The following is a 57671-nucleotide window of genomic DNA, read 5'->3' as shown; positions in this document are numbered from 1 at the left end:
CTACCATAAAATTAGTACCATTATAGCACATTTCAGCCCTATTGAATACTGAAAGGAAAGCATGAAAAAAATCTGAGACACAAACCTCAGATTTTTTAAGCATTAAAAGTTTTCTGTGATATATTTATAAACTTCTTGGCCAGCAATCGCACCGTCTCCGACTGCTGTCGTCACTTGACGCAAATCTTTTTGACGAACATCGCCAACCGCAAAAATACCTGGGACTGTGGTTCTCATATGATCATCCGTGACCACCCAGCCATTTTCATCTAAAATACCAAGTTCTGTCGCAAAATCACTGACAGGATCTAAACCGACATAGATAAAGACACCACCGAAGGCTTGCTCTCTAACCTCTCCTGTCTTCACATCTTTTAAAAGGACAGACGTTACTTTTTGTTCACCCTTAATTTCTTCAACAACCGTATTCCAAGCAAAGTGAATTTTATCATTGGCAAAGGCACGATCTTGAAGAACTTTTTGAGCACGCAATTGATCACGACGATGGGCAATGGTCACTGTTTTTGCAAACTGAGTCAAAAAGACAGCTTCTTCTACCGCAGAATCACCACCACCAACGACCAAGAGATCCTCATCTCTAAAGAAAGCTCCATCACAAACAGCACAGTAGGAAACCCCTCTACTATTTAGCTCCTCTTCACCAGGGACATTCAATGAACGGTGGTTAGACCCTGTTGCAATCACCACGGTTTTAGCTTCAAATTCCCCATCATCTGTGACAATCTTTTTGGTTGCTCCGTGGTCTTCGATGCGCTCTACCTGTCCAAACAAATGTTCCACACCAAGATTCTCTAAAGGCTCGAACATTTTTTCAGCCAAGTCTGGGCCACTAATATTCGCATAGCCAGGATAGTTTTCAATGTCAGACGTATTGTTCATTTGACCGCCTGGAATCCCTCTCTCAATTAATGCGACCTTTAAATTGCTTCGTGCTGCATAAAGGGCAGCAGTCATCCCTGCAGGACCTGCTCCAATAATCACTGTATCAAACATACTCAACCTCTTTCTGTTTTGTTGTAACCATTATAATTCTAACACGGTCTTTTTGCAATTATCGTGCTTGAAAGATAAACAAAATCCCTATGACCGCAAAGGTTAAAATAGGAATCGTCATGATATCAATTAAGAGGATATCATACAAATGGGCTTGTCGTTGCTTGGCTGTTTTATCTTTCTTCTTAAGGGCACGGTAGCCAATCCAAATACAAGAAGCGATCCCAACTAAAATCGTTGTCGTCACTAAACTTTGTAAATATAAGGACAATAATTTATTTAACATCACGACTCCAAATATTTTTACATTTTCAGAAAACAAACCCAGCTAGCATCGCCAGCTGAGTCTTACCTCTCCTCTATTATATCAAACATAGGTCCGTTTGTAACTAGCAAAGAATTCTTTTGTCCGTTCTTCTTTTGGATGTTGCATGATTTCCTCTGGTGTTCCAGATTCAATAATCCGTCCTTTATCCAAAAATAGGACCTTATCTGCTACTTGCGCTACAAAAGACATATCATGGCTGACCAGTACCATGGTTTGTCCTGATTTTGCTGCATTGGCAATGGATTTTTCAACTTCTCCAACCAATTCTGGATCCAAGGCCGAAGTCGGTTCATCCAGCAAAAGAACCTCTGGTTTCATGGCCAAGGCACGGGCCAAAGCCACCCGTTGTTTTTGTCCACCTGAGAGGTGACGAGGATAGTGATTTTCACGATCCGATAAGCCGACTTTTGCCAGTTCTTCTCGAGCAATTTTCGTTGCTTCTTGGTCGGATAAGCCCTTCACAACAATGAGCCCTTCTTTCACATTTTCAAGAGCTGTTTTTCTACCAAACAAATTAAACTGTTGGAACACCATGGCCAATTTTCTTCTTAAGGTCAAGATTTGATCTTGGGTAATGTGCTCAAAATCAACCTCGAAATCATCAATCTTAATTCTACCACTGTCTGGAGCTTCCAAATAGTTTAAACTGCGTAAGAAGGTTGATTTACCAGCTCCCGAAGACCCGATTAAGGCCACGACTTCCCCTTTTTGAATTTCCAAACTGAGATTATTTAAAACCTTTTGACCTGAAAATGTCTTTGATAATTCTGAAATATAAATCATTAGATCCGGACCTCCTGATCTGGTAAATCAATTGCTACGGGAGTCTCAATATCCAGTCGACGTTCAATGTGACGGCCTAGTATTTCAATGAGAATGTTCACAATCCAGTAAACAATCGATACCGTGATAAAGCGTTCAAAGTACTTCAAATCGCTCCCCCCAATAATCCGTGCTTGGGCAAAAATTTCAACTACACTGGCACTAAAGGCTAGCGAGGTCCCCTTGGTCAAGCCAATGAGAGAGTTGATTAAAGTAGGAGTTGCAACGACTGCTGCATTGGGAATAATAATCCGGCGATAAACTTGACGGTTGGTCATTCCAAGACTACGCGCTGCCTCAATTTCACCAGGATCCACTGATAAAATGGCTGCCCGGATGGTCTCACTCGCATAAGCCGCCTCATTAAAGGCAAGAGCCACAATTGCAAATAACTCAGCTGGAATGGCATTAATATTAAAAGCTGTTCCATAAGACTGATTGATCGCTTTTAAAATAAGAGGAATCCCATAATAGGTCAACATCAACTGAACCAACAAAGGAGTCCCCCGTAAAAAACTGACAAAAACAGCTTGAATCGGGTAAAGAATTCGTACACGATTAATTTTGACCAAAGCAAAAATCATGGCAAAAATAATTCCAAAAAATGCGCCTCCTAGGGCTAATAAAATCGTCACAGGCAATTTTCCTATGACAGCCGGAAATGCATCCAATACGGCTCTCAAACTAAACAGCTTGCTATCTGGAACGTGTTTTAAAAAGTCAGCATACCAGTTGGCAGCTAAAAGATTAGTTGTAAACATTTTTGTTACTTCCTTTCTCGAACATAAACATTCTATCACATTCACTATCGGAATTCCAAAAATTGCTACAGAAATAGAAAAATGATAGACTACTCAAATTTAGTCTATCATAATTTTAGACAAGTTCCTAATAGTTTTTCTTTATGGAGTTCATAAAGAAAATCTATGTTTTCTTCTGAACATGTGAAAGAAGGGGTTAGAAAGTTTGACGTTTGGCCTTTCGTTCCGCCCGACCACGCGCACGGTTTTCAGCTCGCTTAGCTTTTCTCCTCTTTTCATCAACTGCCCATTTGATTTTTTTCTTGTAGCCTGGTTTGATTTTTTTCTTTTTCTTCTTCACCAGACCAATCATTTCGATATCGAGTTTCTCTTGCTTTTTCTCACGATTGGCCCGTCTATCCCGATCATAAGTATCTTCAATAACCCCATTTTTCAACACTTTCGGTACGAAACGAATTCCCATTTTTTCTAGTTCACGGATATCTGAATCATCACTCGGTTGATAAAGAGTAATAGCGACACCTGGTAGACCATTGCGCCCTGTCCGACCGACACGGTGGACAAAGAAAGAAAGATCTTGTGGAATAGCATCGTTGATGACATGACTCACCCCTTCGATATCAATTCCACGAGCCGCTAAATCTGTGGCCACAATATACTCAAAATCAAGATTTTTAACCTGATTCATGATCCGTTTCCGTTCACGTGGTGGGATATCTCCGTGAATCTTTGCCACTTTCAATCCCTGAGCCACCAAATAGGCATGGAGATCATCTGCTCTCGTTTTGGTATTAACGAAAATCATGGCCAAATAAGGTTGCAAGGTCTTGGTCAATTGGTAAATTTGCTCATTTTTATCCCGACCCTTGGTGGAAACCAGCCAATTATCGATGGTATCTGAAATCACCGTCTTAGTCTTAATTTGCTCCATGACTGGGTTTGAGAGATATTTTTTCAAGAAAGGCTGCAATTTTTGCGGAATGGTGGCTGAAAAAACTAAAAATTGCAGTTGTTGCGGAAGACTTGAAGCAATCTTATCCACAGTAGACAAGAATCCCATGTCCAGTGTCATATCTGCCTCATCCACCACAAAAGTATGGGCCTTATGAATAGCCAGATCACCCGATGCAACCAGATCATAAATCCGGCCTGGAGTTCCAATCACGATATGTGGTTGTTTGACCTGCAGTTTTTCAATCTGACGGCTTTTATCCGTTCCTCCAACATAATTTACAATCCGAATCTCTTTTTCAGAATGACTAGCGATTTGACGAGCAGCTTGGTAAATTTGCGTCGCCAACTCCCGACTAGGAGCCGTGATGACCGCTTCTACTTGCTCACTGTCTTCATTTAAGGTTTGAAAAATCGGCAAGAGGAAAGTATGGGTTTTCCCAGAACCTGTCTTTGACTCTCCTACCAAATCATTTCCAGCTAGGACAATCGGAATTAGTTTTTCCTGTACTTCGGTTGCTTCTCTAAAATTGATTTCTTTCAGTGCCTCTTGAATATAGGGCTTAAAATTAAACTCTGTAAATTTCATTTTCTCAGTTCCTTTCATGATCTCTATTATTATATCAGAAAAGCTGTCTTCTTGCCTCTCTTATGGGTCATTTTTCCTAACCAGCGAAGTCTCTCTGAGTCAGCAAAAAAACGATGGGCAAGCCCACCGTCGTTTTATAGGTAGAGAAGGACTAGAGTCACGACACTTGTCACCAAGGCAATGCTCCACATAAAGGCATCCACTTTCCATTCTGACCAGTTTTGCCCATTGCCAGAAAGGCCACCCAGTTCTAAATGATGGTGGAAAGGAGTCATTCGGAAAATCCGACGTCCTTCCCCGTAACGTTTCTTGGTCCATTTGAAATAGGTCACTTGTAGCATCACTGAACCTGTTTCAATGACATAGACCAGACCAATCAAGAGCAGCGTCCACTCGACATGCAAAGCCATTGACAAGGCTGCAAGCATCCCTCCAAGAGCTAGACTACCGACATCTCCCATAAAGATTTTAGCCGGCTTGTGGTTGAAGACAAAGAATCCTAGCAAGGCCCCAATCATACTCAAGGTGACAAAGAGAATGTCCCATTTCCCTTGCATATAGGCAATAAAGGAATAGGCACTCAGGCTAATGGCAACGGAGATGCTGGCTAATCCATCGATCCCATCTGTCAAATTGACAGCATTTGAGAAACCAACCAACCAAAATAAAGCAAAGAGAATGTAGAAATGGCCCAAGTAAAGTTCATATCCGAAAACATTCAAAAGGCTTCCTGCACCGTGGCGTTCAGAAAAAATATAGAAGATGATTCCACCAACAAGTTGAAGGGCCAATTTTTGTTTTGGGTTAAGACCTTCATTAATCTTACGAAAAACTTTTAAAAAGTCATCCAAAAATCCAACAATTCCATAAAGAATCAAGATAAATAGAATCAGTTGAACAGGGCGCGTGAAATTTCCAGTCAATACGGTAACGACAAAACTAACTAGAACGGCTGTAATGAGAAATACAACTCCACCCATTGTCGGAGTGCCAGCTTTCGCTTTGTGTTGTTTCACATCTTCGTGCATTTGTTGCCCAGAAATATGAGCACGATGGTAAAATCGAATAAAGGCTGGAATAGCAGCCACTGTTAATAGAAACGATACAAGGATCGTAGCAATATACATCTTAGTCTCCTAATGTTAACGTAATCTTTTTAGTTTTATTGAGTGAGGTGTTCATTTTGACACTTTGTTTAGTTACTTTCTTTCCACTACCTTTATAGGTAATCTCAATTCCAGTCCATTCTCCAAAGATGTCTGCATTTTTCTTGGTCCAACCATACATATCTGGAACCGCATCAAAGTCTTCTGTCAATAACAATACTTGTTGATTGGCTTTGACTTTAGAGCCAACATCCACAGACATCTTGCGGATATTTTTCCCAGTTCCTAGGACAATTGGTTGCACCAAATTGCGACGCAATTCCTCTGAATAAGCACCTGGGCTCAGATTTTGTTTCAGATTCAACTCCTTAGAGAGAGTTTCTACTGAAGGAATTTTGTAGGTCGTTTCTTTGGTCACATCATCCAACGTTGGTGCCTCTGATGTCAAATGCAATTCGTCTTTTAAAGCAACTGCATCTTCCAAAATAGGATTGACCAGTTCTTCCCAGCTGGTGGCTGAGAATTTCACTTCTGGTTGTTGGACCGTCACATACATGATGAATTCAGGATCTTCTGCAGGTGTCATGGCTACAACCGAGTTGATATAATCATTTTCTCCTTGCAAGTATCCTTGATCTGTCGCCATTTGGGCAGTCCCTGATTTCACCGCAACGATTTGACCGGGTACCTGAATGATGGGTCCATCACTGTACAAGGTTCCATACTCTGGATCTGTTCCGACGGTGATCATATAGTTCCGTGTCTGTTGCGCAGCTGATCCTGAAACTGGTTTTCCAACAACTTCTTTTTTTGATTTGCGGGCTGTGTCTGATTTTTTATCGTAAATGGCACTAATAAACTTCGGCTCTAACATTTGCCCATCATTAGCGATGGCACTAAAGGCCCGTAACATTTGAGTTTGACTGACGGAAATCCCTTGACCAAAGGCAGACATAGCTTGAGTAACATAGTTATCACCCGGAAGGCTTCCAAAACTCTCATCGCCCATGCCAAAACGGGTAGGGAGACCAAATTTGAAGCGGTGGAGGTAATTCATCCAGACGTTATTTCCCATCTTCTGCTCTAGCTTGGTCATCCCAATATTACTAGAATAGGCAAAGCCCTGTGCGATATTCATATAGCGACCTTCAGCCAGCCCCATATTGACATCCCAGTCACGGATCGTCGCATCTTTTACTTGTAGTTCGTTACTGTAGTATACTTCATTATAGGCTGGGAAAGTTCCATGATCAATCGCCGAAGCTAATAACATGACCTTCATCGTTGAACCCGGTTCATATTGATCTTGATAAAGGATGGTATTCCAGGTTTTCAAGTTTTTCAGATCCAGCCCTTGTTTGGTATCCGCATTATAGGAAGGACGTTGCGTTGTCGCAAGGATTTCTCCAGTTTTTGCACTCACAAGAGTCGCACTAACATACTTTCCTTTTACTTTTTCTTGGAAAACATCCATACGTGTCTCAAGGTAGGTCTGCAATTCTGCTGAAATAGTCGTATAAACATCTTTTCCATCTTCTGTTTTGACAGAAACCTTATCTGAACCAGGAACGATATTGCCGTTTCGGTCTTTGTCATAGGTGATGACTCCATTTTGACCAGCGAGAATTCGATCGAGGGATTTCTCCATTCCTGATTGCCCCTTCAAGGTTTTATTCCCCTCTTTATCTTCTTGAAGAGAGGCCTGCCCTATAAATTGAGAGGCAAAAACTCCATTTTTATAGCTTCGATTTGGACTAGTTGTAAAGGCAACCCCTTCAATCTTCGCTGCTTCCATGGCCTCACGGATAGCTGTCATATTACTATAAGTAATGCCGTTTCCGTTCGATCCAAAAGAAACTTGTTTCAATTTCTTTTGCGACAACTGTTGAATGACGTAATCCTCATCCATCCCTAAGTACTGCTTAAAGATTTCTGCTACTTTTTTAAATTGGCTCTCTTCTACATAGAGGATTTTTCCGGTTGCTGATTTGTACTTTTTATCAATAACAGCATAAACGTTATAGGTCGTCGCATCTTCAGCAATTACTGCTCCATTTCGGTCATAGATCGTTCCACGTTTTGCAGGAACAATAACCGTCTCCTCATGGACTTTTTTTGCTTGATCCGATAAGGTCACACCGAATTTTTTGTCAGTCCCAATAATCATTGCAAAATTAATCAGAAAGAGAAAAAAGAGGAAAATCGCCAGTACACTGAGATTTTTCCCAACTTGTTTTCGATTCTGATCCGGCAAGCGACGTTTCTTTATCGAATACCTGATTAAAAATTTTTTAAATTTATTCATCACTACTTGCACTCACTGTTTTTCGATTTTCTTTTTGCAGCTTCATTCCTTGGGAGCTAGCCAACTGTGATAAGCGGTCATAACGTGTTAATTCATTGACCTCTTGACGAACATCTGCCAATTCCGTCTTTTTGGCTTCTAGTTCCGTATTCAAATCAGTCAACTCACTCTGTACTTGTAAAATTCGTGTCTGCATAAAGACGATACTAATGGCTAAAATCACAGCTGTTAAGACAATCGACCCATAAAAAGCCTTTTCTACTCTAGAGAAACGGCGAAAGCGATCTTGCAATACCTGTGTTCTTGTTCTCTCATCTCTTGCTGCCATATCAATTCCTCTTACTTGTGTATTTTTCGAGCAACCCGTAGTTTTGCTGAATGGGATCGATTATTATCCTCAAGCTCTTCATCACTTGGCAAAATAGGTTTCCGGTTGACCAACTCCATCTTTGGTTTCAAATCATCTGGAATAAAGGGAAGTCCCTTTGGAACCTCAACCGTCGAAGCTTCTTTAAACAATTGTTTGGTCAATCGATCCTCTAACGAATGAAAGGTAATCACAGAAATACGACCATCGAGGGCCAACAAATCCATGGCTTGCTGAATTGATTCATCTGCAGCTCCCAGTTCATCATTGACTTCGATACGAATGGCTTGGAAAATCTGTTTAGCAGGATGGCCCTTTTTCTTGAGCTCCTTAGCTGGTTTAGCAGATTTAATAATCTCTGCTAATTCAGTCGTCGTTTCAATCGGTTTAATTGCTCGTGCTTGCTCAATTTTCCGCGCAATTTGCTTGGAAAATTTGTCCTCTCCATATTTGAAAAAAATACGGACTAGATCATGGTAATCGTAGCTATTTACGACCTCATAGGCTGTCAAGGAAGCTTCTTGATTCATCCGCATGTCCAGTGGCGCATCTTTCTTGTAAGAAAATCCGCGTTCCCGTTCATCTAACTGAGGACTAGACACACCTAGGTCATAACAGATTCCATCAATTTCAGTCACACCCAATTCGTTTAGACGTTCCTTCAAATGACGAAAGTTATCCTTAATGAAGGTCACCATGCCTTTCTCGATGAAAGGTGCCAATCGAATCTTAGCATTCTCAATCGCATGCTGATCTTGGTCGAAGGCATAAAGATGGCCCGATTCATTTAATTTTGTTAACAAATATTCGCTGTGGCCTGCCCCACCCAATGTGGCGTCTACATAGATCCCATCTGGCTTAACATCCAGCATATCGATCGTTTCATGAAGCAAAACCGTTACATGATGAAATTCTTTACTCATATCTTTACTATTTTACCACAAATGGGACCAAGATGCACTCCTGAAAGAAAATTCACTAACTAATCCTATCGGACCTTTTCGGATCCTACAAAATACCTAGAAAGGCTTGATTTCACTTGTTTCCTCTAGGATTTATGATACAATATTCTTATGAAAATAAGAAAACAGATTCTCATCCCACTTTTATTGGTCGATGCTATCGCTCTCTACTTTTTTCTAACCACTATTGAGGCTTGGATTTTTTGGCTTGCTGCCCTGATCCTAGTCGGCTCACTTTGGTGGTTCAAAAAAGCCATTCAAGGACAAAAAACAGAGATGGAAGAAAAATAATTTCTTCCATCTCTGTTTTTCTTTTAATCACTCCAAGAAATTTCTTAAAAAAAGCAAACTAGCTCAGAAATAAAAACTCACCTACGGGTGAGTTTTGCGGTTTATTTACTATGTTTCCAATTGCTGTAAATCCCAAAAAGAATGATCCAGATGGTTGCTCCAATCGCTCCAATGTATGTTGATTCTTGCAAGAAGAGGCAAACGAATACGAAGAGGAAGAAAACAATGGTCAATGGATTCAACACTTTATAGGCTGGCATGACAAAACCATCTGGCATAAATTCTTTCGATTTACGGTACTTAAGATGGGCAAGCATAGTCAAAATGTAAATAGCAATGTAGACACCAGAAGAAGAGGCCGTAATCAAGGCAAAGGCATCTGAGACACCTGGCAACACATTGATAAAGGCAGAAACAGCAACCACAATCGCAGAAAAAATAATCGCGCGACTTGGAATCCCCATACGAGATAAGCTATTCAGTTTCAAACGATTCATCACTTTACTGTTTGGTGTTTCCTTTGCAATCTGGTACAAGTGACGCCCTGTTGAATAGAGGGTGGAATTCAAGGAAGATGCAGCAGCTGTCAGTACAACAAAATTAATCAATCCTGCTGCCCACTTGATTCCAACCATCTGAAAGACCGTTACAAACGGTGACATATTGACAGGAAGCTGTTGCCAAGGGAAAATAGCCATAATCGCCAACAAAGCTCCTACATAAAAGATTACAATCCGGATTGGAATTTCTTTAATAGCTTTTGGCAATACTTGTCGGGGATTAGCTGTTTCAGAAGTAGTAATTCCAACAAATTCGATTGCTTGGTAAGCAAAGAAGACCATTTGGAAGGCCATGACGAACTTGACCCAACCATTTGGAAACATTTGAAAACCATTGGTAATGTTACTTAAGCTAGCGTGTCCAGCTGGTGTTTCAAAATTCGTCGTCACCATAAAGATTCCTGTTGCGATCAAGGCTAAAATAGTGACAATCTTGATCATTCCAAACCAGAATTCAACCTCTCCAAAAACCTTCACAGCGATCAAGTTTACACAACTTAAAAGCGCTAAAAAGATAATTTGAATCTGCCAGGCTGGCCAATTTGGAAACCAAAGCTGGACATAGTTGGAAACAGCGGTAATCTCTGCCATTCCCAAAAATACCAAGGAGACCCAATAGGACCATCCTGAAAAATAACCCCAACCTTTTCCTATATACTTGGTGATAAAGTTGATAAAGGTGTGTTGATCAGGGTCCATATAGAGCATTTCTCCGATTGCCCGCATCATCAAGTACATGAAGGCGCCAGTCAGCATATAGACTAAAATAATAGAAGGACCTGTCAAAGAAAGGGAACGACCGGCTCCAAGAAAGAGTCCTGTCCCGATGGTTCCTGCAATAGCGATCAGCTGAACATGCCGATTTTGCAGACCACGAACCATCCCATTTTCGGTTTCTTCACCAGGATGATGTTTTTTTGACATATAATTACTCCAATTCTTTTTCTGTACATTTTCAGAAAAGTATACTTCAAATTTTCATACAATCTACTATACCATGTTTTTAAAAATTGGTCAATCCAGTCCAGAATATTCTGAATTTTATAGATCGAAAAAAGTGCTGGAGTCTCTTCCAGCACTCTTTTGCTTATGAATTAGGGTCATCGAGGCTACGGCCATGCAAACCTTTTTCCCGTTGCACTTGGCGTAGTTTCTCAGGGGTTACATCATTTCCTTCTTCATCCACAATTTTGATACCTTCAATGTGGTGACGAACCGAACGACGATAACCTTCAATGTATTCTTCACGAAGTTTTGCTTGTTCCACTGTTTCTTCTGGAGTCAAACCTTCTGTTTTTTTCTTTTTAGCAAGCTCATTGATCCGAGCGATTTTTTCAGGTGTCATAATAAAACCTACTTTCTACCTGTCATCAGGTACTTATTTTGTGTTCAATTGGTTGAAGGCTGCAACAGCATTAGCTTTCGCTACAAGGCCTGCAAGAAGGGCCAAACGGTTGTTTTTAACAGCCTCATCTTCTGCCATAACCATGGTATTGTCAAAGAAAGCATCAATGACTGGGCTAAGAGCAAAGAGTTGAGCCAATTTGTCGCTAGCTGAACCAGTCAATTCAAGATCTTCAATTGCTTTAGCAAGGGCTTTTTCTTGATCGTTTTCAAAGAGACTGGCATCGACTGCTACTGAAGCATCTGCTTTTTCTGCCAAGTTAAAGGCACGAGAGAGGGACTCAACAGCCGCCTTATAACCATCGGTCTTAGCAGCTTCTGAAAGAGCTTCAGCTGCTTCCAGCATATCAGCCACGACAAAGTTTGAACCAGCAAGAACAGCATCTTTGATGTCTTTTGGTGTGCGTCCCATCATCTTGTCCACACGCGCCTTGATGAAGTTGAGCACCTCTACTTGATTGTCATAGGAAAGGCTATCAAATGAAAGGGCGTAAAGGCTGTCGATCAACTCATCCATAGGGATATGCCAACCAAAGGCATCCAAGATACGAACAATCCCTTGTGTTGCACGACGAAGCGCATAAGGGTCATTGGAACCTGATGGAATCAAGCCAACTGAGAAGAAGGAAAGGAGGGTATCCAATTTATCTGCAAGCGCAAGAATGGCACCAACCTTAGTCTCTGGAAGGACTCCGTCTGCTGAATCAGGAAGGTAGTGCTCACGGATAGCTGTCGCTACCGCAGCATCTTCACCAGCGAGAAGGGCGTATTTTTCACCCATGATTCCTTGCAATTCATCGAACTCTCCGACCATACCCGTCAAGAGGTCAAATTTGTAGATTTCAGCTGCACGAGCGACAGCTGCCGTTTCTTCAGCAGTCAAACCAGCTTGCTCAGCTAGTGACGCTGCAATGACACCAGCGCGCGCCATGTGTTCTGAAAGAGAACCAATTTTTTCATGGAAGGTCACGTTCGCCAATTTAGCAACGAGGTCTTCAATCTTAAGTTTTTGGTCTTCACGCCAGAAGAATTCACCATCTTCAAGACGTGCCACCAAGACTTTTTCATTTCCTCGGATGACATTTTCCAAGTGCTCAGCGTTCCCATTACGGACGGAGATGAAGTTTGGTTTGAGCTTACCATCAAGGTCACGTACAACAAAGTAACGTTGGTGCGTTTCCATTGAGGTCACCAAAACTTCTTCTGGAACGTCCAAATATTTGGTGTCAAAACTTCCCATAAAGGCAGTTGGGTATTCGACCAAGTTCAAAACTTCATTCAAAAGTCCTTCTTCGATTTGGACCTGAACTCCTTGATCTGCCTCGATGGCTTTGATTTGCTCACGAATCATGTTTTCACGTTCTTTGCTATCCGCAATCACGTAAACGGTACGAAGGTCTTCTTCATAAGAATCCGCATTAGTAATTTCTACTTCATGTCCAAGGAAACGGTGCCCACGGCTCACACGACCTGAGTGGATATCCAAGAAATCAAGGTCAAGCGCTTCGTCGCCCAAAAGAACGATCAAGGTGTGAACTGGGCGAATGTATTCAAATGTGTTGTTAGCCCAGTGCATGCTGACAGGGAAGGTCAATGAAGCAAGCACTTCTGGAACGCCAGCCAAGACTTCTTTAGCTGGTTTTCCAGCTTCGTGCTTCGTAACATAAACGTACTCTTCACCTTTGACTTCACGGAATTCGATATCGTCAACCGTCAAGCCTTTTCCACGGACGAATCCTTGAGCCGCTTTTGAGAAGTTTCCATCTGCATCCAAGGCGATTTTCTTAGAAGGTCCTTTAAAATCTTCAGTCAAATCCGATTGTTGGTCAGCTAAACCAATCACACGGACTGCCAAACGACGTGGTGTTGAGAAGGTTTGAATGCTTTCGTATGAAAGACGGTTGTCATCCAAGAAGGCTGCCATTTTCTCACCGAGTTGTTTTTCACTTGGTGTGACAACGTAGGCTGGCAACTCTTCAAGTCCAAGTTCTACTAATAAGTTTTTTGTCATGTTTTTTCTCCGAAAAATATCTTTTTTTTCCAGTTTGCCTTATGTGATTGGCACGCAGCAACCGACTTCGTCGTTTCATTGCTAAAATTGGAGCCTAAGGTCTCCAATTTTGCCTGGTATCGTTAGTTTCTCTAACGATACCTTTATCACTGCGGCAACTGGTTCTGTAGGATTGCTCTATCAGTCAATCCCATCTAATACGCTCTCTTTATTCTTCCTCTTCTGCTAGGAGTTTGGCGCGTGTGGCTTCGTCAAGAAGTGGGTAACCGAGTTTCTTACGTTCTGCTACGAAAGTTTTGGCTACGACACGGGCCAAGTTACGGATACGGGCAATGTAGCCAGCACGTTCTGTAACGGATACAGCTCCACGTGCATCAAGCAAGTTGAAGGTGTGTGAACATTTCAAAACGTAGTCATAGGCAGGGTGAACAAGGCCTAATTCCAAAGCACGCCCTGCTTCTTTTTCAAATTTTTCGAAGTTTTCAAGAAGCATATCTTGATCAGAAACTTCAAAACTGTATTTTGAGTGTTCATATTCTGGTTGAAGGAAGATTTCTCCGTATTTAACGCCTGGAGCCCACTCGATGTCATAAACTGAGTCTACTTCTTGGATGTAAGAAGCCAAACGTTCCAAACCGTAAGTGACCTCAGAAGTTACCGGACCTGTTGCCAATCCACCAACTTGTTGGAAGTAGGTGAACTGAGTGATTTCCATACCGTCCAACCAAACTTCCCACCCAAGACCAGCTGAACCAGTTGATGGGTTTTCCCAGTTATCTTCAACGAATCGAATATCGTGTTCCAAAGGATTAATCCCCAATTTTTCCAATGACTCAAGATAGAGTTCTTGGATGTTTGATGGCGATGGTTTCATGACCACTTGGAATTGGTGGTGTTGGTAAAGACGGTTTGGGTTTTCTCCGTAACGACCGTCCGCTGGACGACGTGATGGCTCTACATAAGCCGCATTCCATGGCTCAGGACCAATGGCACGAAGGAAGGTGTAAGGACTCATGGTTCCCGCACCTTTTTCATTATCATAAGCCTGCATGAGCATACAACCCTGGTCATTCCAGTATTGTTGCAAAGTCAAAATAATTTCTTGGAAGGTTAGTTTTTTTGACATCTTCTTCTCCTTTTTATAAATTCTTGCGACACGAGTCTGTCTCGTTGATCATACGAGGCAAGACGAGTTAGTACTGCGTCTAGCTCAGGCACCCTAGTGCTGAGCGTGTGGCAGTCCGACTGTAAGGAGATCTCTGCCACTAACGCAGTGAAAGGTTAGTTTTTTTGACATTGAATACTCCTTATTCATAAAGTTTCTTGTGACTTAGGATACAAAAAGAACCGTGTCTCTGCTCCTAAGTCCTTTGACCTAGGGGCGTCAGAAACGCGGTTCCACCCTAATTTATTACTTCATTTTATTTTACTTTACTCAGATTTTTACTGAGAGAAAGCGCCACTTGCTTACTTTGCTCTACTTGGCTCTCACTATCCCAAGCTCGCTAGAAAAACGCCGTAAGCCCTTCTTTCTTGACTAGTATTATAGCAGATTTTTAGTGACTTGTAAATTAAAATCCGCATGAAACAATCGTTTCATACGGATTTTAGGCTAACAAACAAGGTTGTTTTTCTTATGGACGTCTTGCAGCTTTTGGTTTTTTACCATGAAGTTTTTTCTTGGCATTCTTCAAGGCTGTCAAAGCATCTTTCACATCTTGTTGGCTTGCTCCTGGATTTGAAAGGATAGTTTGTGCATCCTTGAAGGCTACTAGGTAAGCTTCTTTTTCTTCATTTCCAGCATAGATGAATTTCGCATTCTTTTCTTGGAACTTCAATTCTTCCTTGATGTATTTTTCAAGACTTGAAAAATCAGTTGCTTTCCCGTTTAATTTTCCTTCCGCACGGCTAAGCTCAGCAAGTGCTTGATTGATTTGTTCTTGTTTCACAGTTGGATCAACTGCAAGCAAGGCAACTGTTTGGAAAGCACGATCGTAGTCGCGACGTACTTTTTCTTTGGCATTAGCATAACGACCAGTTTTAGTCGTAGCATCGTAAGCCTGCATCGCTTCTTTTAAGGCCGCAACGTTTGAATCTTTCCCATCCAAAGCTTGGCTGGCAGCTTCAAGACTAGCTAGAGCTTGGTTGACTTGCTCTTGACTAACCTTGTTGGTCAAGGCTGCTTGGGCAGCTTGCAAGGCTTGATCATAGGCTTCCTTCTTATCCGCACTGGCATTGAAGTATTGCGCTGTCTTTGTAACATCTGCTTGCTTGTTCAAAGCAGCCAAGAGATCCACTTTTGAGATCACTCCAATACGATAATTGTTGTTGCGTCCTGCGACAACTGAGATCACTGGTGCCTCCTCAGCTAGTTCATAGCCTGTAGGAAGAGTTGCAACCAAGGTATATTGACCAGTCGCTACAGATTTACCAAAGCCATTTTTACCATATTTTTCAGCAGGCAAGACAAAGTTTTCACCATCTGCCCCTTTTAATACGATCGTAGCTGCTTTTGAAACCGGTTGATCAAAGCTGATGCTAACTGGTGCATATTCTAAAGTATTGGCAAGAAAAGCGATCGTTTGGAAACTATTATCTTCTGTCAAATCAAATTCTTGCGTCAAGCTGCTGACAAATTTCACTTCTGTACGATCATAAGTAAAGATTTCTGCAGTGTAATGACCAAAGTTCAAGAAGTTAATATCTTTTGTCTTGTCAACTGATACATATTGACCATTGCTATCTTTGATTCGGTAAACATACATAGTATCCAAAGCTTTGTTCGTTTTAGCGTCACGAACTGCGATTTGAACCCGACCACTATTTTGATCCCGAACTAAATCAGCTAGTGAAACATAATCTACGTTCCCCGCAAAGTCTTCTACATAGTAGTAGATATTCTTCTTATCGATGTTTTCAGGAAGATCGAAGCTACCATCTGTATTGGCCTTGATCACATGGTAATTTTCAAGCGCACGAGTACCATTCTTATCTTCACTGGTTTGGACCATTGTCCCCTGATCATCAAATGGAGTCACATAGACGAGTTTTTCAGTTAAGATACCACCATCGCCAACATCTTTGGCTTTACGTGCTACAAACTGTTGTGCTCCGTCTTTAAAGCGAATATAGCCAGATGTGATCACTGGTTTTTGAGTATCAACCCGAACCTTGAAGGTCGTTGATTGCTCCTCAGCTCCAGGAACCATTGGGGTGTAACGGATGACATAATCATATAGACCATCTGCTACTGCATTCCCATTCGCATCAATACCATTCCAAGCAGTATTATCTAATGTGTAGCTGCGTGGGTTCTTTTGGTCACCGTTGAAGAAGTTCTTACGATGGTCAGATGGAGTTCCTTCCCACAATGGATTTTTATGTTCCGTATCACTTGCTGCATAAACAGTTGCACGAAGGTTTTCAATGTTTCTAAGGGCAACTGTCTTGTATTCGACGAAATCTTTATTTCCATCTTCATTTGGTGAAATGGCAATGCGAACATTTCCGTTTTCATCTAGTTGAAGGGTGTGAGTTCCTTCTGCATTTTCGTCAATACCAAGGACTGTCATCCGACGACCATCTCGTTTTCCTTGAGTGAGAAGGAAGTCATTTTGCTGAGTGACGAGCGCAGAAACATTCGCACTAGAAGAGATATTCAAATCTTTTGGAATATGGTAGTAGAATCCATCTTTTCCTTCGCGAACCAAATCATAGACTGGCTTTTCAACAGCGGGAAGGTTTTGGAATTCTCCCTTGAAGCCCATAAATGGCAAGCTGACCACATCTCCATCATCAGCCGGATCAACAAAGCGAACAAATCCTTCAAGGAAATAGCCGTTCGGCATTTCTTTGCTCAATTCTTCTGTGAATTTACTTGTATCGACTTTCACCGTAACCGTTTCAGAGCTATGAGCTTTCACAGTTACTTCAGGCCAAGCTGTTTCAGTCAATTTACGTGGACGGAGGGTAAATTTACCATCCTTCACTTCATCTGTGTCAGTATTCACCAACATTTTCAAGGTACGATCGGTATCTGAAATATTGTGAACCGTAACATCAAAGGTAAAGCTATCTCCAACATTACCAAGAGTGACGCTTGGATAGTTGTTTTCACCGGTCACATACAAGTCTGTTGAAACGGCAGCTGCTGTGTCAACAACCCCTGCTCCCTGTTGACGAGGAGAAGTATAAGCACCCGTTTCTTTATTAACGTGTGGTTTAGCCGTAGACATGATCAAGGCTTTCACTGTTTCAGAAACTTGTTCTGGAGTTAATTCTGGATGGTTCTTCACAAGGTATTCTTTAACCAAAGCTGCCACACCTGCTACGTGAGGTGAGGCCATACTAGTACCACTCATATCCCCATAGGTATTGTCATTTAAAGAAGAGAAGATGTTCCCACCAGGTGCAGTGACATCTGGTTTCAACTGACCATCTGTTGTTACACCCCAGCTTGAGAAATCAGACAATTGGTCTGCTTCTGGAGATGGACGGTTGGCCATGGTATTGTTAAAGACAACTTTGTAAGATCCAGCTTTAAGAGCTTCCCCATAGCGTTTTGAAATAAAGACAGATGGAATTTTCTTAGCATCCCCATCAATTGCCATTCCAAGGTTCGATCCTTCCACATTATTGTAGACCAAAGCTCCTGCTGCACCATGATGGAAGGCATTCGCAATCTTTTCTGAGAATGGAATTTCCCCGCGTTGGATTAAGGCTAATTTACCGGTAAGATCCAGATCTTTGAAATCATCTTCTTTTCCAAGACCAACTGACACATATTCGTACTCTTTGCCTTTTTCAAAATCAGCGTCTGCAGCAGATTTACTGTAATCAAACTTACCGTTATCCGCTTCCGCATTGCCTTCAAGGCCTTTGACTTCAAACACTTCTGTCGTAATAACATTATTATTGATAGAAGCAACAGAGATGGAGTCCTCTACTGTTGAAGGATTTCCGACCAAACCATAATCTGGATTTTCAGCAGAAGGTCTTGAGTAACCATTTCCAAAGCTATTGCTATTTCCTGCAGAAATTAAGACAGATACGCCTTTAGCGCGCGCCCGTTTAATGGCATCCACAATATCTGAATCCGCATTGACCGTAGAACCAGTCGTAGAACCAAGACTCATGTTGATAGTATCTGCACCAAGAGCTACAGCATCATCAATTGCTTTTACATAAAGAGCAGATCCCGTTGTTTTTTGGCGATCTGAGAAGACACGCATAAACATAACTTGCGCTTCTGGTGCTACACCATAGATCTTTTCTCCGTTTCCTGCTGCTTTATCAGGATTCCCTGTTGCAATCCCTGTAACGTGCATCCCATGAGAATCTCTTTCGGCCTCTTTGATATTGTCGGTACCATCAAAGTAGTCATAGGCATAGACAACCTTGTCGTTGTACCATTTACCATAATCAATTCCTGCTGCTTTCTTAGCAGCTTCTATTTCTCCTTGGTTTTTAAACTTAGCTTTTGAAGGATCGGTAATCCGAAGAACCTCGTGGTTCACATCCAAACCAGAGTCGATGACGGCGACAACCATCCCTTCCCCTTTATAACCTTGCTTCCAGGTTTGGGGAACAGTAATAATTTCGTCACTTTCGATGCTTTGAGGTTTTTCAGCTGCCTCATGGCGATTCGTTGTTTCTGAACTTGTCGCAGTAGCCACTTCTGCTGCTTTTTCTACAGGTTTTTCTGCTACTTCCGGTTTTGTTTCTGGAACAGTAGCTGCTTCTTTCGGAGCTTCTGTTTTTTCAACATGAGTTGCTTCTGTTGCATTCGTTGTCTTTTCAGCAACTGTTGCTTCTTTTGCAACTTCTACTTTCTCACTAGCAACTGCTGTATTTGCTTCTGTTGCTTGTGAATGCTCTTCTTCAGCAGATGCCTGTTGAGCAGTGGCTACAAGCTGTGTTCCAGCACTCGTTTGGTTAGCCGCTTGTTCTTCAGCACTCGCTTGTGCAGATCCAAATACCAAAACAGCCCCTAATAAAACTGAGGCTACACCAAATTTGTATTTTCTTAATGAAAAACGTTCTTGTCTATTCATAGAAACTCCCCTTTTATTTTAATAGTAACTATTATAACGCAAAATTATCTGAAAATTCATTCAAAAAACAAATTGTAACACAAATGTAATATTCACGAATGTTACTAACTATTAATTTATTTTCGTTCGGAAAAATATAAATTAGTATAGGAAAGTATTATAGAACATCTGTTTTCGTTGGAAATTTAAAATTATTTAATCGTTGAAAGGATTTTAAAAACCGAGAACGAAACTGTCCTCGGTTTTCATTAATGAATAGAAATTCTCTTTTAAAAATCTTTGGTGTCTGGATCTGGTGCACCTGCTTCAACCGGAAGATGACGAAGGAGTTCCACATCATCTGCCGTCAATTCAAAATCAAAGCAATTTAAATTACTCGCAATCCGCTCAGGCGTAACCGATTTGGGCAATGGAAGGAAACCTTCTTGCAAACTCCAAGCCAGGGCTAGTTGAGCAACGGTCTTTCCATATTTAGTAGCCATTTCTTTTACTTGTTCATTTTGGAACAATTCTCCTTGGCCAAAAGGTCCCCAAGCCTCTAATAAAATGCCATGCTTGCGACTCGCTGCAATGGCTTCGCTTTGGTAAACCCCAGGTGCTAGACGAATTTGGTTCACAGACGGAATGACCCGAGCTGTTTCAAGGAGGGCTTCCAAATGATGAGGCAGAAAATTGCTAATACCAATAGCTCGAACCTTGCCAGCAGCTAGCATATCTTCCATTGCCCGCCAAACCTCAGCATTTCGTTGTTTCCAAGCATCATTTTCTCGAAGAGGTTTTGGATTTGGCCAATGAATCAAATAAAGATCTACATAGTCCAAGCCTAGTTTCTCAAGAGACTCTTCCAAAGCAGCTTGAGCGTCTTCATAGGTGTGATGAGTATTCCAAAGTTTGGTGGTAATAAACAGGTCTTCGCGCGCAAGACCACTGTCTTTAATGGCCCGACCCACACTCTCTTCATTCTGATAAATCGCAGCTGTATCGATATGGCGGTAACCTGCTTTTAAAGCAGCTAAGACAGCTTGATAGGCTTCTTCTCCATCTGCTGCTTTCCAGGTTCCAAATCCTAATACAGGAATCTCCACCCCATTATTTAAACGATAATTGTTCATTTTTTCTTTCCTTTCTTCGATTTCGGTTTCTTAGGCCCTCGAAGCTTGAGCTCTGGCTTAAAAATATTCTTCTTGGTTGGCTCCATCTTCTTGCTATAAAAACTATAGAGTAAAAATGCCCCACCAACAATCACAATAAAGATATTTTTTCTTACAATCCCATAGAGCAAGAAAAAAATTCCCATCAATAAAAAACGTATATCAATTGCCTTCATAAGCTACCTCACATTTCAATTCCCATTATAGCATGAAAAGACAGCATTCACAAAATTGCACTACCATCGGTAAACAAAAACCTCTCTAAGTATGACTTAGAGAGGAAGTATTCTATCTTCGATTCTTGAATCTAATTGGTAGCTTGGTAACGTTTGACCCCATCGAGATAGGTCGCAACCAGATCCAAATTTTGATCAAGCACGATGAAGTCCGCGTCATATCCTTCTCGAATTTGACCACAAACATCATCAATATGGACTGATTTTGCCGGATTGAGGCTGGCCATCATCACTGCTTCGTGAGGGTTAGCAATCCCCCACTCTACAACATTTTTTAATCCATCTTTCAATTTCAAGATTGAGCCAGCTAGATTACCAGTTGATTTCAAGCGAGCAGTCCCTTCAGCGACCACAACTGGGAATTCCCCAAGCATGTAGTCCCCATCTTCTAAGCCCCCGGCTGTCATACAGTCCGTAATCAAGGCAACATTTTCTTTCCCTTTTTGTTTCATCAGGATATCACACGCTAGAGGATCAACGTGATGGCCATCACAAATCAACTCTGCTGTAGTATGAGGCAACTCATACATGGCACCAACCATACCGAGTTCACGGTGCGTCAAACCACGCATACCATTGTAGGCATGCACCCAGACACTCGCACCTGCATCAACCGCTTTTTTAGCTTCTTCAAAAGTAGCATTGGAGTGTCCCAAAGCGACAGTCACCCCTTCTCCTGTAATGGTCCGAACAAAGTCTTCTACCCCTTCACGCTCGGGAGCAAGGGCAATCTTATTCAACAGACCATTGGCAGCTTTTTGCCAAGCCCGGAATTCTTCCATACTTGGATCCTTCATATAAGATGGGTTTTGAGCTCCCTTGTATTTTTCTGTAAAATAAGGTCCTTCAAAATAAATCCCGCGAATCTTGGCTCCTGTTGCTTCTTTGTATCGTGCACCGATATTTTCCGTTACTGCCAAAAGTTGTTCGTAAGAGGAAGTCAAGGTCGTAGGCAAAAAACTCGTAACCCCTGTACTCAAGAGACCTTCACTCATGGTATGGAGAGTGCCTTCGATATTGTTATCCATCACATCTACCCCACCAAATCCGTGAATATGGGTATCTACGAGGCCAGGCGCAATGCTGTAACCAGAATAATCCAGCACATCCGCACCTTCTGGCAAGCTTTCCACATGTTTTCCAAACTTGCCATCAACGAGTTCCAAATAGCCTCCGCGGCGAACCCCATGTGGGTAATAAAATTGATCTGCTTTAATATATGTAGACATAAAATCGTCCTTTCCATTGTAGGAACTGTGTTCCATTTATATTCATACATATTATAACGCTTTCACTTCCATTTGTAAATGGTCTAGACCTATTTTTGAATAGAATCCAACAAAAAACAGAGTAAGCTTCCTACTTACTCTGTTTGACGTTCCTTAAATTTGCTCGATTTGTACTTTTTCAGCTAGATTCATGGCATGGTCTGCAACACGTGTATAGTGAGAAATGATATCAATAAAGTTCACTCCGGCTTGTGGCGTACATTCACCTTGGTTCAAACGACGAATATGAGTTTTCCGAAGTCTTTTCTCCAATTTTTCAATTGCCTCGTGACGTGCTACCAATTGGTTTGCAAGACTCACATCATTGTGCTCGATAGCTTTCAAAGCATCCTCTACAAATTGATGGGTTTGGTTGTAAATATCTTCCAATTCAGCCAAGGCCGCTTCTGAAAAGACCACTTTCTTACGAATTAAATAATCGGTCAGATTGATCAAGGCTTCCGCGTGATCTCCAATCCGCTCCAAATCCCGTGAAGAATCCAAGATATTGGTGAGAACTTCACTTTCTCTCGGACTCAAGGCTTCACTTGACAAACGAATCAGGTAGCGAGTCAAATCATCATCGATGGTATTGATGGCTTCTTCTGTCTTATGACCTTTTTCAGCTGTTTTCTCATTTTGATGAACAATATAATCATAAGAGAGGCTAAAGGCTTTATCTGCATATCCACCTAAATGAAGCAACTCTTTTTTCGCATTTCCAAGAGCAATCGAAGGCGCTTGGGTGATCAAGTTTTCATCCAAGTAGAGCGGTTCATATTTGACAACCTCATCCTCACCAGGAATCAGCTTGGTCACAAAGTATGCCAAAGCTCCAATGAATGGGAACTGGATGATGGTATTGGTTATATTAAAGGTTCCGTGAGCAAAGGCTATGGTCATTTCTGGGGATAAATGAAGAGTCGTTTCAAACCATTGAATCAAAGAGGTAAACGGAACAAGGAAGACAAGACAGATAATGGTTCCGATAACATTAAAGGCTACATGGGCACCTGCCACACGTTTGGCCGCAATATTAGCTCCCAAGGAAGCAATGATAGCTGTAATGGTCGTTCCGATATTATCACCAAAGAGAACTGGGAGGGCTCCTTTCAGGTCAATCAAATGACTAGCATAGAGATTTTGCAAGATACCAATGGTTGCAGAAGAGGCCTGAATCAAAAGTGTTAAGCCTGATCCAACAAAGACACCCAAGATAGAACTTTTACTTAACTGCACCATATAGTCACGAAAGACTTGCAAATCTTTAAGAGGTTCCATAGCCCCACTCATCAAGTTGAGGGCAAAGAAGATACCACCGACACCAAAAACGATTCGTCCAACATTATTAACCAAACGATTTTTGGTAAAGAAGAGACAAACCGCTCCGATAAAGAGCATGGGAAGAGCGTAGTCTCCTAATTTAAAACCAATGATAAAGGAGGTAATAGTCGTTCCAATATTGGCCCCCATAACAATACCAATAGCTTGACGGAGGGTTAGAAGTCCTGCACTCACCAGACCGACCGTAATCACTGTAACCCCTGAACTCGACTGAATCAAGGCAGTCATCCCAATCCCTACTAGAACCCCTAGAAAGGGATTACTCGTATATTTATCAATATAGTATCGAAGTCGATCTCCTGCAGCCTGTTGCAAGCCTTCTCCCATGGTTTTAATACTATAGAGAAAGAGCCCCAGGCCTCCCAAAAAGTTAAATACAATTTCCTGCCAGTTAATCGACATGTTCATTCCTCCAAATTTGAGATCAGAAATAAAACTCCTCTCCTATTGTAAAGGATAATTTCCAATCACACAAGAGATTTCTGTAAATTTCTATTATTTTTTGAAACCGTTTTTTTCTTTCTGTTTTATTTTCCTCATTTTAGGAGCCAAAAAAAGAGGTTGGAAATTTCCAACCCGAGACTGTAGACAAACTATTCTTTTTTATAAATCTAATAAATTCTATAAAAAGAAATGTTACTCGTTAGAGTGATTCAATCATCTACTGAAACTTTTCGTCGTGAGAAAAGTACCTGAAACTTAATAGTTTCAGGTACTCGGAATTATTGAGACCTTAGGCTCAATAATTAGTCATGGAACTTCGAAGAAGTTCGCTGACGTCCGTACTCACCTAAGGAAAGTTTCTAAGAAGACTTTGTCTTTCAATCTGGGCGTGGAAAATTTCCAACCTCTCTAGTCTTTGTTCAAATTGCGCAACATCTCATCGATCTTATTCCCGTATTCGATGGATTCGTCTTTCACAAAAGTAAGATCTGGAATCTTGTACAATTTCAGATTCCGACCTAATTCACGCTTGATGGTTCCTGTTGCTTTTTCAAGGCCTGTCTGAGCCTTTTGATTGTCTGAAGCCAAATCACTCATAATTGAATAATACACTTTGGCCATAGACAAATCACCTAGCATTTGAACATCCGTAATGGTGACACCTTGAACACGCGGGTCACGGACTTTCTTTTGTAAAATCTCGTTGACTTCACGCTTGATTTCCATCCCTACTCGGTCTGTCCGAAAATGACTTGCCATAGGAACTCCTTTCTGCTCTGTGTTTAAAAACTAGGAAATCAGAGGCCCCCCCTCTTTTTTCCTAGTCAGCCTCTTATTTTTTAATTTCTTCCATGATATAGGCTTCGATAGTATCATCTGTCTTGATATCATTGTAGCCTTCAATCATCAATCCACCTTCACGACCATTTGTGATCTCTTTGACATCATCTTTGAAGTGTTTCAAGCTTGCAAGAGCTCCGTCGTAGATCACGACACCGTCACGAATGACACGTACTTTGGAATCACGTGTAACCTTACCACTGAGGACCATAAATCCACCGATGGTACCCACTTTAGAGACCTTAAAGGTTTCACGAATAACTGCTTCCCCGATGACTTTCTCTTCGAACTCAGGATCCAACATACCCTTCATGGCATCTTCCATTTCTTCAATCACTTTGTAGATAATTGAGTGAAGACGGATTTCCACCTCGTCAGCTTCAGCTTGTTGACGTGCTTGTGGAGTAGGACGGACGTTAAATCCGATGATGAAGGCATTTGAAGCTTCTGCAAGGGTCACGTCTGATTCGTTGATCGCACCAACTGCTGAGTGAACGATGGTCACTTTCACACCTTCTACTTCAATCTTTTGAAGGGAAGCAGAAAGAGCTTCAACCGAACCTTGTACATCGGCTTTAATGATGACATTAACAGATTTCACTTCCCCAGCCTTCAAGGTATCAAAGAGATTTTCAAGGCTGACGCGGTTGGTTGCTTGACGTTGTTTCATCAGAGCACGTTTGGCACGTTCTTCACCCGCTGCACGCGCTGATTTTTCATCTTCATAAACCGCGAAGTGGTCACCCGCCATTGGCGCTTCGTTCAAACCAGTGATAGAAACCGGAGTAGATGGTCCTGCCACCTTCACACGACGTCCAAGGTCATTGGTCATGGCACGGACACGTCCAAAGGTATTTCCGACAACGATTGGGTCTTGAACATTCAAGGTACCTTGTTGAACAAGGAGAGTTGCCACCGCACCTTTTCCTTTATCCAAGCGCGCTTCGATAACAGTACCGATGGCACGAACAGTTGGATCTGCCTTGAGTTCTTGGATTTCAGCCACAAGAAGGACCGTTTCCAAGAGTTCGTCGATATTTTGGTTGAACTTGGCTGAGATTTCTACAAACTCAGAATCGCCACCCCAAGCAGTTGACATAACCCCATGCTCTGCCAATTCACCGATGACACGCTCTGGATTAGCTCCTGGTTTATCGATCTTGTTGATGGCCACAATGATTGGAACATTGGCAGCTTTTGAGTGGTTGATGGCTTCGATGGTCTGTGGCATCACCCCGTCATCTGCTGCTACAACCAAGATGGTAATATCGGTAACAGATGCACCACGCGCCCGCATAGAAGTAAAGGCCGCGTGTCCAGGTGTATCCAAGAAGGTAATCTTCTTACCATTTTCCACGATTTGGTAGGCACCGATGTGCTGGGTGATTCCTCCCGCTTCACCTGTTGCTACACGTGAATTACGAAGGGTATCCAAAAGGGTCGTTTTACCGTGGTCAACGTGTCCCATGATGGTGACAACTGGTGGACGCTCTACCAACTCATCTGGATTCAAATAACCATCTTCAACGAAGAAGCGTTCGATATCGGCATTGTCCACTTCAACCTTTTTCTTGGCTTCAATTCCATAATCCACCATCAAGAGTTCAATCGTATCTCCATCCAGCGATTGGTTTTGAGTCGCCATGACTCCCATCATAAAGAGTTTCTTGACGATTTCAGCCGGTTCACGCTTGATGCGTTTTGCGATTTCTGCAACCGTCATTCCATCCGTATACTCAAATTCACTTGGTAATTCATGGAATTTACGCTCTGTTACTGGTTTTGGAGCATCATTACGGTTGTTCTTTCCTTTTTTATTTTTCTTATTGTTATTCCAGTTACTATTTCTCTGATTTCTCACTTGATTTTGACTATTTCGATTCCTTTGTTGTTTTCTTGGACCATCTTCTTCACGATCAAAATCATCGCGTTTCTTATCTGGTCGCGCTTGTTTCTTCCGACGTGTATCGACTTGAGCTGGAGCAGCAGCAACAGCTGGTTTTGTATGGTTCTCAACAGCTGGCTCCTGTACAGGTGCTTTCACTTCTGGTGCTTCTACCCGTTTCCGGCGCTGTTGACGTTCTTGTTCTGCTTTTGCAGCTTGTTGTTTGTAGCGATCTTCACTTCCACGTGCGTATTCAGCATTTTGTTCAGCTTTCAGTGCTGCTGCACGCGCTTTGAAATCAACTTTTGGTGCCACTTGGGGTTGTGCACTACGTCTTTGATCTGGTCGGTTATTGCGACGCTCAGAACCTTGATTTCGCTGTTCATTTCGCTCTTGTGGTCGTTGATTTCGGTTGTCACCATGACGCTGATTGTCTTTGCGATCACGTTTTGGACGATTGTCTTGTTGTTTCCTACGTTCAGCCTGTTCTTTTGCACGCGCTTCTCGTTCCGCTTTAAAGTTACGACTCTTTGGTTTAGCAGCTGGCGTTACTGATTTTGTCTCAGTTGCTCCTTCTTTTTTGACAGGCGCTGCTTCTTTTTTCTCTGCGACAGCCGTTGTCTTGGCAGCCACTTCTGCTACTTTCTTTTCGACTGTTTCTTTTTTCGCTGCAAAGCTCTTGATCAACTTTTCAGCAACATCAGTATCGACACTAGATGCATGACTCTTGACGTCAAAACCTAATTCTTTCGCACGAGTGACGACTTCCTTACTTTCCTTGCCCAATTCTTTGGCAATTTCGTATAATCTTTTCTTAGACAATTGCTGTCCTCCTCTTCTATTCCATAAGAGACCTCATTTTCTTTGAAAATCCAGCATCTACAACAGCGACGACCTTACGGGCACGTCCAATTGCAGTGCTTAATTCTAGTGTTGAAAACACGGTAGATACTTGAACCTCATAATAGCGACCCTTATCTGTCACCTTTTTTGTCAGGTTACTAGCTGCATCATTTGCCAGAAAAACTAATTTTGCTTTTTCTTCCTGGATGGCTTTGATCACGAGTTCTTCTCCAGAAATGAGTTTTCCTGCTCTTTGCGCCAAGCCCAACAAATTACTTATCTTTTGCTTATTCAAGGCCTAACTCTCTTCTCTTCACCTTATGATCTACATAAGCGATCAATTCATCATAGAAAGCTTCTTCCACTTCCATATTAAAGCTACGATTAAAAACTTTCTTTTTCTTAGCAAGTGCCGCTTCTTCATTGTCTAATTTGATGTAAGCACCTCGACCATTGGCTTTGCCAGTTGGATCGATAAAGACTTGTCCTTCTTTATTTTTGACAATGCGGAGCAAATCGCGCTTATCAATAATTTCATTTGAAACGACAGATTTTCTTAAAGGGATTTTTCTTGTTTTTACCATTTTCCCTCCCTCACTTAGTCGACTTGCTCTTCGCCACTTTCTACTTGGTCTTCAAAAGTTTCTTGAGCTGCTTCCATTTCTTCGAACTCACTTGCAGATTTGATATCGATGCGGTAACCAGTCAAATGAGCCGCCAAACGAACGTTTTGACCACGACGACCAATAGCAAGAGATAATTTGTTGTCTGGAACCACAACGAGAGCATGTTTGCTATCTTCATCATCAAAAATAACTTGGTCCACTTCTGCAGGAGCGATCGCATTGTAGATAAATTCAGCTGGATCTGGAACCCACTCGATGACATCGATATTTTCTTCTGTCGGAACCATACGGTCTAATTTTTGATCGTATCGAGCTGGGTGGAACTTGCTGGTAATCTTTTTAATATTCGATCCACCACGACCAACGATAGTCCCAATCGCATCTACGTTTGGATTATGGCTACGAACCGCAACTTTTGTACGATCTCCAGCTTCACGCGCTACACTCATAATCTCAACAGTTCCATCGTAGACTTCAGGAATTTCTTGTTCCATCAAACGTTTGATCATTTCAGGGTGGCTTCGGCTAACAAAGACATTGACACCACGTGGATTATCTTCTACCTTGTAGACAAATACTTCAATTCGATCATGAGATTGGAATACTTCTCCTGGAATTTGGTCTTGCTTAGACAATTGTGCTTCGATTGAACCAAGATTGACATAGATAAATCGATTGTCAAAGCGCTCCACCGTTCCACTCATGATTTCATTTTCATGTTCTTTATAAGTGTTATAGGTGATGGTGCGCGTTTGCTTACGCATTTTTTCCATGATCGTTTGTTTAGCAGATTGAGCTGCTACACGACCAAATTCAGCTGGTGCTTCTTCAAACTTGATCTTGTCCCCCAACTCATAAGCAGAGCTAATGGCTAAGGCATCCTTCAAGCTGATTTCTAAACGGCTATCAAAGACTTCATCCACCACTTCACGAACCGTATAAACACGGAAATCTCCAGTTTTTTCATTGAATTCAATCGCTGCACTTTCTGATTGTCCATAACGACGGCGATAAGCTGAACGCAATGATTCTGTGACGGCTTCGATGATATCTTCTTTTTTGATCCCTTTGTCTTCTTCCAAAATGCGGAAGGCTTCTAGCATTTCTTTACTCATGTTTTTCTTGCCTCTACTATAAAGGCATCCTTTCTTTCATTCTGTTACAATTTTACAGCCAACCTTGCTTTGGACACAAGGTTATAAGGAATTTCTACAGTTTTCTTTCGTGTTTTATCCATATACTCAATGGTCAAAACATCCTCTTCAAAACCTACCAAGTTCCCCTCAAAGACCTTTTGCTTTTCAACAGCCTTATACAAGCTGATATTGACATACTTGCCAACAGCTCCCTCGAGTGCTTCCTTGGTTTTCAAAGGTCTCTCCAAGCCAGGACTGGTAACTTCTAAAAAGTACTGTTCTGGAAATGGATCTGGTTTGATTTGATCCAATAGCGGGCTAATGATTTCTGTCAAATCCGCTGTATCATTCAGTGTGATCCCTTCTGGTTTGTCTACGAAAATGCTTAAGACGTAGTCACCACCCATTTTGCCATATTCAACATCGACCAATTCAAATGGTTCTTTGATGGCAGGCTGAATCACTTCTGTTACTAAGTCAACAATCGTTGCGATGGTTGCCACCTCCTCATAGATAAGAGGCGAAGATATTTCCCCGCCTCTCCTTTTCTATTCATTTAAGGTATTATAACACGATTCCCCAATGATTGCAAGGAATATGCTAAAACTGTGCTTCTACACGGTAAATGACCTGTCCTTTACTTGAGAACTTTTTCTCATATTCCGTCATGACATTCCCCTCAAAATCACTAGCATGAAGGTCTAGCCAGACTCCCTTCAAAGTCATACCATACTGTGAAAAGCTCACCAAACTGTATTCAAACAGACCTCGATTATCTGTTTTAAAGTGAATCTCCCCATGTTCTGGAAGAATTTGCTTGAAGGTATCCAAGAAGGTCTTGTAAGTCAAGCGACGCTTCTCATGACGTTTCTTAGGCCAAGGATCTGAAAAATTCAGATAGAGTTGATCAATTTCCCCATCTTCAAAATAGTTGGTCAAGCTATCTCCGTCTACCCAAAGCAATTTAATGTTAGGAACATCAGCTTCTAAGACCTTATCTAAAGCATAACTCAAGACCGATTTTTGAATATCAATTCCGATGTAGTTGATCTCTGGATTGGCCTTGGCCATCCCAGTAATAAAGGCCCCTTTTCCGCTACCCACTTCGATATGAATAGGATGGTCATTCCCAAAAATTTCATGCCACTTTCCCTTGGCATCTTCTGGATTTAGGACCACATATTGCGGATTCGCTTCTAATAATTCAGTCGCTCCCTTGCGATTTCTAACTCTCATATTTCCTTTCCATATTTCAACCGGAAATTGCGCAGAGCATAGATCTCGCGATTGACATTTTCTAAATCATTATTTTCATAGTATTTAGCAATTTGGCACAAGAAAGAGTATTGACCAAACCAATAGAGTTTATCAAATACTTTTTGATTGTACTTGTAGCCATAATAGCCTAACCAATCGCGCCAATTAGAATCTGGGATATAGTGACTCAAGATATGCGCCACATCCAACATCCGGTCTGTCAAACGAACAGAGTCCCAATCGACTAGATAAATCAAGCCGCTCTCTGTCTCAATCCAGTTACTATGACGAACATCCCCGTGAACGATCGTCGCATAATCCTCCCGAAAGGCAGGCACTGTCTTACGTAAATTCTTTACGACTGATTGGATATAGTGGTTCTGACGTAGGGCAATTGGCAACCGGTTGCTCCAAGAATTGAGCAATTCTAATGGAGATTCCACAGGATAGCCAAGTTTTTTCAATTGGGTCATCAAAGGTCTAGAACGGTGCAATCTCGTTAAAATATTGACCACTTGTTTTTTTGACATCCCATTTGGCGTGAGAATTTCCCCATTCAACCATTCTTGGGCACTCATCACATTTCCATCTGGCAATCGTCGACTCCATAACAATTGAGGAGCAATCTGTTCTTTTGCTAGACCCGCAAGGATTGGGGTCGTATTCATTTTTACAAAAACGCGCCCACCATCTGGGTAGGTCCCCATGTAGGCCTTCCCACTCTTCCCAGGAATTGGGGTGAGGCTTAGCTCTTTTTCATTCGAGTCCATCTTTTCCTCCGTAAAAAGTTTCCAATCTATTTTACTAATTTTAACGACTTTCGTCAACCAAGCGCGCCATCTTAAATGGAAGATAGAGTAGGATTAAAGCAACTGTATAAGCCAGTAGGCCTAACAACAGGACTTTATCTGAAATAAAGACCAGGCCAATTCCTCCTTCTATCACCGTTATCATCCCCATGATCAGCTGAATCGTTTTGTTCAACCCTGCCTTTTTACTGCCCTTTTTCATCGGGAAAAGGAGGGTCAAGGGTTGGTAATCAAAAGCACTGTAAAGCCCCAGTAATTGAAAAATAATTAAGTAATTTAGCAAGGCTACAAGCGCAATCACTACGAGAGGCTGGGGAATAAAGATGATAGCGAGAATGGAAAGAGCCAAGAGTCGTAGAGTCATAGAGAAAAGATCTCCATTCCGTAGGAAGGAGCGCATATATAAGTGCAGCCACGTATTGCCATGTGTCTTGGGAAGAAGCCCTAAGAAACCATCCAAGTAAGCTCTTCTTTTGACACTGTTGGAAATACCTTTTACCGTTGTAAACAAGGCAAAGAAACGAAGAATCAATTGTTTCCTTGCATTCTCACGAGCAATGGCCAAGTTCCAATTCAAATTTCCATCCTGGTAGAAGCGCGCTTCCTTCCAGCTAAAAACAGCCCCTTTAGCCACTCCTAAGACAAGGATATAAGCTACAATAGCAAGTTTATCCAGCCCCGTTGCCAGAAGAAGAGGCACAAATAATAGAAGGACAAAACTTTGAATCAAAAACCAAAACACAAAAGACTTCTTGGCCTGCCCTTTGATATAACGTTTCACTTCCTCTTCCTTTACCAAAAGGAATAAAGCATCGGGCTTCTCTAAGTAGGTCGCAATAGAGCCTATCGGAACCAAGAGGAGCAAACCAATCATGAGACTCCAGCGGATCAGGCTTGTATCTTTGGGGAGATCTTGTAAGAATTGGCTGTATTGAACCGCCAAAAATCCTATGAAAATCAGCATAAAGAGGACGAAATGATCATTGAGAACATAGCGGCTATATTTTACACATTGAGTTCGAAACGTTTCTTGCCGTTTTTTCATCAACTCTTTCATGCTGTTTCCTCTTCTGTCAAGGTCATGTAGATATCATTTAGACTTGCTTTCTCATCCCCAAAAGTTGAACGCAGCTCGTCCAAGGTCCCTTTTGCTCGGATCTGCCCTTTATGGAGGATCACAAAACCATCACACATCTTTTCAGCCGAATCCAGTACGTGGGTACTCATCAAAATCGATTTTCCTTTTGCTTTCTCATCGGCCAATAACTGAATCAAATCTGCAATTGCAACAGGATCCAATCCCAAAAAGGGTTCATCGACAATATAAAGACTTGGATCCACTGCATAGGCGCAAATAATCATGACCTTTTGCTTCATCCCTTTTGAAAACTGGGTCGGGAACCAATCTAATTTTTCAGCCAAACGAAATCGTTCCAACAAAGGCTGGACGCGCACCATGACCTGCTCCATGTCTAAATCATAGGCCATAGCTACGGTCTCGATATGCTCTCTCAAGGTTAATTCTTCATATAGACTAGGGGTTTCTGGAATATAACCAATTTTCTTGCGGTATTCCGTTGGAGCTTCTGGCAGACTCAAGCCGTCAATCCGTACTTCACCAGCATAAGGATGCAGGAGACCAATAATTTCATTAATCGTGGTTGACTTCCCAGCTCCATTAAGTCCAATCAAACCAATCAGTTGGCCATCCGGAACTGAAAAACTCACCTCTTTCAGGACAGGGATGTTGACATAGCCCCCTGTCAACTTGTTGATTTCTAACATATTTTCTCCGATTTCTGGTATAATGTTCTTATATTATAACAAAATTTAGTCTAAATGAGGTGTATTTATGGTTGACGATTGTATTTTTTGTAAGATTATAGCTGGCGACATTCCTTCCTCCAAAGTCTATGAGGACGAGGAAGTCCTCGCATTTTTGGACATCTCTCAGGTTACACCCGGTCATACGTTAGTGGTTCCAAAAAAACACGCTCGCAACCTCTTAGAGATGGACGAAACCGCCACAGCTCAACTATTTGCACGTGTTTCTAAAGTTGCTAAAAAAGTAGAAGCTGCTACCCAAGCTAAGGGAATGAATATCATCAGCAACATGGAAGAAGTTTCTGGACAAACCGTATTTCACACACATGTCCACATTATCCCTCGCTATTCCGATCAAGATGAGCTTGCCATTTCATTTACTGAACACGAGCCTAATTTTGAACAACTAGCAGTTCTCGCAGAAACCATCAAAAACAGTTAAAAAGGAGGCCATATGAAACTCAAAAATCTCTTTTGGTTTGCAACAGGAGCTAGCATTAGCTACCACCTAGTAAAAAACCGCAAAGAAATTAAAACAGAGGTGACTGAATCCAGCCAATTGGTCAAGGGAATTCAAGATAACCTAGCAAAAATCCAACGCAATCTGGATATTATCGAAGACCAAAAGACCAATCTTCAAGAATTGGTAATGGATTTCCAATACAAGACCAAACTATTTAGTCAACAAGCAACAGCTTCTCTAAAAGAAATTCAAGACATCTGGCAACCAAGTAAAAACGATTGAGAAAACTCAATCGTTTTTTTCTTATTCTGAAGGTACCGTAGGTGTCACACTGCTCGACTCTGTAGCTGCAGGAGCAACTGGTGTCACTGGTGCAACAGAACTTTGAGGCGTCACCACTCCCGTATCCTGGGTTGATGGTACAACTGGTAATTGATTAAACTCTTGGTAAACAGGCGCTTCCCCAGATGCTGGAGCTGGATTTTCAGTTTGAGAAGAAGAAGACTTCAAATCTTCATCCCCATCCAGTAGATAAGCATTGGTTTTCAATGTTTTAATTTCTTTCAGACCCAAAGCTTTGCGGATGATATTTTGAATTTTCAAGAGATGTTTTGAAGTGACAATCTGATAACTTCCGCCATCTGCTAAGGTGGCATCTTCTCCTTTCAGCTGGTACTGATGAATCGTTGAAAGGGCATCTTTATATCCTAACAATTGAAGAAGACTATTACTGTCAAGCGCTATGTTGGTTTGCATATTGTCACTAACAGACTCAATGATTCCTTTGTAGTGACTCAAACTATTGAGACTTAAAACTTTCTCAACAATCTTTTTGATCACTTCACGTTGTCGTTTTTGACGTCCGTAGTCTCCTTCTGGGTCTTGGTAGCGCATGCGTGAATAAACGAGAGCTTGGTCCCCATTAATCTCCTGACGTCCTGGTGCGATCTTAGCCGTATATTCTGGCTCATTTTCCTCGATCGAGATATCGAAGTCAAATGGATTGTTAACCGTGATACCACCAACCTTATCCACTAATTGAACCAATCCCTTCATATTGATCATGACATAGCGGTCAATATGGATATTCAAAAGATCTTGAATGGTCTTAATGGCTAACTTGGCACCGCCTTGAGCATAAGCCGAATTCAATTTTGCTTGGACCGTTTCGCCATCTGAAGTAATATTGGTTAGGATATCTCTTTCCAAGCTCGTCATGGTTGTTTCTTTTGTTTGAGGATTGACAGTCACCAAAATCATGGTATCACTATTTCCGGCCCAAGGATCTTCCCGAGAACCACTACCTGTATCAACCCCCATCAAAAGGATGGTCATCGGCTTGTTTTCTGCAATGACATTGGTCTCATTTCCAAAGCCCTTATAAGTCTTACTGAGAGTCCCAGTCGTTTGGTTTAGGATGGTAAGGCCATAGGCCCCGATCCCAATCACTGTTACCGTCAATAAGCTCAAAAACATCAAAATAATTTTTTTAACCATATAGAATCTCTCTCTAATCTATCAGTTTCCCCATAAGGTAAACATCTAAGAATTCTCCTTCAGCTGAACAAGCTCCACGAGCTTGGCAACCTTCGATCTCAAAACCTAACTTTTTATACAGGTGAACCGCTCGTTCATTGCGCACTTGGACATTCAAGACTAGTTTCCTGAGAACACCGGTCGAGTGCGCCCACTCAATTCCTTCTTCCAACAAGATCTGTCCAAGCCCTTGATTCCAATAAGCTTTTTGAACCACAATAAAGACATCACCAATATGCTGAATGGACCGTTGAGAAGCTGCAGTGATATTTAACAAAGCTGCCAGTTCCTGATCTAGAAATAGCAAGAGGCAAATCCGATTTTCCGCCATTTCTTGCACCATCAGAAATTGCTCCATGTCTGCTGGAGACATGCCAATTCCAGCTTCATCTAGCGTCATGTAATCTGACTCTTTCCCAACTTGATTTAAGAAATCAACGACAAGAGCCGCGTCTGCACTGTCAGCTTGCCGAATTTCTACTGTCACTTCCTTTTCCTTAGTCATCCGTTTTTTCCACCTGCTCAAAGGATGTCAGTAAAGCTTCTGCACGCGCTCCATGAGCTTCAAAAGCTAACTCTCGCCCATCTTCTAATTTTCGGATAAAAATTTTAAGATAAGCATCCGAGAGACTCGGCTCAATCAACTCTCCCCATTCAATAATGGTCGCACCATCTCCAAATAGAAAATCATCTAAATCAATAGAATCTGGATCATTCCCAATCCGGTAAACATCCAAATGGTATAAAGGCAAGCGACCTTCGTATTCACGAACAATGGTATAGGTCGGGCTTTTAATCATCTGATCAATCCCTAACCCCTTTGCAATTCCCTTGGTAAAGGTCGTTTTTCCTGCTCCTAGATCACCTGATAAGATAATCACGTCTTGCTTTTCTATGAGTTTTCCTAGCTGTTTTCCTAGAGCGATCAGCTCCGTTTCATTGTGACTAATCATTTCTCTATTATACCAAACTTTTTAAAAATCTGCTCTTTCTTTTAGAAATTGTTCGACTCCGGTTTGCTTTTTAGATAGATAGACAAACTATTTCAAAGTAAAATAAGTTAAGTGATTCTGCAAAAAAAAAAATAAATTTGAGTTCCAATTTTTAAATCGATTTAAGAAAATACTGAAACTTTCCGCTGTGAGAAAAGTGCCTGAAACAATAACGTTTCAGGCACTCGGAATTATTGAGACCTTAGGCTCAATAATTAGTCATGGAACTTCAAAGAAGTTCGCTGACGTCCGTACTCACCTAAGGAATGTTTTTGGTATAACTTTGTCTTCAATCTGAAAGGAATGTGAGACAACTCCCATTCCTTTTTGGCACTTTCCTGATGCTTAATTCAAGGCCATGCTAACGTAGTTTAAAATAAAGAGAACATCTAAAATCCAAATCATGCTGTGCACTTCTTTGGCTTGTCCTTTAACCACTTTCACTAAGCTATAGGTGATAAATCCAGCAGCGATCCCTTGTGTAATCGAGTAGCTGAAGCCCATAAAGATAGAGGTGAAGAAGGCAGGAACTGCTTCTGACATATCTTCCCAATGGATATTTTTCAAGCCACTCAACATCATGATCCCAACAACAATCAAAATTGGAGCTGTAGCAGCGGTCGGTACAATCGCCAACAAAGGACTAAAGAGACTTGAAATAGCAAAACAGATTGCCACAACCAAGGCTGTCAAACCAGTGCGTCCACCAGCTCCAATACCAGCTGCAGATTCAACATAAGTCGTTACGTTTGAAGTTCCTGCAATAGCTCCGACTGAAGTCGCTACAAGGTCTGAATAGAGGGCCTTATCTAATTTCGCTGATTGATGGTTTTCCCCATTTGTCGCAACAATCCCAACTTTTTCACCCGTACCGATTAAAGTTCCAATTGTATCAAAAATATCAGTCAAGGAGAAGGCTAAAATTGCCATTAAGGTCTCAGGCAAACGAGACGTATTGGAAATCAAAGAACCCAATCCTTTTGATCCCAAAGCTTGACCAAAGATCGTGCCTAAATCATTAAAGGCAGCTCCTAGATGGTTACTTGCAAAGTCAATTTTAGTGATATCAACCACATGGATGAGAATTCCAAGCACAGTCGTTGCTAAGATAGAAAGGATAATCCCTCCCTTAATCCCTTTGACAACAAAGAAAATAGTAATCGCAAGACCAACAAGAGCCAAGAGGACAGCCGGATTGTTAAAATCAACCAATCCAGGAACAGCAGATGCATTGGCTGAGATCGTTGCATTCGCCTTATCTGCTCCTTCCCCGACCACTGTATAGGAATGAGGGTCAATCGTGAATTTCAAAAATCCTGCATTCTTAATCCCAACATAGGCCAAGAAAATCCCGATCCCCGCTGAAATAGCAGACCGAAGAGCAGTCGGAATCGATTCGATGATCATCTTCCGAACATTTGTCAATGTGATAATTAATGAAATCACACCACAAATGAAGACCATTCCTAAAGCCTCTTGCCATGAGTAGCCCATACCAAATACAACGGTAAAGGTAAAGAAAGCGTTCAAGCCCATCCCTGGTGCTTGTGCATAAGGCAAATTGGCATAAAAAGCCATCATCAAGGTCCCGACAACGGATCCAATAATCGTTGCAAGGAAGACTCCTTGAGCTGGCATACCTGTTTGTGACAACATTTGAGGGTTTACGAAGAGGATATAACTCATCGCAAAAAAGGTTGTCAAACCAGCAAGGACCTCTGTTCGAACAGTGGTTCCATGTTCTGAAAGTTTAAAAAACTTATCCATTTCAGAATAAACTCCTTTTTCATCATTCTCGCTCCCAATCAATTTGCGAACGTTATTTCTATTTTACCAAAAGATCTTTCGCCTTTCAAGAAATCCTACTTCTCTTCTCGATTTTTGAGCGCTTTTCCGATTTTTCTGATATAATGGTCTCATTCTTCTCGAAAGGAACTGAAATATGCATAAAAAGATGATCGCTCTAGATCTAGACGGCACTCTCTTAAATTCCGAAAGCAAATTGAGCGACTTTACCATTGATACGATTAAAAAAATTAGTGCTCTTGGCCATAAAGTCATTATTACAACAGGCCGCCCCTACCGTATGGCACATACCTACTACAAACAACTAGAGCTAGATACTCCGATGATCAATTTTAACGGCTCCCTTACGCACTTACCTGAGAAAAAATGGGCGGATGAACAATGTTTGACTTTAGATAAAAAATACCTGCTAGATATGGTCGCCAACCGAGACACCATCCAAGCGGACTTTATAGCAGGCGAATACCGCAATAAATTCTTTATTACCGATCCAAATGAGCACGTCGCAGATCCTAAATTATTCGGTATTGAATCTTTCCAACCAGAAAATCAATTCAATCCAGAGCGGGTAACGAGCGACCCAAACTGTATCCTCTTTCAAACGAAAGCGGAAGACAAATATGCTCTGGCAGATGAAATGAATCGCCATTATGATTACAATCTGTCTATCAATACTTGGGGTGGTCCCTTAAATATTCTGGAATGCAATCCAAAAAATGTGACCAAAGCTTCTGCTCTGACCTACCTTCTAGATAAACTCAATATGGATCAGAAGGATTTGATTGCCTTTGGAGACGAGCACAACGATACCGACATGCTAGCTCTCGCTGGTCATGGATACGCCATGAAAAACGCGAGCTCTGTCCTACTTCCTTACGCGGATTCCGTCACAGATTTTACCAATAATGAGGACGGTGTCGCGCGCCAACTCATTCAATTATTCTTATAATAGGAACAGACATGAGCTATCCCTCATGTCTTTTTCTATCCTAAATACTTAATCGGTTAATCAATACCCTCCTATTTTTCCATTTTTTTCATTGCCTTGCCATCTAGTTTGTGATATTATTAACATAGTTATTAAAGAAGCGCTTTCAAAAATTCTAAACCGCTTCTCGTTCACTTAAGGAGGAACAAAATGAAAGCTGTTGTTGTAAATCCAGAAGGTACTGGTGTTGAAATCGTTGCAAACAAAGACATGCGTCCACTTGAAACAGGGGAAGCTCTTGTTCAAATCGAATACTGTGGTGTCTGCCACACTGACTTGCACGTTGCTCACGGAGACTTTGGTAAAGTTCCAGGCCGTGTTCTTGGACACGAAGGAATCGGTATTGTTAAAGAAGTTGCTCCAGATGTTAAGAGCCTAAAGGTTGGGGATCGTGTCAGTGTCGCATGGTTCTTCGAAGGATGTGGAACTTGTGAATACTGTACAACTGGTCGCGAAACTCTTTGCCGTACTGTAAAAAATGCTGGTTACTCTGTTGATGGAGGAATGGCTGAAAAATGTATCGTTACTGCAGATTACGCAGTGAAAGTACCTGAAGGATTAGATCCAGCCCAAGCTTCTTCTATTACCTGTGCAGGTGTTACAACTTACAAAGCCATCAAAGAAGCCAAAGCTGAACCAGGACAATGGATCGTTATCTATGGAGCTGGTGGACTAGGAAACTTGGCTGTTCAATATGCTAAGAAAGTCTTCAACGCACATGTCATCGCTGTCGATATCAACAATGATAAACTAGAATTGGCGAAAGAAGTTGGTGCAGACTTTGTCATCAACGGTCGCGAAGTTGATGATGTCCCAGGATTGATCAAAGAAAAAACAAATGGTGGAGCTCACTCTGCTGTCGTAACAGCTGTTTCTAAAGTAGCTTTCAACCAAGCAGTAGATTCTGTTCGTGCAGGTGGCCGCGTGGTCGCAGTTGGTCTTCCTTCTGAAATGATGGACCTCAGCATTGTGAAAACTGTATTAGATGGTATCCAAGTCATTGGTTCTCTTGTAGGAACTCGTAAAGACTTGGAAGAAGCTTTCCAATTTGGAGCAGAAGGCTTGGTAGTCCCTATCGTTCAAAAACGTCCAGTAGAAGATGCTGTCAAAGTCTTTGACGAAATGGAAGCTGGAACCATTCAAGGACGTATGGTACTTGACTTTACAAACTAAACAACTGAACCTACAGGACTAGCCCAACTGGGCTAGTCTTTTTGAGTGCTCTCAATCACTCTATTTTACAATTTATTATATATTTATTTTTTATTTTTGCGGATATAGATCGATTGTTGGAATATTTTTATTGAAATTCAAATCCTATGAAACCTACATATCATTGCTTTCTTCTGCCATCATCAACTAATAAACAAGAGCCATTCAAGAGCATTCTTTTTCTATCTAACGATAATTTAATATAATAAATCAATGTTTTTACATCGAGATTTTGATAGAAAAATTGACTTAAGTGTGGAAACGATTTATAATAAAGTAGCTTAAAGTTTTCTTAAACTGAAAGTCAAACAAATTTTATAAGGAGGAATGTCAATAATGAGTATTGGTATCATTATTGCTAGCCACGGTGAATTTGCAGCTGGAATCCACCAATCCGGCTCGATGATCTTTGGGGATCAAGAGAAAGTTCAAGTGGTTACGTTCATGCCAAGTGAAGGCCCGGATGATCTCTATGCTAAATTTAATGCAGCTGTTGCCGCATTTGATGCAGAAGATGAAGTCTTGGTTTTGGCTGACCTTTGGAGTGGTTCTCCATTTAACCAAGCAAGTCGCGTCATGGGAGAAAATCCAGATCGTAAATTTGCGATCATCACAGGATTGAACCTTCCGATGTTGATTCAAGCTTATACAGAACGTTTGATGGATGCAAATGCCGGCGTTGATCAAGTCGCTGCAAACATCATCAAGGAAGCAAAAGACGGTGTCAAAGCCCTTCCAGAAGAATTGAATCCTGTTGAAGAAGCTAGTACAGCCACTGCTGCTCCTGTAGCCCAAGCTGCTATTCCAGAAGGAACGGTTATCGGAGATGGAAAACTCAAGATTAACCTTGCCCGCTTAGATACACGTCTTCTTCATGGACAAGTCGCAACTGCTTGGACACCTGATTCAAAAGCCGATCGGATCATTGTTGCTTCAGATTCTGTTGCTAAAGATGAACTCCGTAAGGAATTGATCAAACAAGCGGCACCGAATGGTGTGAAAGCAAACGTTGTCCCAATTCAAAAATTGATCGACGTTGCAAAAGATCCACGTTTTGGAAATACCCATGCTTTGATCTTATTTGAAACACCTCAAGATGCTCTTCGCGCCATCGAAGGTGGTGTTCCGATTAAAACCTTGAACGTTGGTTCAATGGCCCACTCAACTGGTAAAACCATGGTTAACAATGTGTTGTCAATGGATAAAGATGACGTGGCTACATTTGAAAAAATGCGTGATCTTGGAGTTGAATTTGACGTCCGTAAAGTGCCAAATGACTCTAAGAAAGATTTGTTTGACTTAATTAACAAAGCTAACGTTCAATAATCGATTACTTACGAAAGGATTTTAAACATGTCTATTATTTCTATGGTATTAGTGGTCGTTGTTGCCTTCTTAGCAGGTCTTGAAGGTATCCTTGACCAATTCCAATTCCACCAACCCCTTGTTGCTTGTACCTTAATCGGTTTGGTAACAGGTAACTTGACTGCTGGCATTATGCTTGGTGGTTCACTTCAATTTATTGCACTTGGCTGGGCAAACATTGGTGCCGCAGTTGCACCCGATGCTGCCCTTGCATCTGTCGCTGCTGCCATCATCATGGTACTTGGGGGAGACTTCAGTACAAAAGGAATCGCTGTCGCTCAAAGTGTCGCTATTCCACTTGCAGTTGCTGGTCTTTTCTTGACCATGATCGTCCGTACCCTTTCCGTTGGTTTGGTTCACACTGCCGACGCTGCTGCTAAAAAAGGGGATATCAAAGGTGTAGAACGCGCTCACTTTGTGGCCCTTCTTCTTCAAGGTCTTCGTATCGCCATTCCTGCAGCCCTCTTGTTGATGATTCCTGCTGAAACTGTCAAAACTGCTCTTGAACAAATGCCAAAATGGCTCTCTGATGGAATGCAAATCGGTGGTGGTATGGTTGTAGCCGTTGGTTATGCCATGGTTATCAACATGATGGCGAGCCGTGAAGTATGGCCATTCTTTGCCATCGGTTTTGCTCTTGCAGCTGTTAGCCAATTGACCTTGATCGCCCTTGGAGCAATTGGTGTTGCCCTTGCCTTGATCTACCTTACTCTTTCTAAGAAAGGTGGCAATGGAGGTGGCGGTGCCGCTACTTCTAACGATCCAATTGGCGACATTCTCGAAGACTATTAAGAAAGGTGTGACACTATCATGACTGAAAAATTACAATTATCTAAATCAGATCGTCAAAAGGTTTGGTGGCGTTCAACCTTCTTGCAAGGTTCTTGGAACTATGAACGGATGCAAAACTTGGGTTGGGCATACTCATTGATCCCAGCTATCAAAAAACTTTATACGAAGAAAGAAGACCAAGCGGCTGCTCTTGAGCGTCACATGGAATTCTTTAACACTCACCCATACGTTGCCGCTCCTATCATCGGGGTAACGCTTGCTCTTGAAGAAGAAAGAGCAAACGGTGCCGCTATTGACGATGCTGCCATCCAAGGGGTTAAAATTGGTATGATGGGTCCTTTGGCGGGTATCGGAGATCCAGTCTTCTGGTTTACAGTACGTCCTATCCTTGGTGCCCTTGGTGCATCACTTGCTGCGTCTGGTAACATCCTTGGCCCACTCATCTTCTTTATCGCATGGAATGCGATTCGTATGGCCTTCTTGTGGTACACGCAAGAACTTGGTTACAAAGCAGGTTCTGAAATTACCAAAGATATGTCTGGTGGGATCTTGCAAGACATCACTAAAGGGGCTTCTATCCTTGGGATGTTCATGCTCGCTGTCTTGGTAGAACGTTGGGTATCTATTAAATTCGTCTTCAATGTTTCTTCTGTCAAATTAGACGACAAAGCTTATATCCACTGGGATAAACTTCCTGAAGGATACAAGGGTATCCAAGAAGCCTTCGCTCAAGTTGGTTCAGGCCTATCTCAAACACCTGAAAAAGTTACAACTTTCCAACAAAACTTGGATTCATTGATTCCTGGTTTGATGGGATTACTTCTTACTTTTGCTTGTATGTGGTTGTTGAAGAAAAAAGTATCTCCAATCACCATCATCATCGCTCTCTTTGTAATCGGTGTACTAGCACACGTTGCTGGCTTGATGTAAGCAAAGATCAACTAAAAAGAAGGTTTCGGCCTTCTTTTTATTATGATATAATGGAGTGAACAGCAATACAGGAGGATCTCATGGCTCAATCATTGAATAAAACCGTTGAATTCCATACTACAGGGGTTTCTTACCTTGGAGTGGGGGGAAAGGTTGGAAAAATCCTAGTCGGGAATGCCGCTTTTGAATTTTATGCGGATGCAAATGTAGAAGACTACATCCAAATTCCCTGGCAAGAAATCGAGCGAATCGGAGCCAATGTATCCGGACGTAAAATTAGCCGCCATTTTGAAATCTATACCAGAGAATCAAAATTTCTCTTTGCTTCAAAAGACTCTGGAAAAATTTTAAAGATTGCTCGGGAACATCTAGGAAATGATAAAATTGTCAAACTTCCTACGTTGATCCAAATCATCACGGCTAAAATTAAAAATCTATTTGCAAAATAGAATCTTTTCTTGTATAATAGACGCAAACGGATAAGTAAGTTAAGAGGCTCTTTCAGAAAGTCTGCGGTTGCTGCGAGCAGATAGAAATCTTAATTGAAATTCTACCGTTTCTTTAAAATACAATATTGAATCAAGTGCACACCTGTGAAGTTGGATGGAACCGTGGCTCTGCCACTCCAACACTCTAACAGGTGTGTTTTTTGTTAAAGGAGAAGCTATGTTAGATATTAAACGGATTCGTACAGACTTTGATGCGGTTGCTAAAAAATTGGCAACACGTGGCGTAGATGCAGCTATTTTGAATGAAATGAAAGAAATCGATGCCAAACGTCGAGATATCTTAGTCAAAGTAGAAAATCTCAAAGCAGAGCGTAACACTGTATCTGCTGAAATAGCACAAGCTAAACGCAACAAGGAAAATGCAGATGATAAGATTGCTGCCATGCAAACCCTCTCTGCAGAGGTCAAAGCATTGGATACAGAATTGGCTGAAATCGATGCAAAATTAACTGAATTCACTACTACACTTCCAAATATCCCTGCTGACAGTGTCCCTGTTGGAGCGGATGAGGATGACAACGTTGAGGTTCGCCGTTGGGGAACACCTCGCGAATTTGGCTTTGAACCAAAAGCTCACTGGGATTTAGGTGAAGACCTTGATATCCTTGACTGGGAACGCGGGGCTAAAGTCACTGGTGCTCGTTTCCTCTTCTACAAAGGACTTGGAGCTCGCTTAGAACGCGCTATCTACAACTTCATGTTGGACGAACATGGCAAGGAAGGCTACACTGAAGTCATCCCTCCTTACATGGTCAACCATGATTCTATGTTTGGTACTGGTCAGTATCCAAAATTCAAGGAAGATACTTTTGAACTTAGCGATACCAATTATGTCCTCATTCCAACAGCTGAAGTTCCTTTGACAAACTACTATCGCGATGAAATTCTTGATGGGAAAGACCTTCCAATCTACTTCACCGCTATGAGTCCATCTTTCCGTTCAGAAGCTGGTTCAGCTGGTCGTGATACTCGTGGCTTGATCCGTTTGCACCAATTCCATAAGGTTGAAATGGTGAAGTTTGCTAAACCAGAAGAATCATATGATGAATTGGAAAAAATGGTTGTCAATGCTGAAAATATCCTTCAAAAACTGAATCTTCCATACCGAGTGGTAGCTCTCTCAACTGGAGACATGGGCTTCTCAGCTGCCAAGACTTATGACTTGGAAGTATGGATCCCAGCGCAAAACACCTACCGTGAAATCTCAAGCTGTTCCAATACAGAAGATTTCCAAGCTCGCCGTGCGCAAATCCGTTACCGTGATGAAGCAGATGGCAAGGTAAAACTCCTTCACACTTTGAACGGTTCTGGATTGGCTGTTGGACGTACCGTCGCTGCTATTCTTGAAAACTACCAAAACGAAGACGGTTCTGTGACTATTCCAGAAGTCCTCCGTCCATACATGGGTGGAGCTGAAGTTATCGCACCAAAATAAAGTTTAAAAAAACTGAGTCTTGCAAATTGCAAGCTCAGTTTTTTAATATTTACGAAAACGTTGGTAGCGTTGCTCTAAAAGATCCTCCAGAGATAAGGCTTGTAAAACCTTTAATTCTTCCTGTAATTCCTTCTTCACTTGAGCCAGTAGTTCACCATTTGAAAATCCATGCTCTGGAATCACCTTATCGACAATGCTCATATTTAACAACTCGTGAGAAGTAATCTTCATCAACTCTGCTGCTTCCATGGCACGGCTTCCATCTTTCCAAAGAATAGAGGCGAAACCTTCTGGACTCAAGACTGCATAGATGGAGTTCTCAAGCATCCAAACCTTATCTGCTACAGCAAGAGCCAAGGCACCACCAGAACCACCTTCTCCGATGATAATCGCGATAATCGGAACTTTTAAATCACTCATTTCCATGAGGTTGCGGGCAATGGCTTCACCTTGTCCTCGTTCCTCGGCACCAACACCAGGATAAGCACCCGCTGTATTGATAAAGGTCACAACTGGACGGCCAAACTTCTCCGCTTGCTTCATGAGGCGTAAAGCTTTTCGATAACCTTCTGGATGGGGTTGCCCAAAATTACGTTTTAGGTTATCCTGAAGATTTTTCCCTTTTTGGATCCCTACGACTGTAATGGTTTGATCACCTAAGCGTCCAATCCCACCAATCACTGCACCATCATCACGGAAGTTTCGATCTCCATGTAATTCGATAAAATCATCAAAGATTCCTTGAGCAAAATCAAGCGCAGTCAATCTTCCTTGATCACGTGCCTCTTTTATAATCTGTGTTATTTTACTCATGTTTACCTCCATGAAGGGCCAATAATTGTCCAACTGTTGCTCGGATTTGGCTTCTCTCCACGATCAAGTCAACAAATCCATGTTCTTGTAGAAATTCTGCTTTTTGGAAATCATCTGGCAATTTTTCACGCACAGTTGATTCAATCACGCGCCGACCGGCAAACCCAACCAAGGCTTGACTCTCTGCCATGATAATATCACCTTCCATAGCAAATGAAGCCGTCACCCCACCGGTTGTTGGATCTGTCAATACCGTCAAATAGAATAATTTTTCTTTAGAATGACGTTGAACAGCCGCAGAAATTTTTGCCATTTGCATCAAACTCACGATTCCTTCTTGCATCCGAGCACCACCGGAAGCGGTAAAAAGAACAACTGGCAATTTTTCTTTTGTCGCAAATTCAAATAAACGAGTAATTTTTTCGCCTACTACAGAACCCATTGAAGCCATGATAAAGTTGGAATCCATGATCCCAAGCGCAACTTTTTGCCCTTTAATCAAGGCAGCTCCAGTCAGGACAGCTTCATCCAGTCCTGTCATTTCCCGCACTGCTGCTAATTTCTTCTTATAATTTGGGAAATTCAAAGGATCTGTCGTTTCGATTCCTGTAAACATTTCTTCAAAGCTAGCTGGATCCACTGTCAACGCCAAGCGTTCTTTAGCAGAAATACGGAAGGTATAGCCACAATTCGGGCAGACACGCTCACTACCTAAATCCTTTTGGTAAATGGTATGTTTACAACCTGGGCATTGTGAAAATAGTTCATCAGGAACTTCAGGTTTTGGCTGAGGCTCCTTCCAGGCTGACCTATTCGGATTGATCCGAATATATTTATCTTTTTTAGAAAATAATGCCATTACTTACTCCTTATAATATGCTACAGTATCTGAAGCATTACTATAAAAGCCTGAAACTGTGAAGATGATGTTCATACTTCCCTCACAAGTCCAGGCTTTTTCATCATTCCTTATTATAATTTGGAAGGAATTGTTCCATCAAAAATGCAGTGTCATAATCACCAGCGATCACATGTGAATCTGAAATCAAATCCAACTGGAAACTGCTATTGGTGGTGACACCATCGATTTCCAACTCATAAAGAGCACGCTGCATTTTCATCAGTGCATCAAAGCGATTTTCCCCATGGACAATGATCTTGGCAATCATACTATCATAGTATGGTGGAATCGTATACCCAGGATACACAGCAGAATCCACACGCAAGCCAACCCCACCACTTGGAAGATAGAGATTAGTGATCTTACCAGGGCTAGGTGCAAAGTTGAAGGAAGGATTTTCCGCATTGATCCGGCATTCAATCGCATGGCCTTTAATGACAATATCCTCTTGAGTAACGGATAATTCTTGGCCAGCTGCGATTTTAATCTGTTCCTTAACGATATCAACTCCTGTTACAAATTCCGTGACAGGATGCTCTACTTGGACACGGGTATTCATTTCCATAAAGTAGAACTCACCCTTGCCTTCATCATACAAGAATTCAATCGTTCCAGCATTCTCGTACCCAACTGATTCAGCTGCACGAACAGCTGCAGAACCAATCCGATCACGAAGCGTTTTTCCAATAGCAATCGAAGGGGATTCTTCTAGAACTTTTTGGTTATTTCGTTGAAGAGAACAATCGCGTTCACCTAAGTGAATAACATGTCCATGCTGATCCGCTAAAATCTGTACTTCAATGTGGCGTGCCGGATAAATCACCCGTTCCATATACATGGCACCATTTCCAAAAGCAGCTTGAGCTTCTGAGGAAGCAGATTCAAAAGCAGCAACCAAATCTTCTGGTTTTTCAACCTTCCGAATTCCTTTACCACCGCCTCCTGCAGATGCTTTCAACATCACAGGGTAACCAATACGCTCTGCAATCTCGAGGGCTTCTTCAGCAGTATACACTTCACCATCTGATCCAGGAATAACAGGTACTCCTGCTTTGATCATCTGTTTACGAGCATTAATCTTATCCCCCATCAAATCCATGACTTTAGCAGAAGGACCAATAAATTTAATGCCCACTTCCTCACACATGGTCGCAAATTTTGAGTTTTCACTTAAAAATCCAAAACCAGGATGGATAGCTTCTGCTCCTGTTAGAACAGCTGCAGACAAGACAGCACTCATATTCAAATAAGACTCTGTTGATTTAGCAGGTCCAATACAGACTGCTTCATCCGCTAGTAAGGTATGCAAGGCTTCTTTATCAGCAGTAGAATACACTGCAACCGTCTCGATGCCAAGTTCACGAGCCGCACGAATAATACGAACTGCAATCTCACCACGATTGGCGATTAAGATCTTACGAAACATAGATAGGCCTTTCTTAATTTCCAATTGCAAACGTAAGCGTTCCTGAAGCTGCAAGCTTACCGTCTACTTCTGCTTTCGCTTCAACAACAGCAATTGTTCCACGACGTTTGACAAAAGTAGCTGTCATCACCAGTTGATCTCCTGGAACGACTTGTTTTTTAAACTTCACCTTGTCCATCCCTGCATAAAAGACTAATTTTCCTTTATTTTCAGGTTTTGACAACTCTAGTACACCTGCTGTTTGTGCCAAAGCTTCCATGATGAGAACACCTGGCATAACAGGATATTGTGGAAAATGTCCATTAAAAAATGGTTCATTAATTGTCACGTTCTTAATGGCAACAATCGTATCTTCGCTTGTTTCCAATACGCGATCCACCAAAAGCATTGGGTAACGATGCGGCAAAGCCTCACGAATAGCATTAATATCAATTGTCATTTGATTCGAACCAATCCTTTTCCAAATTCAACCATTTCTTCATTCGTTACCAAAATTTCAGTGACTACCCCATCTTTAGGTGCTGGGACTTCATTCATCACTTTCATGGCTTCGATAATCAAGAGTGTTTGACCCTTAGTAACTTTGTCTCCTACAGATACAAAGGCTGATTTATCCGGTGCTGGCGACAAGTAAGCCACCCCAACCAATGGACTTTCAACCACATCACCTTCTGCAGCCTGAGCTGGAGCAGCAACTGGTTCAGCCGCTACAGCTGGAGTTGCTGGGGCTTCAACAACAGGGGCTACTACAGGAGTTTGAGGAGTTGCTACCACTTCAACTGCAGGAGCAACCGGTGTAGCCGCAACTGAACTCGTTTGGTTTTTACTCAAATTCAATTCTTCGCCATTATTTTTATATGAGAATTCACGCAAAGTTGACGCATCAAATTGAGCCAACAAATCTTTGATTTCAGAAATATTCATGAATTAACCCTCCCAACGTTTAAAGGCCAGAACAGCATTGTGTCCTCCAAAACCAAAGGTATTTGAGATAGCATACTGAATATCCGCTTCTTGACCTTCACCATAAACAACGTTTGCTTCGATATAGTCAGACAATTCTTTGGTACCAGCAGTTTTTGGTACAAAGCTGTGACGAATCGCTTCGATGGTAGCAATCGCTTCAACCGCACCAGCAGCACCAAGCAAGTGTCCTGTAAATGATTTAGTAGATGATACAGGAACTTCTTTACCAAGTACAGAAACAATAGCTCCGCTTTCACCTTTCTCATTGGCTGGTGTAGATGTACCATGTGCGTTGACATAATCGACATCTTCAGGCTTGATACCAGCTTCATTGATCGCTAATTTAATCGCTTTAGCCGCACCTGAACCATCTGGTGTTGGTGTTGTCATATGGTAAGCATCACAGTTTGATCCGTAACCAACAATCTCAGCCAAGATGTTAGCACCACGTTTTTGAGCATGTTCCAAGCTTTCAATAACGAGAACCCCTGCACCTTCCCCCATCACAAAACCATTACGGTCTTTGTCAAATGGAATAGATGAACGTTCTGGGTCTTCCGTTGTTGAAAGGGCCGTAAGGGCATTGAAACCACCGATACCAATCTTAGTAATCGAAGCTTCAGCACCACCTGCCAAAACAACATCATGCATACCAAATTTAATTTCACGGAAAGCTTCACCAATTGCATCATTGGCAGAAGCACAAGCTGTTGTCACGGATTTACATACCCCTTGAGCCCCAATCTTAAGTGCGATGTTTCCAGCACCCATGTTTGAAAGAGCTTTTGGAATAAACATTGGTTGGATTCTCTTCATCCCACGTTCATGCATCCGGATAATTTGATCTTCCAATTCTTGCAAACCACCGATACCAGATGATACAATCACACCTACACGATCGCGGTCTTCTTCTTCCATATTCAAGCCTGAATTTTCAATAGCTTCCATCGCAGCATAGATTGCATACAATGAGTAAGTATCCATACGATTTTGATCTTTTTTCACAAAATATTTATCGAATGGGAAATCTTGAATTTCACCAGCATTAAAGACTGGAATTTCAGAAGCATCAAATTTCGTAATGGGCTTGATTCCAATTTTTCCTTCATGAAGGCTATTCCAGAACTCCTCTGGTGTATTTCCGATTGGTGAGGTTACACCGTAACCTGTAACAACAACACGATTTGTAGACATATATATTCTCCTTTTGTCGGATGGATATTTAAGTAAGTGATTTTCGATCAGTAAGCATTCATTATTGCATAGTCATGCCGCCATCAATGGCAATTGTTTGACCAGTTAAATATTCTTGACCTGCCAAGAAAGCCGCAACTTCTGCCACTTCTTCAGCTTGACCAATTCGTTTCATTGGCACTTGAGCTAGCATGGCATCTTTCATTTTCTCTGGAATAGCGTCTGTCATATCTGATTCAATGAAACCAGGTGCAATGGCATTCACACGAACGCCACGAGCCGCAACTTCACGCGCAACGGATTTGGTAAAACCAATCAATCCAGCTTTTGAAGCTGCATAGTTCGCTTGACCAATATTCCCCATTAGACCAACAACAGAGGACATGTTGATAATGGCACCTTGACGAGCCTTAGACATCGGTTTTAAGACAGCTTGAGTCATATTAAAGGCACCGGTCAAGTTGATTTTCAAGACCCGTTCAAAATCTTCTTCAGTCATTTTCAACATCAACTTGTCGTTTGTAATGCCAGCGTTATTGACCAAAACATCAACACTTCCAAGCTTTTCAATTGCTTCAGCCACCATACGTTGCGCATCTTCGCCATTAGAAATATCTCCAGAAATACCAACAACAGTCACACCATAGTCAGCAAACTGTGCAAGCAAGTCCTCAGAAATTTCAGAACGTCCATTTAGGACAACATTGGCACCGAGACTCGCAAATTTATGAGCCACAGCCAATCCAATTCCGCGTGTTGAACCTGTTACAAAAACATTTTTATTTTTAAGTTCCATCTTTACCTCGTTTTAAGCATTCAGAAGTGCATCTAGACTAGCCTGATCTTCGACGTTATGAGTTGGAAGAGTTTTATCAATTTTCTTCAAGAATCCTGACAAGACTTTTCCAGGTCCGATCTCGATGACTTCATCTACACCAAAGTCTTGAATCGTAGCAATTGAATCATAGAAACGAACCGGTTCTTTTACTTGACGGGCCAAAAGTGCTTTCACATCTTCTGACTTCATGATAGTAGCTTCTGTATTCCCAACTAAAGGAAGATCAAAATCATTAAATGATACTTTTTCTAGTTCAGCCGCCAATTTTTGACTAGCAGATTCCAGTAAGGCTGTGTGGAATGGACCTGACACATTCAAAGGGATCAAGCGTTTGGCACCTGCTTCCTTCAATAGTTCCACAGCATAGTCCACAGCTGCAACCTCACCACCAATCACAATTTGTGCTGGTGTATTGTAGTTAGCTGGTGTCACTACACCCTTTTCGGATGCTTGTTGACAAATCTCTTCGATCAAACTTGGATCTGTATTCATAACAGCAACCATTTTCCCACTTCCAGCAGGAGCTGCTGTTTCCATGAATTCACCACGTTTCGCAACCAAAGCTACTGCATCTTCAAACGGAAGAGCTCCAGCCGCAACTAAGGCAGAATATTCCCCCAAAGAGAGACCGGCAACAATATCAGGAGTGATACCATTTTCTACTAAGAGACGATAAATGGCTACTGACGTTGTCAAAATAGCTGGTTGAGTATAGCGTGTCTGATTCAGTTTTTCTTCGTTAGAATCAATCAATTCACGCAAATCATAGCCTAGAATACGACTAGCCGTATCAAATGTCTCTTTAACAACGGGATAAGCCGCATACAAATCGCTCGCCATGCCCAATTTCTGAGCCCCTTGACCAGCAAATAAGAACGCACGTTTTGTCACTATCCTAATCCTTTCGACGTTTTTAGACGTTTACATCTGCCCAACGAGCAGCTTCTTCTTTAATCACCTTGGCAGCACCTGTGTAAAGGTCTTCCAAGATTTCTGCACATGTTTCTTCTTTACGAACAAGACCTGCAATTTGTCCAGCCATAACTGAACCATATTCCACATCTCCATCAACAACAGCGTTACGAAGGGCACCTGCACCAAGCTCTTCAATTTCCTCTTGAGTCTTCTTACCAGCCAAGAAATCTTTTTCAGCTTGGTTATATTCTGTAGCCAATTTATTCTTAATCGCACGAACTGGGTGTCCAACAACTGAGGCTGAAATAACAGTATCAATATCTTTAGCCTTCAAAATCTTATCTTTGAAGTTTTGGTGTGCATTAGATTCCTTAGCAACAGCGAAACGAGTACCAACCTGAACAGCTTCTGCTCCAAGCATAAGAACAGCAGCCATACCACGTCCATCTGCAACACCACCAGCACCAATAACTGGGATAGATACCGCATCCGCAACCTGGCGAACAAGTGCCATGGTTGTCAATTTACCAATGTGACCACCAGCTTCCATACCTTCTGCGACAACAGCATCAGCTCCAAGTTTTTCCATACGTTTAGCAAGTGCTACCGATGGAATAACTGGGATTACTGTAATTCCAGCTTCGTGGAAACGCTCCATATATTTACCTGGGTTTCCGGCACCTGTTGTAACAACCTTAACACCCTCTTCGATAACGAGGTCGACGATGTCATCTGCAAATGGTGACAAAAGCATGATATTAACACCGAATGGTTTGTCAGTGATTTGTTTTACTCTATCAATATTAGCTTTTACCACTTCTTTAGGGGCATTACCACCACCAATAATTCCGAGTCCACCAGCATTTGAAACGGCTCCAGCCAAGTCTCCATCAGCAACCCAGGCCATACCACCTTGGAAGATTGGATATTTAATATTCAATAGTTCAGTAATTCGTGTTTGCATTATACCTACCTCTTTTTTCGCTTAAGTAATAGTTTGAGTTTAAAAGATTGTTTCTTTGAGCCTCAAACTATTACCTAAACAAGAGAGAATATCTTTCGATACTCTCATCTATCATTATTTTGTTTTTTCTTCTACGTAAGCGACAAGGTCACCAACTGTAGACAATCCTTCTTCAGTTTCGATTTGGATGTCAAAAGCATCTTCAATTTCAGAGATAACTTGGAACAAATCCAATGAATCTGCTTCTAAATCTTCGAATGTAGATTCAAGAGTTACTTCTGATGGTTCTTTACCAAGTTCTTCAACGATAATTTCTTGTACTTTTTCAAATACTGCCATGATAGGCCTCCTTAAAAAATAATATATAAATTTTTAAAATGTGTTTCCACATGTTTAACTAGATTGTAACAAGAAGTGTGCCCCATGTCAAACCTCCACCGAATCCTGTCAGAAGAATTTTTTGACTTCCATCCATCTTGATTCGATGATTCTCGACACACTCCGATAATAGAATGGGAATACTAGCAGCACTAGTGTTCCCATATTCCATCATATTTGCTGGGATTTTCTCTCTAGAGACACCCAGTTTTTTTGACATCTTATCTAACATTCGGTCATTCGCCTGGTGTAAGAGAAAATAGTCAATCTCTTCTGCTTCCATAGAGGCGTCTGCTATCATTTTTTGAATACTTTTCGTGACATCACGAATGGCAAAATCAAAAACTGCCCTTCCGTCCATTGTCAGATATTTTCGATCAGAAACTTCATCTGAATAAGGAGAAGACAGACCCAGATAGCATGACTCAAGGCTAGCCCCTCGGCTACCATCCGTAAAAAGATTTTCAGCCAAAAACGATTTTTGATCGCTCGCTTCAAGCAAGACACCACCAGCCCCATCTCCAAAAAGTACTGAAGTGGAACGGTCTGACCAGTCTAATACTTTTGAAAGCGTCTCACTACCGATCACAATTCCTCGCCGGTACATACCTGAAGAAATGTATTTTTCAGCAGTGGCTAATGCAAATACAAATCCGCTACATGCTGCAGTCAGATCAAAGGCAAAAGCTCGAGAAGCTCCAATATTAGCTTGTACCCGGGCTGCAGTTGATGGCATTAAGCTGTCTGGAGTAATCGTAGCAACAACGATGAAATCAATTTCCTCAGCATCTAAGTTTGCTTTTGCTAATAATCTTTGTGCAACAATTGTTGCTAGATCACTTGTCGTCTCATCTTTTGAAATGTGACGCCGAAGGATACCTGTCCGACTACTGATCCATTCATCACTTGTATCCATGATCTCAGCCAAATCATCATTTGATACGACTTGGTCAGGTGCATAATGAGCAACTTGACTAATTTTAGCAAAGACCATTATTTAATTTCCTCCAAGAAACGATACAGATTTTGCAATCCTTTTTGCATCACTTTCTTCTCTTCGGGACTCATATCTCCAATAATCTGGTTGACCATCCGTTTATGGAATTGCTGATGAAGACGATAAAGTAGACGACCGTTCTTCGTTAAACTCAAGTGTACAACCCGGCGATCAACTTCCGATCTTCTTCTTTCGATATACCCTTTGCGCTCAAGATTATTCAAACTTGTCGTGACAGTCCCCAAAGTTACCATCAACTCCCGTGAAATATCACTCGGGGTTGCATTCGGTGTCGAACCAATCACATCGATCGTATGCATTTCTTTAATAGAAACATCTTTGAATCGACTTGCTCTTAGGCTCGACTCCTCAATAACCAAAACATTATTAAAGATGGATGTTAAATAGTCGTTAACTAATTGGTAATTCAAAACTCCACCTCCTAATTTTACTTTGATAGTCAAATTTTATCAAAAATGAAAATAATTTGCAAGCATTTTTTCACAAAACATAGAAAAATTACAAATTTATTTTCCTTTAAATTGTGGCCGACGTTTCTCAGAGTAGGCAATAACCCCTTCCTTGAAATCTTCTGTAAATGCTAGTTTCTTTTGCAAATCCAATTCAAGACCCGCATATTGGTCCCATTCTTTCAAGAATGCTTCCCAAACCATTTCTTTCATGGCAGCATAAGAATTTGAAGATCCTCTTCTTAATTTTTTAAGCAATTGCTCAACTGTTTTATCGAGTCTTTCAGATTCACAAACACGATAAGCTAGGCCATAATCAAATGCCTTTTCAGCAGTCAAGGCTTCACCCGTCATTACTAAATGAGTAGCCCGAGACATGCCAATGGCTTTTCCTAACAAGAATAACCCACCCGCATCCGGTGCTAAACCAACCCCAACAAAGGCTTGGATAAATTTAGTACGATCACTAATAATACAAAAATCAACAGCTACTGCAATGTTAGCAGCTGCTCCAGCAACCGCTCCATCTGCCATCATAATAACCGGTTTTGGCAATTGCTTGATTTTCTTTGAAATCGTATTAACTAATTCGGCAATTAAAACAAGAGACTCGATGTCATCCGCATCGACTGCGCGTTTCATTTCGCTTAAATCTCCACCAACTGAAAAGATTTTCCCTTCTGCTGATAGAATAATGAATTTTACTTCCTCATTTTTTTCTGCATCTTCCAGGGCAGCCAAAATTTCCTGACACATTGGAATGTTAAAACCATTGGATACTTCAGGACGATTTAAAGAGATTGTCGCGAGGTCGTTTTCGACAGAATACAAAATTGTTTCAAACATCACAGACTCCTTTTGTTTAAATATAAAATATTTTGATATTAAAACTTTTGAATTATAACATATCATACCACAAAAAAGTAAAATAGTAAAATATATCTATAAGATGTAACAAAATTGTAAAATTTGAATAATTACAATTTCTCTCCTCTACAGAATCAATTATTTTATGCCCTATCTGTAAATACATTGTATCAATAACTGAACTTTGATATAATGTATTAATGAAACTATTAAGGAGAAAATATGAAAGTAACTAAATTCGGTGGAAGTTCTCTAGCATCAGCTTCTCAATTAAAAAAAGTACTTGATATCATTAAAGATGATCCAGAAAGAAGATTTGTAGTTGTATCAGCTCCAGGCAAACGCAACGCTGAAGATACAAAAGTAACAGACGCTCTGATCCGGTATTATAAAGAATTTACTTCAGATAAGGATGTCACACAAACACAACAGTGGATTATTGAACGTTATCGTGCCATTACAGAAGAATTGGGTCTCAAAGATTCCATTATTCAAGAAATTGCTGAAGATATCTATGATTTAACAAATTTACCTAAAAAAGGGAATCCATTCACATACGATGCATTCCTAGCAGCAGGCGAAAATAACAATGCTAAACTCATTGCTGCTTATTTCAATCAAAATGGATTAGAAGCAAGATACATCCATCCAAAAGAGGCAGGGATTACAGTCACTGCAGAACCTTCCAACGCTCGTATATTACCATCTAGTTACGATAAAATTGAAGAACTAAAAGACTCAAGTGAAGTGATTGTCATTCCAGGATTCTTTGGTGTTACTCAAGATGGTGATATTTGTACATTTTCTCGTGGTGGATCTGATATTACTGGATCGATCATTGCAGCAGGTGTAAAAGCAGACTTATACGAAAACTTTACAGACGTAAATGGTATTTTTGCAGCACATCCAGGTATTATTAAACACCCACATTCTATTCCTGAATTAACCTACAAAGAAATGCGTGAATTAGCCTATGCTGGTTTTTCAGTCTTACATGATGAAGCACTTGTTCCAGCATACAGAGGTAAAATTCCATTAGTCATTAAAAATACAAATAATCCAGACCACCCTGGAACCCGCATTGTTTTGGAACATTCAAATGATCATGTGACTGTTGTAGGGATTGCAGGTGATTCAGGATTCGTTAGTATTAACACTACAAAATACCTTATGAACCGCGAAGTCGGTTTTGGTCGAAAAGTCCTTCAAATTTTAGAAGATCTCAATATCAGTTGGGAACATATGCCAACAGGAATTGATGATTTATCCATCATTTTGCGTTCACGTGAACTGACTCCAATCAAAGAACAAGAGATTCTGAAACAATTAACACAAAAGCTAGAAGTTGACACAGCCGAAATTGAACATGATCTTTCTATCATTATGATTGTTGGTGAGAAAATGAAGAGTCAGGTAGGGGTTACTGCCACTGCAGCCAAAGCACTATCAGAAAATGAAGTGAATATTCAAATGATCTCGCAAGGTTCTAGTGAAGTTTCCATTATATTCGTTGTAAGTAAAGATCAAGAAGAAAAAGCAATTAAAGCCTTATATCAAGCATTTTTCCCAAATAACTAAATAGAGAAAAGCTCCGTTAACTAAACGGAGCTTTAATTAACATTAAAATGAAAAGTAAAAAAAAGATCAATTACTTGATCTCTTTTATTCTATACTCCGCCAGTAGGACTCGAACCTACGACATCATGATTAACAGTCATGCGCTACTA

The 57671-nt window shown here is 41.4% G+C and carries 55 protein-coding genes and 2 pseudogenes; 11 read left to right on the top strand and 46 right to left on the bottom strand.

What is annotated here, in order from left to right:
• Positions 1–102: 102 nt before the first annotated feature.
• From trxB to rsmH, 9 genes are all read right to left on the bottom strand, one after another.
• The gene (trxB, locus tag LIZ08_RS05755; protein ID WP_049474369.1) at positions 103–1014 is read right to left on the bottom strand and encodes a thioredoxin-disulfide reductase; all 912 of its coding nucleotides are present in this window, start codon (positions 1012–1014) and stop codon (positions 103–105) included.
• A 58-nt stretch (positions 1015–1072) separates the two neighbouring features.
• Positions 1073–1300: a DUF4059 family protein gene (locus tag LIZ08_RS05750; RefSeq protein WP_003003995.1), complete on the bottom strand. Its 228-nt coding sequence runs from the start codon at positions 1298–1300 to the stop codon at positions 1073–1075.
• An 81-nt stretch (positions 1301–1381) separates the two neighbouring features.
• The gene (locus tag LIZ08_RS05745; RefSeq protein WP_003003991.1) at positions 1382–2125 is read right to left on the bottom strand and encodes an amino acid ABC transporter ATP-binding protein; all 744 of its coding nucleotides are present in this window, start codon (positions 2123–2125) and stop codon (positions 1382–1384) included.
• A complete protein-coding gene (locus LIZ08_RS05740; RefSeq protein ID WP_024054761.1) occupies positions 2125–2925 on the bottom strand; it encodes an amino acid ABC transporter permease in 801 nt (266 codons plus the stop codon). The genes LIZ08_RS05745 and LIZ08_RS05740 overlap by 1 nt, the downstream gene beginning before the upstream one ends.
• A 196-nt stretch (positions 2926–3121) precedes the next feature.
• Positions 3122–4465: a DEAD/DEAH box helicase gene (locus LIZ08_RS05735; RefSeq protein WP_070586307.1), complete on the bottom strand. Its 1344-nt coding sequence runs from the start codon at positions 4463–4465 to the stop codon at positions 3122–3124.
• A 134-nt stretch (positions 4466–4599) separates the two neighbouring features.
• Entirely contained in the window at positions 4600–5592 is a 993-nt protein-coding gene (mraY, locus tag LIZ08_RS05730; protein WP_003010371.1) for a phospho-N-acetylmuramoyl-pentapeptide-transferase, read from the bottom strand.
• Position 5593: 1 nt separating this feature from the next.
• On the bottom strand, positions 5594–7876 hold the full coding sequence (gene pbp2X / locus LIZ08_RS05725) for a penicillin-binding protein PBP2X (protein WP_227038456.1): 2283 nt from the start codon (positions 7874–7876) through the stop codon (positions 5594–5596).
• Complete coding sequence (gene ftsL, locus LIZ08_RS05720; RefSeq protein WP_003003929.1) at positions 7869–8204, bottom strand: cell division protein FtsL; 336 nt, start codon at positions 8202–8204, stop codon at positions 7869–7871. Before ftsL ends, pbp2X begins: the two co-directional genes overlap by 8 nt.
• Before the next feature lie 11 nt (positions 8205–8215).
• Positions 8216–9166 carry a 16S rRNA (cytosine(1402)-N(4))-methyltransferase RsmH gene (gene rsmH / locus LIZ08_RS05715; RefSeq protein WP_024054758.1) on the bottom strand — a complete coding sequence of 317 codons (951 nt, stop codon included), beginning with the start codon at positions 9164–9166 and terminating at the stop codon, positions 8216–8218.
• A 150-nt stretch (positions 9167–9316) separates the two neighbouring features.
• On the opposite strand from rsmH, the gene LIZ08_RS05710 reads away from it, so the two are divergent.
• Positions 9317–9496 carry a hypothetical protein gene (locus LIZ08_RS05710; RefSeq protein ID WP_042759811.1) on the top strand — a complete coding sequence of 60 codons (180 nt, stop codon included), beginning with the start codon at positions 9317–9319 and terminating at the stop codon, positions 9494–9496.
• A 101-nt stretch (positions 9497–9597) separates the two neighbouring features.
• On the opposite strand, the gene LIZ08_RS05705 is transcribed toward LIZ08_RS05710, so the two are convergent.
• The 20 genes and pseudogenes from LIZ08_RS05705 to LIZ08_RS05615 form a co-directional block, all read right to left on the bottom strand.
• Positions 9598–10980: an amino acid permease gene (locus LIZ08_RS05705; RefSeq protein WP_125826971.1), complete on the bottom strand. Its 1383-nt coding sequence runs from the start codon at positions 10978–10980 to the stop codon at positions 9598–9600.
• Between the two features lie 163 nt (positions 10981–11143).
• The gene (locus LIZ08_RS05700) at positions 11144–11401 is read right to left on the bottom strand and encodes a DUF896 family protein (protein WP_003010384.1); all 258 of its coding nucleotides are present in this window, start codon (positions 11399–11401) and stop codon (positions 11144–11146) included.
• Positions 11402–11434: 33 nt separating this feature from the next.
• Complete coding sequence (glyS, locus tag LIZ08_RS05695) at positions 11435–13471, bottom strand: glycine--tRNA ligase subunit beta (RefSeq protein WP_195412119.1); 2037 nt, start codon at positions 13469–13471, stop codon at positions 11435–11437.
• A gap of 208 nt (positions 13472–13679) precedes the next feature.
• Entirely contained in the window at positions 13680–14597 is a 918-nt protein-coding gene (gene glyQ / locus LIZ08_RS05690) for a glycine--tRNA ligase subunit alpha (RefSeq protein ID WP_002886077.1), read from the bottom strand.
• Positions 14598–15105: 508 nt separating this feature from the next.
• Positions 15106–19524, bottom strand: coding sequence for a S8 family serine peptidase (locus tag LIZ08_RS05685; protein WP_227038455.1), 4419 nt, complete (start codon positions 19522–19524; stop codon positions 15106–15108).
• Positions 19525–19793: 269 nt separating this feature from the next.
• A complete protein-coding gene (locus LIZ08_RS05680; RefSeq protein ID WP_049490978.1) occupies positions 19794–20636 on the bottom strand; it encodes an aldo/keto reductase in 843 nt (280 codons plus the stop codon).
• Positions 20633–20851 carry a hypothetical protein gene (locus LIZ08_RS05675; protein WP_003018530.1) on the bottom strand — a complete coding sequence of 73 codons (219 nt, stop codon included), beginning with the start codon at positions 20849–20851 and terminating at the stop codon, positions 20633–20635. The genes LIZ08_RS05680 and LIZ08_RS05675 overlap by 4 nt, the downstream gene beginning before the upstream one ends.
• 131 nt (positions 20852–20982) lie before the next feature.
• On the bottom strand, positions 20983–22140 hold the full coding sequence (nagA, locus tag LIZ08_RS05670; RefSeq protein WP_037608475.1) for an N-acetylglucosamine-6-phosphate deacetylase: 1158 nt from the start codon (positions 22138–22140) through the stop codon (positions 20983–20985).
• A gap of 153 nt (positions 22141–22293) precedes the next feature.
• Entirely contained in the window at positions 22294–23925 is a 1632-nt protein-coding gene (locus LIZ08_RS05665; RefSeq protein WP_227038454.1) for a Na/Pi cotransporter family protein, read from the bottom strand.
• Positions 23926–24375: 450 nt separating this feature from the next.
• On the bottom strand, positions 24376–24726 hold the full coding sequence (gene rbfA, locus LIZ08_RS05660) for a 30S ribosome-binding factor RbfA (protein ID WP_003003976.1): 351 nt from the start codon (positions 24724–24726) through the stop codon (positions 24376–24378).
• 73 nt (positions 24727–24799) lie between these two features.
• A pseudogene (gene infB / locus LIZ08_RS05655) lies at positions 24800–27295 on the bottom strand (translation initiation factor IF-2); the annotation flags it as partial.
• 95 nt (positions 27296–27390) lie between these two features.
• Positions 27391–27514: pseudogene (locus tag LIZ08_RS10470) on the bottom strand (translation initiation factor IF-2 N-terminal domain-containing protein); the annotation flags it as partial.
• A 16-nt stretch (positions 27515–27530) separates the two neighbouring features.
• Positions 27531–27830 carry a YlxQ-related RNA-binding protein gene (locus tag LIZ08_RS05650; RefSeq protein WP_003003969.1) on the bottom strand — a complete coding sequence of 100 codons (300 nt, stop codon included), beginning with the start codon at positions 27828–27830 and terminating at the stop codon, positions 27531–27533.
• Positions 27823–28119, bottom strand: a complete 297-nt coding sequence (gene rnpM / locus LIZ08_RS05645) for an RNase P modulator RnpM (RefSeq protein ID WP_003010401.1) — start codon at positions 28117–28119, stop codon at positions 27823–27825. The genes LIZ08_RS05650 and rnpM overlap by 8 nt, the downstream gene beginning before the upstream one ends.
• A gap of 14 nt (positions 28120–28133) precedes the next feature.
• Positions 28134–29276 carry a transcription termination factor NusA gene (gene nusA / locus LIZ08_RS05640; protein ID WP_003010402.1) on the bottom strand — a complete coding sequence of 381 codons (1143 nt, stop codon included), beginning with the start codon at positions 29274–29276 and terminating at the stop codon, positions 28134–28136.
• Between the two features lie 44 nt (positions 29277–29320).
• On the bottom strand, positions 29321–29800 hold the full coding sequence (gene rimP / locus LIZ08_RS05635; protein ID WP_021154518.1) for a ribosome maturation factor RimP: 480 nt from the start codon (positions 29798–29800) through the stop codon (positions 29321–29323).
• A gap of 97 nt (positions 29801–29897) precedes the next feature.
• Complete coding sequence (gene trmB, locus LIZ08_RS05630; protein ID WP_024056398.1) at positions 29898–30533, bottom strand: tRNA (guanosine(46)-N7)-methyltransferase TrmB; 636 nt, start codon at positions 30531–30533, stop codon at positions 29898–29900.
• Positions 30530–31324, bottom strand: coding sequence for a cell cycle regulator CcrZ (gene ccrZ, locus LIZ08_RS05625; protein ID WP_003003852.1), 795 nt, complete (start codon positions 31322–31324; stop codon positions 30530–30532). The genes trmB and ccrZ overlap by 4 nt, the downstream gene beginning before the upstream one ends.
• Positions 31325–31364: 40 nt before the next feature.
• The gene (locus LIZ08_RS05620) at positions 31365–32420 is read right to left on the bottom strand and encodes an ABC transporter permease (RefSeq protein WP_227038453.1); all 1056 of its coding nucleotides are present in this window, start codon (positions 32418–32420) and stop codon (positions 31365–31367) included.
• On the bottom strand, positions 32417–33148 hold the full coding sequence (locus LIZ08_RS05615; RefSeq protein ID WP_070589996.1) for an ABC transporter ATP-binding protein: 732 nt from the start codon (positions 33146–33148) through the stop codon (positions 32417–32419). The genes LIZ08_RS05620 and LIZ08_RS05615 overlap by 4 nt, the downstream gene beginning before the upstream one ends.
• A 67-nt stretch (positions 33149–33215) precedes the next feature.
• On the opposite strand from LIZ08_RS05615, the gene LIZ08_RS05610 reads away from it, so the two are divergent.
• The gene (locus LIZ08_RS05610; protein ID WP_003012582.1) at positions 33216–33629 is read left to right on the top strand and encodes an HIT family protein; all 414 of its coding nucleotides are present in this window, start codon (positions 33216–33218) and stop codon (positions 33627–33629) included.
• A 12-nt stretch (positions 33630–33641) separates the two neighbouring features.
• Positions 33642–33932 carry a hypothetical protein gene (locus LIZ08_RS05605; RefSeq protein WP_227038452.1) on the top strand — a complete coding sequence of 97 codons (291 nt, stop codon included), beginning with the start codon at positions 33642–33644 and terminating at the stop codon, positions 33930–33932.
• Positions 33933–33953: 21 nt separating this feature from the next.
• Here LIZ08_RS05605 and brpA read toward each other — a convergent pair whose 3' ends face one another.
• The 4 genes from brpA to LIZ08_RS05585 all read right to left on the bottom strand — a co-directional run bounded on the left by brpA (position 33954) and on the right by LIZ08_RS05585 (position 37945).
• A complete protein-coding gene (gene brpA / locus LIZ08_RS05600) occupies positions 33954–35147 on the bottom strand; it encodes a biofilm formation/cell division transcriptional regulator BrpA (protein WP_155125301.1) in 1194 nt (397 codons plus the stop codon).
• Positions 35148–35160: 13 nt separating this feature from the next.
• Positions 35161–35691, bottom strand: coding sequence for a GNAT family N-acetyltransferase (locus tag LIZ08_RS05595; protein ID WP_049474383.1), 531 nt, complete (start codon positions 35689–35691; stop codon positions 35161–35163).
• Positions 35684–36139, bottom strand: a complete 456-nt coding sequence (gene tsaE, locus LIZ08_RS05590) for a tRNA (adenosine(37)-N6)-threonylcarbamoyltransferase complex ATPase subunit type 1 TsaE (protein WP_061591180.1) — start codon at positions 36137–36139, stop codon at positions 35684–35686. The genes LIZ08_RS05595 and tsaE overlap by 8 nt, the downstream gene beginning before the upstream one ends.
• Positions 36140–36523: 384 nt before the next feature.
• On the bottom strand, positions 36524–37945 hold the full coding sequence (locus tag LIZ08_RS05585; protein WP_227038451.1) for an NCS2 family permease: 1422 nt from the start codon (positions 37943–37945) through the stop codon (positions 36524–36526).
• A gap of 175 nt (positions 37946–38120) precedes the next feature.
• On the opposite strand from LIZ08_RS05585, the gene LIZ08_RS05580 reads away from it, so the two are divergent.
• The 7 genes from LIZ08_RS05580 (at position 38121) to serS (ending at position 45215) form a co-directional block, all read left to right on the top strand.
• On the top strand, positions 38121–38933 hold the full coding sequence (locus tag LIZ08_RS05580) for a Cof-type HAD-IIB family hydrolase (RefSeq protein WP_049471729.1): 813 nt from the start codon (positions 38121–38123) through the stop codon (positions 38931–38933).
• A 189-nt stretch (positions 38934–39122) separates the two neighbouring features.
• Complete coding sequence (gene adhP / locus LIZ08_RS05575; RefSeq protein ID WP_227038450.1) at positions 39123–40145, top strand: alcohol dehydrogenase AdhP; 1023 nt, start codon at positions 39123–39125, stop codon at positions 40143–40145.
• A gap of 375 nt (positions 40146–40520) precedes the next feature.
• Positions 40521–41510: a PTS sugar transporter subunit IIB gene (locus LIZ08_RS05570; RefSeq protein ID WP_003003964.1), complete on the top strand. Its 990-nt coding sequence runs from the start codon at positions 40521–40523 to the stop codon at positions 41508–41510.
• 27 nt (positions 41511–41537) lie between these two features.
• A complete protein-coding gene (locus LIZ08_RS05565; protein WP_227038449.1) occupies positions 41538–42341 on the top strand; it encodes a PTS mannose/fructose/sorbose transporter subunit IIC in 804 nt (267 codons plus the stop codon).
• Positions 42342–42359: 18 nt separating this feature from the next.
• Positions 42360–43271, top strand: coding sequence for a PTS system mannose/fructose/sorbose family transporter subunit IID (locus LIZ08_RS05560; protein ID WP_049471730.1), 912 nt, complete (start codon positions 42360–42362; stop codon positions 43269–43271).
• An 80-nt stretch (positions 43272–43351) separates the two neighbouring features.
• Positions 43352–43720 carry a DUF956 family protein gene (locus tag LIZ08_RS05555; RefSeq protein WP_023920226.1) on the top strand — a complete coding sequence of 123 codons (369 nt, stop codon included), beginning with the start codon at positions 43352–43354 and terminating at the stop codon, positions 43718–43720.
• A gap of 217 nt (positions 43721–43937) precedes the next feature.
• On the top strand, positions 43938–45215 hold the full coding sequence (gene serS / locus LIZ08_RS05550; protein ID WP_003018473.1) for a serine--tRNA ligase: 1278 nt from the start codon (positions 43938–43940) through the stop codon (positions 45213–45215).
• Positions 45216–45257: 42 nt separating this feature from the next.
• Here serS and LIZ08_RS05545 read toward each other — a convergent pair whose 3' ends face one another.
• From LIZ08_RS05545 to LIZ08_RS05485, 13 genes are all read right to left on the bottom strand, one after another.
• The gene (locus tag LIZ08_RS05545; RefSeq protein ID WP_227038448.1) at positions 45258–46028 is read right to left on the bottom strand and encodes an acetyl-CoA carboxylase carboxyl transferase subunit alpha; all 771 of its coding nucleotides are present in this window, start codon (positions 46026–46028) and stop codon (positions 45258–45260) included.
• Entirely contained in the window at positions 46021–46887 is an 867-nt protein-coding gene (accD, locus tag LIZ08_RS05540) for an acetyl-CoA carboxylase, carboxyltransferase subunit beta (RefSeq protein WP_045760242.1), read from the bottom strand. Before accD ends, LIZ08_RS05545 begins: the two co-directional genes overlap by 8 nt.
• Positions 46888–46990: 103 nt before the next feature.
• Positions 46991–48355, bottom strand: a complete 1365-nt coding sequence (locus LIZ08_RS05535) for an acetyl-CoA carboxylase biotin carboxylase subunit (RefSeq protein ID WP_045760281.1) — start codon at positions 48353–48355, stop codon at positions 46991–46993.
• A 13-nt stretch (positions 48356–48368) separates the two neighbouring features.
• The gene (gene fabZ, locus LIZ08_RS05530) at positions 48369–48794 is read right to left on the bottom strand and encodes a 3-hydroxyacyl-ACP dehydratase FabZ (RefSeq protein ID WP_003004019.1); all 426 of its coding nucleotides are present in this window, start codon (positions 48792–48794) and stop codon (positions 48369–48371) included.
• Positions 48791–49279, bottom strand: coding sequence for an acetyl-CoA carboxylase biotin carboxyl carrier protein (gene accB, locus LIZ08_RS05525; RefSeq protein ID WP_049506156.1), 489 nt, complete (start codon positions 49277–49279; stop codon positions 48791–48793). Before accB ends, fabZ begins: the two co-directional genes overlap by 4 nt.
• Positions 49280–49282: 3 nt before the next feature.
• Positions 49283–50515 carry a beta-ketoacyl-ACP synthase II gene (gene fabF / locus LIZ08_RS05520; RefSeq protein ID WP_003010454.1) on the bottom strand — a complete coding sequence of 411 codons (1233 nt, stop codon included), beginning with the start codon at positions 50513–50515 and terminating at the stop codon, positions 49283–49285.
• A gap of 61 nt (positions 50516–50576) precedes the next feature.
• Positions 50577–51311: a 3-oxoacyl-[acyl-carrier-protein] reductase gene (fabG, locus tag LIZ08_RS05515; RefSeq protein WP_003010456.1), complete on the bottom strand. Its 735-nt coding sequence runs from the start codon at positions 51309–51311 to the stop codon at positions 50577–50579.
• Positions 51312–51323: 12 nt separating this feature from the next.
• On the bottom strand, positions 51324–52244 hold the full coding sequence (gene fabD, locus LIZ08_RS05510; RefSeq protein WP_227038447.1) for an ACP S-malonyltransferase: 921 nt from the start codon (positions 52242–52244) through the stop codon (positions 51324–51326).
• 22 nt (positions 52245–52266) lie between these two features.
• Positions 52267–53232 carry an enoyl-[acyl-carrier-protein] reductase FabK gene (gene fabK, locus LIZ08_RS05505; RefSeq protein WP_037608323.1) on the bottom strand — a complete coding sequence of 322 codons (966 nt, stop codon included), beginning with the start codon at positions 53230–53232 and terminating at the stop codon, positions 52267–52269.
• A gap of 114 nt (positions 53233–53346) precedes the next feature.
• Positions 53347–53571, bottom strand: coding sequence for an acyl carrier protein (locus LIZ08_RS05500; RefSeq protein WP_003003892.1), 225 nt, complete (start codon positions 53569–53571; stop codon positions 53347–53349).
• 58 nt (positions 53572–53629) lie between these two features.
• Positions 53630–54604: a beta-ketoacyl-ACP synthase III gene (locus LIZ08_RS05495; protein WP_070594433.1), complete on the bottom strand. Its 975-nt coding sequence runs from the start codon at positions 54602–54604 to the stop codon at positions 53630–53632.
• Positions 54604–55038, bottom strand: a complete 435-nt coding sequence (locus LIZ08_RS05490; protein ID WP_003003993.1) for a MarR family winged helix-turn-helix transcriptional regulator — start codon at positions 55036–55038, stop codon at positions 54604–54606. The genes LIZ08_RS05495 and LIZ08_RS05490 overlap by 1 nt, the downstream gene beginning before the upstream one ends.
• A 96-nt stretch (positions 55039–55134) precedes the next feature.
• Positions 55135–55926, bottom strand: coding sequence for an enoyl-CoA hydratase (locus tag LIZ08_RS05485; RefSeq protein ID WP_045760237.1), 792 nt, complete (start codon positions 55924–55926; stop codon positions 55135–55137).
• Between the two features lie 240 nt (positions 55927–56166).
• On the opposite strand from LIZ08_RS05485, the gene LIZ08_RS05480 reads away from it, so the two are divergent.
• Positions 56167–57522 carry an aspartate kinase gene (locus LIZ08_RS05480; RefSeq protein WP_223345652.1) on the top strand — a complete coding sequence of 452 codons (1356 nt, stop codon included), beginning with the start codon at positions 56167–56169 and terminating at the stop codon, positions 57520–57522.
• Positions 57523–57671: the final 149 nt, after the last annotated feature.

Origin of the sequence: Streptococcus sp. 210928-DFI.4.42, assembly GCF_020554365.1 — a bacterium.
GTDB lineage: Bacteria > Bacillota > Bacilli > Lactobacillales > Streptococcaceae > Streptococcus > Streptococcus parasanguinis_S.
This window is presented reverse-complemented; position numbering and strand designations above follow the sequence as displayed.

What these genes read in the sequence shown, in the direction of transcription:
- trxB (WP_049474369.1), bottom strand. Translation starts at nt 1,014, where the DNA reads ATGTTTGATACAGTGATTATTGGAGCAGGTCCTGCAGGGATGACTGCT.
- LIZ08_RS05750 (WP_003003995.1), bottom strand. Translation starts at nt 1,300, where the DNA reads ATGTTAAATAAATTATTGTCCTTATATTTACAAAGTTTAGTGACGACA.
- LIZ08_RS05745 (WP_003003991.1), bottom strand. Translation starts at nt 2,125, where the DNA reads ATGATTTATATTTCAGAATTATCAAAGACATTTTCAGGTCAAAAGGTT.
- LIZ08_RS05740 (WP_024054761.1), bottom strand. Translation starts at nt 2,925, where the DNA reads ATGTTTACAACTAATCTTTTAGCTGCCAACTGGTATGCTGACTTTTTA.
- LIZ08_RS05735 (WP_070586307.1), bottom strand. Translation starts at nt 4,465, where the DNA reads ATGAAATTTACAGAGTTTAATTTTAAGCCCTATATTCAAGAGGCACTG.
- mraY (WP_003010371.1), bottom strand. Translation starts at nt 5,592, where the DNA reads ATGTATATTGCTACGATCCTTGTATCGTTTCTATTAACAGTGGCTGCT.
- pbp2X (WP_227038456.1), bottom strand. Translation starts at nt 7,876, where the DNA reads ATGAATAAATTTAAAAAATTTTTAATCAGGTATTCGATAAAGAAACGT.
- ftsL (WP_003003929.1), bottom strand. Translation starts at nt 8,204, where the DNA reads ATGGCAGCAAGAGATGAGAGAACAAGAACACAGGTATTGCAAGATCGC.
- rsmH (WP_024054758.1), bottom strand. Translation starts at nt 9,166, where the DNA reads ATGAGTAAAGAATTTCATCATGTAACGGTTTTGCTTCATGAAACGATC.
- LIZ08_RS05710 (WP_042759811.1), top strand. Translation starts at nt 9,317, where the DNA reads ATGAAAATAAGAAAACAGATTCTCATCCCACTTTTATTGGTCGATGCT.
- LIZ08_RS05705 (WP_125826971.1), bottom strand. Translation starts at nt 10,980, where the DNA reads ATGTCAAAAAAACATCATCCTGGTGAAGAAACCGAAAATGGGATGGTT.
- LIZ08_RS05700 (WP_003010384.1), bottom strand. Translation starts at nt 11,401, where the DNA reads ATGACACCTGAAAAAATCGCTCGGATCAATGAGCTTGCTAAAAAGAAA.
- glyS (WP_195412119.1), bottom strand. Translation starts at nt 13,471, where the DNA reads ATGACAAAAAACTTATTAGTAGAACTTGGACTTGAAGAGTTGCCAGCC.
- glyQ (WP_002886077.1), bottom strand. Translation starts at nt 14,597, where the DNA reads ATGTCAAAAAAACTAACCTTCCAAGAAATTATTTTGACTTTGCAACAA.
- LIZ08_RS05685 (WP_227038455.1), bottom strand. Translation starts at nt 19,524, where the DNA reads ATGAATAGACAAGAACGTTTTTCATTAAGAAAATACAAATTTGGTGTA.
- LIZ08_RS05680 (WP_049490978.1), bottom strand. Translation starts at nt 20,636, where the DNA reads ATGAACAATTATCGTTTAAATAATGGGGTGGAGATTCCTGTATTAGGA.
- LIZ08_RS05675 (WP_003018530.1), bottom strand. Translation starts at nt 20,851, where the DNA reads ATGAAGGCAATTGATATACGTTTTTTATTGATGGGAATTTTTTTCTTG.
- nagA (WP_037608475.1), bottom strand. Translation starts at nt 22,140, where the DNA reads ATGTCTACATATATTAAAGCAGATCAATTTTATTACCCACATGGGGTT.
- LIZ08_RS05665 (WP_227038454.1), bottom strand. Translation starts at nt 23,925, where the DNA reads ATGTCGATTAACTGGCAGGAAATTGTATTTAACTTTTTGGGAGGCCTG.
- rbfA (WP_003003976.1), bottom strand. Translation starts at nt 24,726, where the DNA reads ATGGCAAGTCATTTTCGGACAGACCGAGTAGGGATGGAAATCAAGCGT.
- rnpM (WP_003010401.1), bottom strand. Translation starts at nt 28,119, where the DNA reads ATGGTAAAAACAAGAAAAATCCCTTTAAGAAAATCTGTCGTTTCAAAT.
- nusA (WP_003010402.1), bottom strand. Translation starts at nt 29,276, where the DNA reads ATGAGTAAAGAAATGCTAGAAGCCTTCCGCATTTTGGAAGAAGACAAA.
- trmB (WP_024056398.1), bottom strand. Translation starts at nt 30,533, where the DNA reads ATGAGAGTTAGAAATCGCAAGGGAGCGACTGAATTATTAGAAGCGAAT.
- ccrZ (WP_003003852.1), bottom strand. Translation starts at nt 31,324, where the DNA reads ATGGACTCGAATGAAAAAGAGCTAAGCCTCACCCCAATTCCTGGGAAG.
- LIZ08_RS05620 (WP_227038453.1), bottom strand. Translation starts at nt 32,420, where the DNA reads ATGAAAGAGTTGATGAAAAAACGGCAAGAAACGTTTCGAACTCAATGT.
- LIZ08_RS05615 (WP_070589996.1), bottom strand. Translation starts at nt 33,148, where the DNA reads ATGTTAGAAATCAACAAGTTGACAGGGGGCTATGTCAACATCCCTGTC.
- LIZ08_RS05610 (WP_003012582.1), top strand. Translation starts at nt 33,216, where the DNA reads ATGGTTGACGATTGTATTTTTTGTAAGATTATAGCTGGCGACATTCCT.
- LIZ08_RS05605 (WP_227038452.1), top strand. Translation starts at nt 33,642, where the DNA reads ATGAAACTCAAAAATCTCTTTTGGTTTGCAACAGGAGCTAGCATTAGC.
- brpA (WP_155125301.1), bottom strand. Translation starts at nt 35,147, where the DNA reads ATGGTTAAAAAAATTATTTTGATGTTTTTGAGCTTATTGACGGTAACA.
- LIZ08_RS05595 (WP_049474383.1), bottom strand. Translation starts at nt 35,691, where the DNA reads ATGACTAAGGAAAAGGAAGTGACAGTAGAAATTCGGCAAGCTGACAGT.
- tsaE (WP_061591180.1), bottom strand. Translation starts at nt 36,139, where the DNA reads ATGATTAGTCACAATGAAACGGAGCTGATCGCTCTAGGAAAACAGCTA.
- LIZ08_RS05585 (WP_227038451.1), bottom strand. Translation starts at nt 37,945, where the DNA reads ATGGATAAGTTTTTTAAACTTTCAGAACATGGAACCACTGTTCGAACA.
- LIZ08_RS05580 (WP_049471729.1), top strand. Translation starts at nt 38,121, where the DNA reads ATGCATAAAAAGATGATCGCTCTAGATCTAGACGGCACTCTCTTAAAT.
- adhP (WP_227038450.1), top strand. Translation starts at nt 39,123, where the DNA reads ATGAAAGCTGTTGTTGTAAATCCAGAAGGTACTGGTGTTGAAATCGTT.
- LIZ08_RS05570 (WP_003003964.1), top strand. Translation starts at nt 40,521, where the DNA reads ATGAGTATTGGTATCATTATTGCTAGCCACGGTGAATTTGCAGCTGGA.
- LIZ08_RS05565 (WP_227038449.1), top strand. Translation starts at nt 41,538, where the DNA reads ATGTCTATTATTTCTATGGTATTAGTGGTCGTTGTTGCCTTCTTAGCA.
- LIZ08_RS05560 (WP_049471730.1), top strand. Translation starts at nt 42,360, where the DNA reads ATGACTGAAAAATTACAATTATCTAAATCAGATCGTCAAAAGGTTTGG.
- LIZ08_RS05555 (WP_023920226.1), top strand. Translation starts at nt 43,352, where the DNA reads ATGGCTCAATCATTGAATAAAACCGTTGAATTCCATACTACAGGGGTT.
- serS (WP_003018473.1), top strand. Translation starts at nt 43,938, where the DNA reads ATGTTAGATATTAAACGGATTCGTACAGACTTTGATGCGGTTGCTAAA.
- LIZ08_RS05545 (WP_227038448.1), bottom strand. Translation starts at nt 46,028, where the DNA reads ATGAGTAAAATAACACAGATTATAAAAGAGGCACGTGATCAAGGAAGA.
- accD (WP_045760242.1), bottom strand. Translation starts at nt 46,887, where the DNA reads ATGGCATTATTTTCTAAAAAAGATAAATATATTCGGATCAATCCGAAT.
- LIZ08_RS05535 (WP_045760281.1), bottom strand. Translation starts at nt 48,355, where the DNA reads ATGTTTCGTAAGATCTTAATCGCCAATCGTGGTGAGATTGCAGTTCGT.
- fabZ (WP_003004019.1), bottom strand. Translation starts at nt 48,794, where the DNA reads ATGACAATTGATATTAATGCTATTCGTGAGGCTTTGCCGCATCGTTAC.
- accB (WP_049506156.1), bottom strand. Translation starts at nt 49,279, where the DNA reads ATGAATATTTCTGAAATCAAAGATTTGTTGGCTCAATTTGATGCGTCA.
- fabF (WP_003010454.1), bottom strand. Translation starts at nt 50,515, where the DNA reads ATGTCTACAAATCGTGTTGTTGTTACAGGTTACGGTGTAACCTCACCA.
- fabG (WP_003010456.1), bottom strand. Translation starts at nt 51,311, where the DNA reads ATGGAACTTAAAAATAAAAATGTTTTTGTAACAGGTTCAACACGCGGA.
- fabK (WP_037608323.1), bottom strand. Translation starts at nt 53,232, where the DNA reads ATGCAAACACGAATTACTGAACTATTGAATATTAAATATCCAATCTTC.
- LIZ08_RS05500 (WP_003003892.1), bottom strand. Translation starts at nt 53,571, where the DNA reads ATGGCAGTATTTGAAAAAGTACAAGAAATTATCGTTGAAGAACTTGGT.
- LIZ08_RS05495 (WP_070594433.1), bottom strand. Translation starts at nt 54,604, where the DNA reads ATGGTCTTTGCTAAAATTAGTCAAGTTGCTCATTATGCACCTGACCAA.
- LIZ08_RS05480 (WP_223345652.1), top strand. Translation starts at nt 56,167, where the DNA reads ATGAAAGTAACTAAATTCGGTGGAAGTTCTCTAGCATCAGCTTCTCAA.